The sequence below is a fragment of the Pseudomonas sp. MRSN 12121 genome (assembly GCF_000931465.1).
In the GTDB taxonomy this organism is placed as follows: domain Bacteria; phylum Pseudomonadota; class Gammaproteobacteria; order Pseudomonadales; family Pseudomonadaceae; genus Aquipseudomonas.
In genome coordinates, this window is record NZ_CP010892.1 from 3,155,993 (window position 1) to 3,212,333 (window position 56,341).

A 56,341-nucleotide genomic window follows, 5' to 3' on the forward strand; every position below is an offset into this window, starting at 1 on the left:
AACTGGACCCGGCGCATGCTGGCGATCCGCAAGCAATCCAAGGCGTTCGGTCGCGGCAGCCTGAAAATGCTGTCGCCGAGCAACCGCCGGATCCTGGCCTACACCCGCGAATACACCACGGAGGATGGCCGGCACGAGATCATCCTCTGCGTGGCCAACGTCTCGCGCAGCGCCCAGGCCGCCGAGCTGGACCTCTCGGCGTTCGCCGGCATGGTGCCGGTGGAGATGCTGGGCGGGAACGCGTTCCCGCCGATCGGCCAGTTGAATTTCCTCCTGACCCTGGCGCCCTACGGCTTCTACTGGTTCATGCTGGCGGCGGAAAACCAGATGCCCAGCTGGCACGTCGAGCCCGCCCAGAGCCTGCCGGACTTCACCACCCTGGTGCTGAAGAAACGCCTGGAAGAGCTGCTCGAAGCGCCGTCGCGCAACACCCTGGAGCAGAGCGCGCTGCCGACCTGGCTGCCCAAGCGGCGCTGGTTCGCCGGCAAGGACAGCGCCATCGAACAGGTGCATATCGCCTATGGCGTGCGCTTCGGCGACCCGCAGCACCCGGTGCTGCTCAGCGAGCTGGAGGTCAGCGGTGGCGGGCAGAGCGGACGCTACCAACTGCCGTTCGGCCTGCTCGCCGAAGAGCAGATCGGCGCCGCGCTGCCGCAGCAACTGGCCCTGGCCCGGGTCCGGCGCGGGCGGCAGGTGGGGCTGATCACCGACGCCTTTGCCCTGGAGAGCTTCGTGCGCAACGTGTTGCAGGCGCTCCAGGCGCAGACCGTGCTGCCCTGCGGCGAAGGCGAGATCCGTTTCCAGGGCAGCGCGCAACTGGCGGCGCTGGGCCTGGCCGACGATGTCGAAGTGCGCTACCTGTCCGCCGAGCAGTCCAACAGTTCGGTGGTGGTGGGCGGCAGCCTGGTCCTCAAGCTGATCCGCAAGGTCGCCGCCGGGGTCCACCCGGAGCTGGAGATGAGTGCCTACCTGACCGCCGCCGGCTTCCAGCACATTTCGCCGTTGCTCGGTTCGGTGGTGCGACGGGACGGGCAGGGCGAGGACAGTCTGCTGATGATCGCCCAGGGCTACCTGAGCAACCAGGGCGACGCCTGGGAATGGACCCAGAACAACCTGGAACGGGCGATCCGCGACGAGCTGGCCGACGCCATGTCCGAGCAGGACCAGCACTACAATGCCTTGGGTGAGCTGCAGGATTTCGCCGGCCTGCTCGGCCAGCGCCTGGGGGAAATGCATCGGGTCCTCGCGGAGCCGAGCCGCGATCCGGCCTTCGGTGCCGAGCCCAGCACGGCCCGGGACGCCCAGGCCTGGGCGAAGCAGATCGGCGCGCAACTGGAACGCGCCTTGCAGCTGCTCAAGCAGCACCAGGCCGAGCTGAGCGTCGAGGACCAGCAGCGCGTGGCGCACTGGAGCCAGCACCGCAAGGCGATCCTGGCGTACGTCCAGGAGCTGGCGAAACAGGCGGTCGGCGGGCTGCGCATGCGGGTCCACGGCGACCTGCACCTGGGGCAGGTGCTGGTGATCAAGGGCGATGCCTACCTGATCGACTTCGAGGGCGAGCCGGCACGGCCGCTGCATGAGCGACGGGGCAAGCACAGCCCGTACAAGGATGTCAGCGGCGTGCTGCGTTCCTTCGACTATGCCGCGGCGCTGGCCCTCGGCGGCCCGAGCCTGGATGCGTCGCCCCAGACCCAGGCCGTGCGGCAACGGATCGCCGAGCGTTACCGGCACGAAGCCCGCGCCGCGTTTGTCCAGGCCTATCGCCTGGCCACGGTCGGCCTGGCCCATGCCTGGCAGGACGCGCGCGGGGAAGACGCCGCGCTGGCCCTGTTCAGCCTGGAGAAGGCGGCTTATGAAGTGGCCTACGAGGCGGAAAACCGTCCCGCCTGGCTGGCGGTGCCGCTGCGAGGGCTGCAGGGCTTGTTGAGCGAAGTGAAACCCTTTTCCGATACACCGGGTGGAGAGCTGTGATGAATGTCTCGAACGAGGAACAGGCCGCAGTCCGGCGGGCATTGCCGCCGGCCAGGGATATCGACGCCCTGGTGCGCGCCGAGCACCAGGATCCCTTTGCCGTGCTCGGCCCCCATGACGACGGCGCAGGCGGCCAGTTCATCCGCGCCTTCGTGCCGGGGGCGCTGAGCGTGCAGGTGCTGGCCCGCGACGACGGCAGGGTACTGGGCAGCCTGGGCGGCACCGACGTGCCCGGGCTGTTCGTCGGTCATTTCGATACGGTCCGGCCCTATCTGCTGCGTACCCAATGGGCCGGTGGCGAGCAGGTCGGCGAGGACCCCTACAGCTTCGGCCCTTTGCTGGGGGAGATGGACCTGTACCTGTTCGCCGAGGGCAACCATCGCGACCTCGGCGCCTGCCTCGGGGCCCAGCTGAAAACCGTGGACGGCGTGGACGGCGTGCGTTTCGCGGTCTGGGCGCCGAATGCCCGGCGGGTCTCGGTGGTCGGTGACTTCAACGCCTGGGACGGGCGCCGGCACCCGATGCGCCTGCGCCATCCGTCCGGGGTCTGGGAGCTGTTCGTACCGCGCCTGGGGCCGGGCGAAGCCTACAAATACGAAATCCTCGGCGCCCACGGCATTCTGCCGCTCAAGGCCGACCCGGTGGCGCTGGCCACCCGCCTGCCGCCGGACACCGCCTCGACGGTCGCCAGGCCCCTGGCGATCGACTGGCAGGACCACGAGTGGATGCTGGCGCGCGGCGAGCGCCAGCGGCCGGACGCGCCCCTGTCGATCTACGAACTGCACGCCGGCTCCTGGCAGTGCGAGGTCGACGACCTGGGCGAAGTGGCGCGCCAGTACAACTGGCACGAACTGGCCGAACGCCTGATCCCCTATGTGCAGGACCTGGGCTTCACCCATATCGAGCTGATGCCGATCATGGAGCATCCCTTCGGCGGTTCCTGGGGCTACCAGCCGCTGTCGCAGTTCGCGCCGAGCGCCCGCTACGGCAGCGCCGACGACTTCGCGGCGTTCGTCAATGCCTGCCACCTGGCGGGGATCGGGGTGATTCTCGACTGGGTGCCGGCGCATTTCCCCACCGACGCCCACGGCCTGGCGCAGTTCGACGGCACCGCGCTGTACGAATACGGCAACCCGCAAGAAGGTTTCCACCAGGACTGGGACACGCTGATCTACAACCTGGGGCGCACCGAAGTCCATGGCTTCATGCTGGCGTCGGCGCTGCACTGGCTCAAGCATTTCCATGTCGACGGCCTGCGGGTGGACGCCGTGGCCTCGATGCTCTATCGCGACTATTCGCGCAATCCCGGGGAGTGGGTGCCGAACCGCCACGGCGGCCGCGAAAACCTCGAGGCCATCGATTTCCTGCGCCATCTCAACGATGTGATCGCCCTGGAAACCCCCGGCGCGCTGGTGATCGCCGAGGAGTCCACGGCCTGGCCCGGGGTCAGCCAGGGCACCCAGCAGGGTGGCCTGGGCTTTTCCTACAAATGGAACATGGGCTGGATGCATGACTCGCTGCACTACATCCAGCAGGACCCGGTGTACCGCGCCCACCACCACAACGAGCTGAGCTTCGGCCTGGTGTACGCCTGGTCCGAGCGGTTCATCCTGCCGATCTCCCATGACGAGGTGGTGCACGGCAAGCATTCGCTGATCGACAAGATGCCCGGCGATCGCTGGCAGAAATTCGCCAACCTGCGCGCCTACCTGAGTTTCATGTGGACCCATCCGGGCAAGAAACTGCTGTTCATGGGTTGCGAGTTCGGCCAGTGGCGCGAGTGGAACCACGACCAGCAACTGGACTGGTACCTGCTGCAATACCCCGAGCACCGCGGCGTGCAGCAACTGGTGGGCGATCTCAACCGGCTGTATCGCGAGCACCCGGCGCTGCATGACCAGGACGACGCGCCCCAGGGGTTCCAGTGGCTGATCGGCGACGACGCGATCAACAGCGTCTATGCCTGGCTGCGCTGGAGCAAGGACGGCAAGCCGTTGCTGGTAGTGGCCAACTTCACCCCCGTACCGCGCCAGGCCTACCGGGTCGGCGTGCCCTTCGGCGGGCGCTGGGGCGAATTGCTCAACAGCGATGCCGCCACCTACGCCGGTTCCAACTACGGCAACGGCGGCGGGGCCAGCACCGAAGACGAACCGAGCCATGGCCAGGCATTGTCGCTGGTGCTGAACCTGCCGCCGCTGGCGGTGCTGATCCTGCAGCCGGAGGGTTGAGGCGACTGGCCGCTGCATGCAGCGGATCGCGAGCAAGCTTCGCTCCTACGGGGGATACACATTCCCCTTGTAGGAGCGAAGCTTGCTCGCGATTAGGCCCGCCCGGACACCATCGATTACGCTCCCCCCGCAACCCCATAGCCGCTGCCACAGGTGTTTGTCTCAGCCCTGGGCCAGGGCCTTTGCCGCTTCGTCGATCAGATCGGCGACCTCGGTGGCCCGGGACGCCAGGGACGCATGGCTGGCCTCCAGGCTGATGATCTTGCGCGCGCCCAGGCGCGCCGCCATGCGCTGCTGGTTCTGCGGCGCGATCATGCGGTCTTCGGTGGAGATCTGGTACCAGGAGGGCCGGTGCTTCCACGCCGGGTCGCCCAGGGTGTCGCCGAAGGTGCTGGCCAGCGGCGCCTTCTGGGTCAGGCCCATGATCAGCCCCTCGCGCTCCGGCAGGTCCTGGCAGAAACTTTCATGGAACAGCTCCGGCTTGACCCAGAGGTAACCGTCGCTGTCGGGCTGCAGGTTGGCGGCGGCCACAGGCGGGTGCTGCTGGGTGATGCCGCCCGGGCTTTCCCCGGCATCGGGGGCGAACGCGGCGATGTACACCAGGCCCGCGACATTCGGCGCCAGGCCGGCCGCGCTGATCACCGCGCCGCCATAGGAATGGCCGACCAGCAGCACCTGGCCTTCCTGCTGCGCCACCAGCTTGCGGGTGCGTTCGACATCCTCGGCCAGCGAGGTCAGCGGCAGCTCGACCGCGCGAATCCGCGTGTGGCCGCGTTGCAGCAGTTCGCCTATGACCTTGTTCCAGTGGGCGGCGCCGCCCCAGAAACCGTGGACCAGCACAATCGTGGGTGTATCGCTCATGGAATGACTCCCAGGTTGAAAACAGCGGTAAGGAGGGTGATCAGCCCCACTGATGCCACGGGGCAGCGCAACCAGAGTGCCTGAGTATCGATGACAACCGAGCCGCACGCACGGCCCGGCCCCGGCGAATGTTTGAGCAAATGTTCAGAGGTGTACTTCCACGGTCAGCGGCAGGTGGTCCGACAGGTGCGTCCAGGGTTTGTGGCCGAGGATCCTCGGCGCGTGGCTGCGGGCGTTGCGCAGGTAGATGCGGTCCAGGCGCAGCAGCGGCCAGCGCGCCGGGTAGGTCTTGGCCGGGCGGCCCTGGTGGCGTTCGAAGGCTTCGTGCAGGTCGTCGCGCCGGGCGAGGGTGGCGTTGCCATGCAACTGCCAGTCGTTGAAGTCGCCGGCGATGATCACCGGCGCGTCGTCGGGCAGGGATTCGAGCAACTGGCCCAGCAGCGCCAACTGCAACTGGCGATGGCCTTCCAGCAGGCTCAGGTGCACGCAGATGGCGTGCACCTCGGCGTGCCCCGGCACATCCAGCACGCAATGCAGCAACCCGCGGCGCTCGGGGCCGGTAATCGAGACGTCGAGGTTGCGGTACTGGCGGATCGGGTATTTCGACAGCAGGGCGTTGCCGTGGTGACCGTCGGGATAGACCGCGTTGCGCCCGTAGGCATAGTCGCTCCACATGCTGTCGGCGAGAAATTCGTATTGCGACTGCTGCGGCCAGTTGTTGTAGCGGCTGGCATGGCGCTCGTGCTCGCCCAACACCTCCTGGAGAAACACCAGGTCGGCCTGGGTGCTGCGCACCGCGTCGCGCAGCTCCGGCAGGATGAAACGGCGGTTCAGGGCGGTGAAGCCCTTGTGGGTGTTGACGGTCAGGATTCGCAGGCGACGGATCGCCGAAGCGTCGTCCGCCGGCGGGACAGGGCGCCTGGTGGAATCGGTATTCACGCGGGTTCCTCGTAATCGGGCCGGTTACTCATGCGACTGACACTGGGCCGGTCAGTTCAGGTTTTTCCTCGGGCGGCACGGTCCGCCCGCTGCTACAGGAAAATGATCTCGTAGGGCTGGCGCAACCGTTCCAGGACCACCGGCGTCAACGTCGGCGCCAGGCCGATGCCCGGGTCGCCCTGCAACTGGCTGGCGTAGGCATGGGCGGCGTGGCGCTTGCGGGCCACGGTCCAGGTATCCAGGCGCAGCTTGCGGGCACGGTGCCAGGGCAGCAGGTGTTCGTCGCGGGGCGACCAGTGCCAGGCCCATACCGGCACCTCGTGAAAGGCCACGCCAGCCTGGGCCGAGGCCTTGGCGCAGGCCCGGCCGACGGCCTCGTGGTCGTCGTTGCCGTCTTCGCGCCAGGTACTGAACACCACATCGTCGGGGCGCAGGTAGCGGCCGATGAACTGGCTCAACTGGTGCTCGCGTTCTTCCAGCGCGTTGTCGACGAAGCCGCCGCGAATCCATTTCAGGCTATGCAGGGGCAGGCCCAGCCGGCGCAGGGCCTCGACGCTTTCCTGGGGGCGGAACACGCTCAGGCGACGTTCCGACCACAGGTCGGAGCCGGGGTGGCTGGCGCTGCCGTCGGTCACGGAAATCAGTTGCAGCGGGTGGCCGTGGTGGGCCAGCACCTGCAGCAGGCCGCCGCAGGTCAGCACTTCGTCGCCGGGGTGCGGGGCGATCACCACCGCGCGGGCGCCGGCCGGCACCAGGCTGGCAATGTTGATGGGGGGGACGTCGTGCGACCGGCGGGAGCCGTTCCAGATCTGCTCCGGCCAGGTATCGCTCAGGGGTATGGATTTCATGTGTCACATCCTTGTTCCGGGCAGTCGGCACACGGCGAGGGCCGGTCCGCTTGGGTTCGCGCCCGGTGTCGACCCGGGTGCCGGCGCTCCATACCTTGGATTGCCGTCCTGCAAGAGTGTTCAATCATACACAGCCGCCGGTCGCCGTCGCAGGGCCCCGCGGTTTTTTTCTGCTGCTGCCGCTCAGGGGGCCCACGATACCCGGGAACAGGCGCCGGGCACCATCGTACATTTGTCCGATGGTGGGCTGTTGTCGAGCCGTTATTCCAGGCGCCAGGCTCAATCCTCAGCTTCGCGCTGCAACTCGAACAGCAGCAGCGAGCGGCCGGTCACCGAGTAGCGGTGGCCGAAGGCGAAGCGTTCCTGGCCTTTCACCGCGGGCTGGTGGGTGTCGAGCAGGCAGGTCCAGAAGTCGCCGGCGGGCACTTGCGGCAGGCTGAAGTCGACGATGTCGTGATGGGCGTTGACCACCAGCAGCAAGGTGGCGTCGGCGCCGGGGCGGCGGATGCCGGTTTCCTGGGCGCGGCCGTCGAGCAGCATGCCCAGGCAGCGGCCGTGGCTGTCCTGCCACTGTTCGGTGGTCATTTCGCTGGCGTCCGGTGCCAGCCAGGTCACGTCCTTCACCCCGATGTCTTCGTTGTAGCTGCCCACCAGGAAGCGCCCGCGCCGCAGGATCGGGTAGCTCATGCGCAGCTTGACCAGGCGCTTGACGAAGCCGAGCAGCGATTTGCCGTCGTCGTCCAGGTCCCAGTTGACCCAGCCGATCTCGCTGTCCTGGCAATAGGCGTTGTTGTTGCCGTGCTGGGTGCGGGCGAACTCGTCGCCGGCAACGATCATCGGCGTGCCCTGGGCCAGCAGCAGGGTGGCGAAGAAGTTGCGCATCTGGCGCAGGCGCAGGGCGTTGATCTGCGGGTCGTCGGTGGGGCCTTCGACCCCATGGTTCCACGACAGGTTGTTGTTGCTGCCGTCCTGGTTGCCCTCGTCGTTGGCTTCGTTGTGCTTGTCGTTGTACGACACCAGGTCGTGCAGGGTGAAGCCGTCGTGGGCGGTAACGAAGTTGACCGAGGTATAGGGCCGCCGGCCACGCTGGTTGAACAGCTCGCCGGAAGCGGTCATGCGCGCGGCGAAGTCGGCGAGCTGGCCGTCGTCGCCTTTCCAGAAGGCGCGCACGGTGTCGCGGAACTTGTCGTTCCATTCCACCCAGCCCGGCGGGAAGCCGCCCACCTGATAACCGCCGGGGCCGATGTCCCAGGGCTCGGCGATCAGTTTCACCTGGCGCAGCACCGGGTCCTGGCGGCAGGCCACGAGGAAGCTGTGACGCTGGTCGAAGCCGTCGTGGTAGCGCCCGAGAATGGTCGCCAGGTCGAAGCGGAAGCCGTCCACGTGCATTTCCGTGGCCCAGTAGCGCAGGGAGTCGGTGACCATCTGCAACACGCACGGATGGCTCAGGTCGAGGGTGTTGCCGGTGCCGGAATCGTTGATGTAGAAGCGTTTGTCGTCGGGCATCAGGCGGTAGTAGGAGGCGTTGTCGATGCCGCGCATGGACAGGGTCGGGCCCTGTTCGTTGCCCTCGGCGGTGTGGTTGTAGACCACGTCGAGGATCACCTCCAGTCCGGCTTCGTGCAGGTGCGCGACCATTTCCTTGAACTCGGCGATCTTGCCGCTGGCCAGGTAGCGCGGGTCGGGGGCGAAGAAGGCGATGCTGTTGTAGCCCCAGTAGTTGGTCATGCCCTTGTGCAGCAGGTGCTGGTCGTTGACAAAGGCGTGGATCGGCAGCAGCTCCACCGACGACACGCCGAGCTGGCGGATGTGCTTGAGCACATCGTCGACCATCAGCCCGGCGAAGGTGCCACGCACGGCTTCCGGCACCGAGGGATGGCGCATGGTGAAGCCGCGCACGTGGGTCTCGTAAATGATCGTCTTGTCCCAGGGCACGCTGACCCGCTGGTCGCGGCCCCAGGTGTGGGCCGGGTCGATCACCTTGCATTTGGGCACGAAGGGCGCGCTGTCGCGTTCGTCGAAGCTGAGGTCGGCGTCAGGATGCCCGATGGTGTAGCCGAACAGCGCCTCGGACCATTTCAGCTCGCCCACCAGTTGCTTGGCGTAAGGGTCGATCAGCAGCTTGTTGGGGTTGAAGCGATGGCCGTTGGCCGGATCGTAGGGGCCGTGGACGCGATAGCCGTAGATCAGCCCCGGATGGGCATCGGGCAGGTAGCCGTGGAAGATTTCGTCGGTGTATTCCGGCAGCTCGATACGTTCCAGCTCGACTTCGCCCGAGGCATCGAACAGGCACAGTTCGACCTTGGTGGCATTGGCCGAGAACAGCGCGAAGTTGACCCCCAGGCCGTCCCAGGTCGCGCCCAGGGGGAAGGGCAGGCCTTCGCGGATGCGCGTGGGTTCGGTCGCGGTCGGGTCCTGCGGGGTGGGTGTAGGCGTGGTCATAAAGGCTCCTGCCAATGGCGATGCGAATCAAAATGGCGATGCGAATCAAGCGGGATGAAACAGCGCGGCGAGCGGGCACGCGGTGGTGCTGGCGCACCACGCGTGGCAGAGGGCGACGACAGGGGGCGAAAGGTCAGCTGGCCGGTGGCTTGCTGCGTGGCGCGCGCGGTTTTTTCGCCGCCGGGCTCTTGGGGGCGGCGGGGAGGCTCTTTTCTCCGGGCGGCACTAGGGAGGCCGCGGCGGACTTGCTGGCCTTGGGCTTGGCGGCCGCCGGTTTGGCGCTCTTGGCGGGCGCGGCGCGGGTGGCCCGGGGCGGCTTGCTCGGGGCCAGGGCCTCGGCTTCGGCCAGCTTGCGGGCCATTTCCCAATGACGATGTTCCTGGCCTTCGGGCCGGCCTTCCGACTCCCAGATTTGATAGGCGAATTCACGAATGCGTTTGTCGTCGGTACTCATCGCAATGCTCCTGAAATGACTCAAGTTTGGATGAAGAGGTTGACGGGGAAATCCCGCAATGCGCTGCTGATTGTCAGATCCTTGTGCTGTGTGACTGCCTCGCTGGAAAAAAGTCCCTTCAGCTTTTGCCCGGGGGCGGCGAACGGTAGCGATACCCGCGTATCGCCCCAATCCGGCGCGTCGACCCAGGGTTGCGCACGCTGTTCCAGCAGCCCGGCCACTTGCCGGGGCACTATCACTAGCGCGCGCTGGCCCTGGTATTCGCGCAGGAAGGCCAGCACCCGGTCGGCGTGGCAGCCCTGCATCGGCAGCGCCTGGTAGGCGCCCCGGCGAAACAGCTGCGGGTGCTCGCGCCGGCAGGCCAGCGCGGCGGCGATCAGCGCCTGCTTGATGCGCCCGTCGCGCCAGTGGGCCAACAGCTCCGGGGGCGCGGCGGGGGTGGCCAGGGCCGTCTGGCGGGCAGCGAAATCCACCGGGCGGCGGTTGTCCGGGTCCACCAGGCTGAAGTCCCAGAACTCGTTGCCCTGGTACAGGTCCGGGACGCCCGGCACGGTGATGCGCAGCAAGGATTGCGCCAGGCCGTTGAGGGCGCCGGCGGGTGCGATGGCCTCTACGGCGGCGGCGATGGCGCGGCGTAACGCCAGGCCCTCGGCGCCGAGCAGCAGGCGCTCGATAAAGTCGCGCACCGCGTTTTCGTAGGCTTCGTTCGGCGCCGTCCAACTGCTGTGCAGCTTGGCTTCGCGCAAGGCTTTTTCCTGCCATTGCCACAGGCGGGCGGTGTAGTCCTGCAGGCCAGGCCCGTCGTCGGCGCGTAGTTCCAGCGGCCAGCTGCCGAGCAGCGCCTGGTAGAGGATCAACTCGTCGCCGGGGTCCGGCGCCAGGGCATCGCTGCGCCAGGCCCGCGCCTGCTCGCGCCAGTGTTCGACCTGGGCGGTGTACCAGCTGCTGCGTTCGCTGAGCACCGCCAGCCGCGCGCGGCTGTCTTCGCCGCGCTTGTGGTCGTGGGTGGCAGTGGCCAGGAGGTTGTCGGGGAAGCTGTCCAGGCGCTGGCGACAGGCCGCGTGGAAGTCGGCCAGCGGGGCACAGAAGCGCTCGCTGGAGAAGCCCACGTCGTTGCGCGAGAGCAGCACCGCCGAACGATAGAAGGCGGTGTCTTCCACGGCCTTGGCCGCCGCCGGCGAGGTCAGTTGCTGGAAGCGCACGCAGGCATGCTTGAGCACCTTGCGCGGCCGGCCCGGTGGCAATCGGCGCCAGCCTTGGCCGCCGAGCCATTGCTCCAGGCAGGCCAGCACCGGCCAATCGGCTTCGCCCAGGGTGTCGCGGGCGCCTTGCAGGGCCTGCTGGAAAAACACCTCGTCGGCCGCCGAACGGCCGCAGGCACCGATGTAGGTGCGGTACACCGGGAAATGCACGATCAGCTCCTGCAGGGCCCGGCGAATCGCGCCGAGGGTCAGGTCGCGGGTCATCACATCGTTGCGCGCCACTTGCAGCAGGGCCTGGGCCACGCTTTCGAAGTCGCTGGCCAGCGACCCGGCAAGCAGTTGCCGGCGCGCCAGCCGGGCCTCTTCAAGAAACTCCGCCGGGCGCTGGCTGTGCCGGCTCCAGAGTTCGGCCAGGGGCGCGGCGCCTTGCGGGTCGTGCTGCAGCAGCGACAGCTGGTTCATGAATTCGTAGCCGGTGGTGCCGTCCACGCCCCAGTCGCGGCGCAGGGTTTCGTCGGCGCCGAGGATCTTTTCCACGTAGATCGGCACGTGCTGCCCGGGGCGCAGGGCGTCGACCCGGCGCCGCAGCTTGCGGCAGTAACCCCGGGGATCGGCGAGCCCGTCGATATGGTCGATGCGCAAGCCGTCCACCAGGCCGTCGGCGATCAACTGGAAGATCTTGCCGTGGGTCGCCTCGAACACCGCTGGCCGCTCCACGCGCAGCCCGCCCAGCTCGTTGACGTCGAAGAAGCGCCGCCAGTTGATGTCGTCCGCCGCGGTGCGCCAGCTGGCCAGCCGATAGCTCTGCTGCTCCAGCAGGGCGTGCAGGCGGGCGAAGCCGTCGTCCTGGCGGCCGTCGTACAGCACAAGGTGCTGCTCGATAGCCGTGCGAATCGCGGGGTCCCGGGCGGCTTCGCGCAACTGTTGCTGCAAGGGCTCGGCCTGGCGGTGGGCGTCGGGCTGGTAGCGCAGGGTGCCGAAGGCATCGGCCAGCGGCTTGAGACGCTCGCCCGGCTCGGCCGGGACCCTGAGCAGCGCGCCGTAGTCGCTGGGGCAGATCGGGAATCGGTGCTGGTAATGCTCGGCATGGAACGCGCCCAGGGCGGCATCGAAGTGCAGGGTCAGCGTGCCTTCCTGCAGCGCCACGCCGTAGTCGCTGGCGAGGAACGGCAGCAGCAGCTGGCCTTCCATCAGCGGGTCGGGGGAGTGCCACTGGATGTCGAAGAACTCGCCGTAGGGGCTCAGGCGCCCCCAGCGCAGCAAGTCCTGCCACCAGGGATTGTCGGCGCCGCCGACCGCCATGTGGTTGGAGACGATATCCAGCAGCAGGCCCATGTCGTGCTGGCGCAGGCTGTGTACCAGGCGCTCCAGGGCCGCCTCGCCCCCCAGCTCGGGGTTGACCCGGGTCGGGTCGACCACGTCGTAGCCGTGCATCGAGCCGGCGCGGGCGCAGAGCAGCGGCGACGCGTACAGGTGGCTGATGCCCAGGCGGGCGAAGTAGGGCACCAGCGCGGCTGCGTCGTCGAGGGTGAAGCCGCGATGAAACTGCAGGCGCAGGGTGGCGCGCAGGGGCCGGTCGTGAAGGATAGGCGTGTTCATCGGTCACGCTCGTGGGCTTGTTGCCGGGCGCAGGCCAGCAGTTCCAGGCGGCGCGCGGCGTCGGCATCGTCGAGCAGGCCCGCGCTGCTGCCGGCCAGGCGCCGGCGCCAGTTGGGATGGCTGTCGAGGGTGCCAGGCAGGTTGGCCTGCTCGTCGATCCCCAGGGCGTCCTCCAGGGGCAGCAGCACCAGGGGCGCGCGGGTGTGGCCGAGGAAACGCACGCTGGCATCCACCACCTGGTCGGCCTCCTGGCTGCCTTCGCGAAAGTTCTGCGGGTCGCGGCCCAGGGCCTGGCGCAGGCCTTCGCGCTCGCGCTGGCGGTGTTCGCGCCAATGGCTCTCGCCGTTGGCGTCCACCAGGCCCAGGCGCGCGCTCCAGTCGATGTCGCGGCCCTGCCACCAGCCATTGAGGGTCGGCAGGTCGTGGGTGCTGGTGGTGGCCAGGGCGTTGTCCGGCCAGTCGAGGATCGGCCGGAAATGCGTGCCGTGTTCCTGCTCGAACAACAACACACGCATGCCGAGCATGGCCCGCGCGCTGAGTTTTTCCCGCAGGCCGTCGGGCACCGTGCCGAGGTCTTCGCCGAGGACGATCGCCTGGTGCCGGTGCGATTCCAGGGTCAGCAGGCGCAGCAGGTCGTCCACCGGGTAATACAGGTAGGCACCGTCGCCGGGCGGAGCGCCGCGGGGGATCACCCACAACCGTTGCAGACCCATCACATGGTCGATGCGCAGGCCGCCGGCATGGGCGAAGTTGGCCCGCAGCATCTCGATGAAGGCATGGAACCCGTTGCGCACCAGGCCCTCCGGGGAGAACGCGGAGATGCCCCAGCCCTGGCCCTGGCGGTTGAGAATGTCCGGCGGCGCGCCGACGGTCAGCTCCGCCAGCAGCTCGTCCTGGCGGCTCCAGGCCTGGCTGCCGCCGCCGTCGGCGCCGACGGCCAGGTCGGCGATCAGGCCGATGCCCATTCCACTGCTGCGGGCGGCGCTCTGTACGCGCTCCAGGCAGCGGGCGATCAGCCATTGGCAGAAGGCATGAAAGCCGATGTCGTCGCCATGCTCGGCGGCGAATTGCGCCAGGGCCGGGCTCTGCGGGGTGCGCCAGGCCTCGGGCCATTCGCGCCAGTCCAGGCTTTCGCCACGGGCCGCGCGCCAAGCCTGGATAGCCTCGAAGCGGCAATGGTTTTCCAGGGCCTCGCCACCGGCCTGGTGGAAGCTGGCGAAGTCCTGGTGCAACGGATGTTCGCCCTGGCGGAAGCCTTCATAGAGGGCGCGCAGCACCTGCTGCCGGGCCTGGGCCGCCCGCGGCCAGTCGACCAGCGGCTGGCGTTCCAGCTCCTGCAACTGCGGGCCCAGGCCGCAGGCGTCGATGGCGCTGCGCCAGGCCCGCTCGCCCAGGAGCGTCCCGGGCGCGGCGTACAGGCTGTTGAGAAACAAGCGGCTGGATGGCGAATAAGGGCTGTAGCGCCCGGTGTCGCTGCCGAACATGGCATGCAGGGGGCTGATGGCCAGGGCGTCGGCGCCCCGTTCGCCGGCCACCCGGGCCAGTTCTTCCAGCGCCTGGGTGTCGCCGAAACCGCCGTCGCCGCTGCGCCGCAGCGCGTACAGCTGCACGCTCAGGCCCCAGGCCCGGGGCGTGGCCTGGTCCACGGCGTCGGCGACGCTGTAGCAGCGCTCGGGGGCGACGGCCAGGGTGAAGTGCTGGCCGTCGACACTCACCTGCTGGTAGCCCACCGGCAACACGCCGGGCAGCAGGGCGTCGGCGTCGAGGCGCAGATCCAGCAGGCTGCCGTCTTCCAGGCGGACCTCGCAGCGCGTGCCCGGGGCGAAGTAGTGCCCCAGGTCCAGGCCCTGGCCGACGTCGGCGGTCAGCAGTGGCGGCAGTTGGTGGGTCTGTTGCGCCTGTTGCAGCTGCTGCAGGCTGTCTTCGATCTGGCGGGCGTCGTCGGCCGGGTGGCCGAGGCCGGCCAGCACGGCGCGCAGCACCTGCGGCGCGACCCGTTGCGGGCGGCCGTTGGCATCGATCCAGTCGACCGCCAGGCCGGCCCGGCTGGCGAGGATTTCCAGTTGCGTGTCACTCATGGGCGCTCTCCGATAGGGCGGGCATGGGGGCGGGGGCGTCGAGGCTGACCCGCACGCTGTAGGGGGCGAGAGTGGCGGGCGCGGACGCTTGCGGCGCCCGCTGCGGCAGCTCGAACAGCACGGACGAAGGAGCCGCGGGCGCCCGCTCGACTTCCCCGGCACCGAGGTTGAGCTCGATGCGCAGTTCGCGGCCGTTGCCCAGGCGCCAGCGTGCGCACACTGCGCCCGGGGCCAGCACCTCGGCGCCCAGGGCGGTGGTGCCCGGCAGGTGCGGCACGATATGCGCCTGGCGCAGCTGCAGCAGCCGGCGATACAGCGCCCGGGTCGGCTCGCCCAGCGCCGGGTCCGCCTGTGGCCGCGAGTCGAGGAAGCTCGAAGGGGCGTTCGGGTCGGGAATCCGCTCGCGCTCCCGGGGATCGGCAAAGGCGCCGAAGGCGGCGAATTCGTTGCGCCGGCCTTCGCGCACCGCGTCCGCCAGTTCGCCGTGGTGGCTGGTGAAAAACAGGAACGGCTGAGGCGCCGCCACTTCATCGCCCATGAACAGCAGCGGGATCATCGGCGCCAGCAGCAACAGCGCCGTGGCCGCCTGCAACGCCTGGGGCTCGGCCAGGTGGCGCAGGCGTTCGCCGAACGCGCGGTTGCCGATCTGGTCGTGGTTCTGCAAAAACAGCACGAAGGCGCTGGGCGGCAGGTGCCCGCTGGGCTCGCCGCGGGCGTTGCCGTGGCGGTTGCGCTGGCCCTGGTAGGCAAAGCCCTGGGCGAGGCAGCGCGCCAGTTGTTCGGTCGGTCGTTCGGCGAAGTCGGCGTAGTAGGCCTCGGTCTCGCCGGTCAGCAGCACATGCAGGGCGTTGTGCCCGTCATCGTTCCACTGCGCGTCGTAATGCCGCTCCAGCAGGCTGGCCTGGTTGTGTTCGTTCTCCAGGGTCAGCCAGATGTGGCGCGCCGGGTCGAGCCGGCCGCGCACCTGCCGGGCCAGTTCGACCAGGAAGTCCGGGTCGTCGATGGCGTGCACCGCGTCCAGGCGCAGCCCGTCGAAACGGTATTCCTGCAGCCACATCAGGGCATTGTCGATAAAGAAGTCGCGCACCGGCCGGCGCCGGAAGTCGATGGCCGCGCCCCAGGGGGTGTGCCGGTCTTCGCGGAAGAAACCGCGGGCGTAGCGGTGCAGGTAGTTGCCGTCGGGGCCGAAGTGGTTGTAGACCACGTCCAGCAGCACCGCCAGGCCCAGGCCATGGGCGCAGTCGATCAGGTGCTTGAGGTCGTCGGGGCTACCGTAGGAGGCGTGCGGGGCATAGGGCAGCACGCCGTCGTAGCCCCAGTTGCGCGCGCCGGGGAACTGCGCCAGGGGCATCAGCTCGATGGCGGTGATGCCGGTCTCGGCCAAATGCGGCAAGTAGTGCTCCGCGGCGCGGTAACCGCCGAGCACGCCCACGTGCAGTTCGCAGATCACCGCCTCGTGCCAGGGCCGGCCCCGCCAGTGGGGATGGCGCCAGGAGTAGGCCTGGGGATCGGTGACCACGCTGGGGCCGTCGATATCGCCGTCCTGGGCGCGGGAGGCCGGGTCGGGCACCTGGACGTCGTTGTCGATGCCGAAGCGATAGCGGGTGCCGGGCGGGCAGCGGCCGACGATCATGAACCAGCCGTCGGCCCGGGGCAGCATGGGCAGCGACGAGCCGTCCGCGAGTTCCAGGCTGACCTGCCGCGCGTCCGGCGCCCAGAGGGTGAAGCGGGTGCGCTCGGCATCCAGCGGGACGGCGCCGTGGGGCCAGGTTTCCTGCGTCCGTAGCGACATCGCGGGCGCTCCCTTATGGCTTGGCCGATTTTCCCAGGGCCTTGGCCACCAGCTGTTCGTAGAGTTCGGCGTAGGGTTCCACCGCCTTGCACCAGTTGAAGGGCGCGGCCATGGCCCGGCAGCGCATGGCGTTGAGCAACTGCGGGTAGGCGAACACCTTGAATGCCCGGCTCAGGGCCTCCTGGTAGCTGGGCACGGTGGATTCGTCGAAGAGGAACCCGGTGACGCCGTTCTCGATGGTGTCGGCCAGGCCGCCGGTGTTGCGCGCCACCGGCAGCGAGCCGAAGCGCTGGGCATACATCTGGCTCAGGCCGCAGGGCTCGTAGCGCGAGGGCATCAGCAGGAAATCGCTGCCGGCGAACATGCGCCGGGCATCGGTTTCGTTGAAGCCGATGTGCACCCCGATACGCCCGGGAAAACGTTCGGCCAGGGCGCGCATGGCCTGTTCTTCCTCGGGCTCGCCGCGGCCGATGATGGCGATCTGGCCGCCGGCCTTGACGATGTACTCGGCGACGCCTTCGGTGAGGTCCAGGCCTTTCTGGTAGACCAGCCGCGAGACCACCGCGAACAGCGGGCCGTCGCTGGGGTCGAGGCCGAACATCTGGCGCACGTGGCTCGCGTTGGCCGCCTTGCCCTGCCAGTCGCCGATGGCGAAGGGGGCGAACAGGTGCGGATCGGTGGCGGCGTCCCAGCTTTCGTCGATGCCGTTGGGAATGCCGCTGAGCAGGCCTTGCTGGGTCTTGCTGGCGAGGAAACCGTCGAGCCCGCAGCCGAAGGCCGGGGTGGTGATTTCCTGGGCATAGGTGGCGCTGACGGTGGTGATGTGGCTGGCATAGGCCATGCCGGCCTTGAGGAACGACAGCTTGCCGTAGAACTCCATGCCTTCCTGCTGCAGGGCGTGTTCGGGGATGCCCAGTTCCGGGCAGGAGGCCAGGCTGACCACGCCCTGGTAGGCCAGGTTGTGGATGGTGAACAGGGTCGGGGTGCGCTGCCCGCGCCAGTGCATGTAGGCCGGCGCCAGCCCGGCGGGCCAGTCATGGGCGTGCACCAGGTCCGGGCACCAGTGGATCTGCGCCAGGTTGGCGGCGATGTCGGCCGCGGCCAGGCCCAGGCGGGCGAAGCGGATATGGTTGTCGGGCCAGTCGCGGCCGTTGTTGGCGCCGTAGGGCGTGCCTTCGCGCTCGTAGAGTTCGGGGCAGATCAGCACATAGATCACCAGGCCGTCGGGCATGTCCATGCGCCCGATCTTGCAGGCCGGCAGCGCCGCATGGCCGCCCAGTTCGCCGATCACATGGATCGGGTTCTCGCTGTTGAGCACTTGCCGGTAGCCGGGAATCAGCAGGCGCACGTCATGCAGGTGCGCCATGGCCCGGGGCAGGGCGGCCGAGACGTCGCCCAGGCCACCGGTCTTGACCAGGTCGGCGATTTCCGAGGTGACGAACAGCACCTTCTTGCGGTTGGGGTTGTGCCGGACCAGGGGCAGTGACGTCTTGCCTCCAGGGGCGAGAAGCGATGGAGAAGCCGGTTCGCCGGCCAGCGGCAGAGGATATTTTCCCTGGGTTTGCACTACGACACTGGTCATCTGTCTCTCCCGTTTTATTGTCGATTCCTGGCATCAGGCCAGCACAGTCAATGGGCCATCCGGTGGCCCGGCACAAAAGCGCTACGCAGGCACAAGCCGAACGCAGCCTCATGCGTCGTCGCAAAGAGGATGGAGGGGCCGCTGCAAGGATTGCACCAGTCGCCCGGGCCCTACCTTTAACCTGACCCGGGGCCTGCGCTAAAAGTTTCGACTTTCTTTCAATGCATGTGACCGCTTGGTCATTTTTCGAATTGCGCTCAAGGCAGAAGGTAGAGCGCGAGCGTGACGGTCAGGTTTTAGCGCGGCAAAGATCGCCCTGCCGCGAAATAAAACCGACGAAAGGCAGGCCTGCGCCCCGGTCGGGGGCGCGGCATTTTTCGCCGCGCGAGCAGACGGTGCGAGAAACGGGCGCCAGCGCCCGAGGATGGTGCGGGCAAGGCGGGCGCCATGCCCCGGGCTGGCTCAGCCCAGCAGGCGGATCGGCTGGCCGGCGGCCCAGGCCTGGATATCCTCGATCATCTGCGCGTAGAACTGCCGATAGTTCTGCTGGCTGACATAACCGACATGGGGCGTGGCCAGCACGTTGGGCAGGCGGCGGAACGGATGGTCGAGGGGCAGCGGTTCCTGTTCGAACACATCCAGGGCCGCACCGGCCAGGCGGCCGCGCTCGAGGGCGGCGATCAGCGCCGCTTCGTCGACGATCGGCCCGCGAGCGGTATTGACCAGCACCGCCGAGGGTTTCATCCAGGCCAGCGCCTGGGCATCCACCAGCCCGCGGCTGCGTTCGCTGAGCACCAGGTGCACCGAGAGCACGTCGGCCTGTTCGAACAGCTGCTGCTTGCCGACGTAGGTCACCCCGGCCGCGGCAGCGCGCTCGGCGGTGAGGTTTTCGCTCCAGGCGATCACCCGCATGCCGAACACCTGGCCGAACTGCGCGACCCGCTGGCCGATGCTGCCCAGGCCGAGAATGCCCAGGGTCTTGCCGTGCAGGTCGCCGCCCAGGCCCTGTTGCCAGAGGCCGGCGCGCAGGGCATTGGCTTCGTTGAGCAGGTTGCGGCTCTGGGCCATGATCAGCGCCCAGGTCAATTCCGGCGCCGCGTGCTTGTAACTGTCGGTGCCGCACACCTGGATGCCCAGGCGGGCCGCGGCGGCCAGGTCGATGGCGGCGTTGCGCATGCCGCCGGTGAGCAGCAGCCTGAGCCGCGGCAGACGGCGCAGCAGCGCTTCGTCGAAGCGGGTGCGTTCGCGCATCACGCAGATCACCTCGAACGGCGCCAGGCGCTTGCCCAGGGTGACGAGGTCGCCGGGGTAGTCGTGGATGAAACTGACGGCGCCGATGCCGGTCAGCGCCGACCAGTCCGCCACGTCGCGGGCCACGTCCTGCCAGTCATCGATGACTGCGATTTGCATGCTCATGCCTCTTGTTCTGGAAACTCTTGCCGTGGTGGCAGAGGTTGGAGAGGGTGCCGATTGCGCCAGGGATCCTGCTGTGGATTTCGCCACACTCTATGAAGATTCATGTTCGGCAAGTTTGTATCAAAAGTTTTCTTCTGTCTGAAAATGCCCCGGGAACGCCATTCGATAGCGATTCGCATTCTTGAAAAATCCAGTGTCTGGTTTATATTGGCTCGCGGCAGGACGCCATTACGCTTTTGGCGTACCTGGAAACAGCCAGACAAGGAGCAAGTCATGAACCGGAAAATCCCACAGGCCGCGGCCGCATCCAACCCTCAAGACCGTGAAGAAGTCCTCTTCAGCAAAGAAGAGCTGCTGGCCTTGAGCGACGCCATCAAGAAATCCAAGACCCGTGTTTCACAGACCAAGGCGGCGAGCTGCGCGTACCACCGTTGATCTGACCCCGAAAAAGCAAGAAAGGACTTTCTTGCTTTTTCACTTTTTGGGTAGTGAGCATTCAGTTGTCATCCAGGGAGGGGGACATGAGGGCGATTTTTGTCGGCCATCAAACGTGGCTGGTGGAACATGCAAGTACCAGGATTCTGATTGACCCGCTGTTGTGCGAAGACTTCGGTCTGGTCGACGAGCACCGGATCGAGATCTATCCGCCGCGCACTGTCGACGCCGCGGCCTTGTCCGATGTGGACCTGATTTTCCTCAGTCATGAACATTCCGATCATTTCGATATCCAGTCGTTGAACCTGCTGCCGCGTTCTGCCCGGTTCGTGGTCGGAGCGACCATCGTCGAACCGGTCAAGCAGTGCATTCGCGATCTCGGGTTCACCCTCACCGAAGTCAACGACAGCGCACCGATGCGCGTCGGCGACCTGAACCTGCGTTTCTATCCGGCGGACCCGAAGACCGCCTTCTGGGAAAGCCGGGTGACCCAGGTGCATATCGAGGAAGCCGAACAGCCGCAAAATGGCATCTTCATCGCCGTGGACGCCCTGGTGTCCGAGGTGTTCAAGGCCGATATCGTCGACGAACGCCTGGCTCCGCCGAAGCTGGTGATCGTTTCGAACAACTCCAGGGTGTCGCCGCCGGGCGCCTTTCAATCCCTGGAAAACTGGGGCAAGAATGCCAGCGATAGCAATCGCAAGGTCGGTCCGTTGGGGATCGGCGTGCTGAGCGCGGTGCTCACCAGCTACCTGGACGACTTTCCGGTGCAGCCCGAAAACATCGCGCTATGCGGCGGCGGTTTCATCAAGCGCCTGGGCGGCTTCGCCGCGTTCCCGTTTTCCGACCAGCCAACCCTGAGCCGACTGGCCAACCGGCTCAGCCTGGACACCCACATCGTCGGCCTGTTGCCCGGCGAGGCTTTCGCCCTGGACCATCAGTCCGAGCTGCCGACGGCCATCGACTGGGTCCAGGTGGACAAGGTGCAGCACGCTTTGCTGATCGAGGAACTGGACCAGTTCATCGAGGCGCGCAAGAGCGTCGAAGTCGTGGCGTCGGTGCGCCCGGATGTTGCGGACGCCGAGCAATATGAGGTGCTGCTGCGACGTGCGGAAGCCGAACTGCAGCGCCTGGCGAAAAGCCTGATGCTGTTCATCACCGGGCGCAAGGCACTGGCGATGACCCATCACAAGGGCCGCAAGCTGGGGCCCAAACGCATCGTTTTCAGTTTCGCCTCCCGCGTCCTGGGACGTCGGGACAGCTATGGGTTGAACCTGATCAGCGGCCGCTTCGAGGCCGAGGCGCCAAGCTCGCTCGAATCCTTGTTGGCGGAGTATCCCTTTGGCGTCTCCTTGCCGCTGGTGGACTTCATCGGCATGGTCGAGGGCGATTTGCAGATCTGGGACATCGTGGGCGTTTCGGTGCAGTCCTGGTTCGAGAACGGCATCTTCGACGGCCTGATCCCATTCTTCTACAGCTACTACGGCGAGAACGGCAGCCCCGAACTGCTGGCGAAAATCATTGATCGCGCCATGCACAACCTGGAGGTGCGCCCATGAAGCTGACCCTGATCGGCCACGAAAGCTGGTCGTTGCAGGCGGACGATACTCATGTGCTGATCGACCCTGTATTGGGGCGCGGCTTCGGTTCCGACACCGATCGGCAGTTCGCCATTGTCCCGGCGCGCAACATCGACCTGCAGCGTATGCCCGCGGTGGATGGCATCGTCTTGACCACCGAGCATCTGCAGCACTTCAACCCGGTTTCCCTGCGCTGCCTGCAGGCAGACCATGGGCATTTGCTCAAGCACAAGGTGGTGTATGTCCCGGAACTGTTTCCGGGGGCGGCCGAGGCGATTGTCCGCGCCTGCGGCTACGAGGTGCGGCGGATCGATGCCCAGACCGAGTTCGCCATCGGCTCGCTGAGCCTGCGTTTCTACATGCCTCACACCGACGTGCTGTTCTGGGACAGCCGGGTGGCATCGCTGCATGTCCAGCAAGGCCATGATGCGCTGTTCATCCAGTCCGATACGCGCATCGCCGATGGCTACTTCGCCGATGTCAACAGCGGCGCCGTCGCCTGGCCGCAGGTCATGGTGATGACCAATAATTTCCAGGGCAGCGGGGGGCAGGGGCCGATCGGCCTGGACAACCTGCTGCCGGTGCCCGACCAGCGCTATACCCGGGTTTCCGGGCTGCGCCTGCTGGATGAAATCGTGCACAAGCCGATGCGCCGGCTGAACCAGGTCCCGACGCTGATCCTGGCGGGCAATGGTTACCGCGATCCCCTCGGCAAGATGCACCAGCCCTGGTCGAACCTGGAGCTGGCGCAGATCAGCAACGAGCTGTCATTGCTGCGGGCCGTGCATTCCCTGGCACCCGGAGAAAGCTTCGACGTGGCCCAGGCCCGGCCCGGCGCGCCGGTGGACTGGATCGGCGCTCTGCGGGAGCAAGTCGAGGCGATGCCGGCCCAGGGCCGCAGCCGTCGGGTCGGCCTCGATGCGGAACAGATCAAGGCCCATCTCGATGAAATGGCCAGGACTTGGCTGATCACCCGCTACGGGCAGGTGCTGATGACCCAGGGCGATTACCTGGGGCGCGCCATCGGCCCGTGCCGCGCGGTGTTGCAATTGACCCGCGAGAACGCCGAGACCCGGCAGTGGCTGCTGGATGTCTCCAGGGTCGAGTTCGTCGAGGTGGCGGACGAGGGCGCGGGTGCGATCAAGCGCTATCCCTATGGCATCCGGGTCGACTATGAGGATTTCTGTCGACTGATCCTCGGCGAACTGCAGATCTGGGAATTGCTCAACCTGTCGGCGTCGCAGTGGTATGTCTGCGACCGCTACGACAGCCCCCTGGCGTTCTGGCTCGAGTATTACAACGAGCAGGTGGACTACGCACGCGCCTTGCGCAGTTATGAAATGTCCTTGGCGACCGCGTCATGAGCGCTCGCAGCGTCTTTGCCCATGTGCACCTGGAAAGCCTGGACGAGGTCCAGGTCCAGGTTCGCCGGCAGGTCCTTGGCGAGCTTCTGGCGGGGCGCTATCAGCTCCTGCTGGTGCTCGGCCAGTCGAGCAAATCCCTGGTCTGCTCCGGTCGTTGCATGAGCTCCGGCGAGCCGGTGGTGATCAAGCGTTATTTCGACGAGGCGGCCTATGCCGCGGAAGTCAGTGGCTACCTGCTGTTTCGCACCGGCCCGATCGTTCGGTTGCTGCATCAGGATGCCCGGCACCAGGTGCTGGTGCTGGAGCAGGTCCAGGGTCGTTTACCCCGGGCGCAGGACCTGCCTGAGGTGATCGCCGCCTATGCGGCGATGCATGCCGCGGCGTTGCGGAACGTCCAGATAGCCATGGGGCAGCGCAGCTCAGCGGAGTTTCCCGATCCTTGCCTGTCTTCCCGCTGCCATTTCCCTCCCTTCGACCTGCAGGGCATCAGCGTCGGTGACTGCAAGCCGGAGCACCTGCCGATCACTGGGCAGGGCGTGCGCATCCTCGACCTGGAAACCCATTCTCTGCAGCGCAGCGTATGGTTCGACATCCTGTCCCTGGGGTGTTGCGTAGGGGAGGCCGCCGATTTCTCGCGGAACCTGGAGAAATGGGTGGCCCATTACTGCGCATGCCGGGGGATCCCCGCCCACTACTACGATCAGCAGAAAATCCGGGCCTGCCTGCAGCGGGTGCAGGCACTGAAACCGGGCCTGGTGTATTGCGAGGAGGCAATGCCGTGAAGTGGATGTACTGTTTTACCCCGGCATTGCACTATCGGACGGCCGTGCGCCCCGAGGGGCGAGCCTTCGCCGACGGCTTTTTCGGCCTCGCCTTCAGCCTCTCGCCCTGGGCGATCGGCGCCTATGTGCTGGTGTCGTTATTGCAATATTGCGTGCCGCTGTTGTTCATCTACCGGTTGAGCACCCTGGTGGCGAGCGAAGGCGGTGCCCAGGTCGCCTTGGCGGACACCCTATTACTGGGGCTGCTGGCCATCGGCGGGTTCCTGCTGGTGGTGAGCGAGCTCAACCTGGAACGTTATCTGTCCCTGAGGCTGTGCCGCGAGTTCGAGCGCCTGTTGGCGCGCAAGATGCAGCAGCGGGTGGAGGTGGCGGTGCTGGAACGGGTGGTGTCGCGGGATTTCAGCGTCATTCTCGACGGTATCGGCGCCAGCGTTAACCTGCTGGCGATTCCACTGTTCCTGGTGCTCTCGATCCTCCTGGCGTTGCTGGTCTTTGGCTCCGCGGGGTTCTGGGCCGTCGCGGTAATCGGGGTCTTCCTGCCGCTGTCTTATCTGCTGTCCAGTCTCGCCGACCGCAATTACCAGCGGATCATGGACCGGACGGCGCAGCGCATCGAACAGTGTTCGATATGGCTGCGTGAAGGCCCATGGCTCAAGCAGTTCGCTGACCGAAGTGCTGTGCAGGGCATCGAGCGCACCCTGGCTGGCGAACGCTCCCTGCGTAACCTGGATACGCTGTTGCGCGGCGCCGACAGCTACATCGTCGGGTTCGGCCGCTTGGTTCCCTTTGTCCTGCTGGGGCTGCTGGGTACCTCGGAAGCGGCGCTGGCCTGGGACGGGGCGATTTTCTGGCTGAGCATTCCGCTGTTGTCGGCGGTGCTCGCACTGCCCCGGTCCTATGTGAGCTACAAGGCCGTCGGCCGTTCCCTGGCAGCGCTCAATGGCCTTTACCAGAACTCTTCCCAGCATCCGGGGTTGCCGTCCGTTGCCGTTGAGCAGCCCCCCGCGGTGATCGACTTCGATGTCGACTGGCCAATCTGGCCGGCGGCGCTGGTCGAACTGATTCCGGGGGGGCCGCAGAATCAGAGCGAGGAATTGGGGGTGCTGCTGCGGGTATTCCGGTTGGTGCCCGAGCTGGGGCAGGATCCGCAACGGGTGCTGTGGCTGCCCATCGAGCTGGACGGCAAGAACCTCTCTGCGGGTCAGCGGCTGCGCCTGCAACTGCTGCGCGGGGTGTTCCTGGCGCAGGCCCAGGACAAGATCCTCAATATCGACCATGACTTCTCGGCACTGGACGCTGCGGCTGCGCAGGCGGTGAAACAGGCCTTGAGCGAGTTGTCCTGGGTGAGCTTCAGCCCTGCGGCGGCGCAGGCGATTGACGGGCGCGAGGCCGTTCCGACGATGATTGGCGAGCGCAGCGCTCCGGCATCGTCGACGAGCGACCCGGCGCACGCGCGTTTGCGCCTGGGCGAGCTGTTCAGGTCGTGCGGCTGGGGCGTGCTGATGCTGCTCGTGCCGGCGTCGATGATGAGCTATGCGGCCAACCTGACCTTGCCGCAAGCCGGTTTCTCGCCCTTGCAGGTGTTGCTGTATGCCGTGGCCGGGGTGGCGGCGGGCATCGCGGCCGGGCTGTTTATCGAGAACCTGTTGCGCCGCCGGTTTTCGCTGTTATTCCTCGCCGGCCTGCGGGATGTCCGGGCCGGCAGCCTGGTGGATGCACTGCAAGTGGTCTCGCGGGATATCACCACGACTTTCGAACGCATTGCCTGGTACAGCCATGACATCGCCTGGATCCTCGCGCTGCTGTTGTGCAACGTGGTGGCGTTGTGGATGGGCTTCGGTCTGTTCGGTATGGCCGTGGCGTCGCTGTTCGGCGGGCTGCTGGCGGTGTTGTACCGGTTATCGATCAACGAGCTGTACCGGACGCGAGTGGAGAGCGTCGAAGGCTTCGACTCCCTGCTGCGTTCGGCCCATGTGGCGTTTTCCATCTCCCGGGCCGGCGGTACGGGCTTCGAGCGTCTGGGCGACTGGCTGGCGCTGACCCAGCGCGGCGCCATCGCCGACGGCCTCAAGCATTTCTACACCACGCGGATGCGCAGCGTGATCACCCGCACGGTCACGGCGGCCAGTTGCACCTTGCTCAGCGACCTGGTGATTGTCCTGGTGGTATTACTTGGCAGCCTTTACCGCACCAGCGATTCGGCCTTTGTGCTCGCGGTCACTGCCTTGCTGCTGGTGCGTTCCGATCTGGCGAATGTGTTCCTGGCCATTACCGGCTTCAAGTCGCAGTCGGTGTCGGTGGCGCGCCTGCAGCGCTTTGCCCGGCGCAAAAACTCGGTGGCCGTGGCGCTTGCCGGGCAGAGCCTGGAGATCGCGCCCTTCGTCGCCCAACGCGCCTACCGAGGCCTGAGCCTGGAGCGAGGCCGCCTGTATTCGCTGTCGGGGCATTCCGGTTCCGGCAAAAGCGAGTACCTCAAGGGCGTGGCCGGCATCACCGAGGTGACCACGGAAAATACGGGGGCGCGGCAGGCTTCGGCGCCGATCCGCTATTACCTGGATCGCAACACCCTTGCGCTGCTCGGCGGCGAACCGGGGGGCAGTGGCTGGCTGGAGACCTGGCTCGACGACTTGCCCGGCGACAACCATCATCTGCTGTTGCTGGACGAGCTGTTCGGCACCCTGGGCGCCGAACAACTGGCCGAGCGCCTGCAAGCGTTGCACCGCTACGTCGAGCGTTCGGGCAACACCCTGGTGCTGGTGGACCATCGTTGCCGCCTGGAACATGACATCGAGCTCGGCGCGCTGGCCCACTGACCGCCCGGAGCAAGGACATACTCATGGATGAGCCGATTCTGTACCTGGGCGACCGGGGCTTTCTCAAGCGTTATGGCAGCCCTTACTCGGCGCGGCAGGTCCAGGCGATCACCCGCCGAGTGCTGGCCGGCTCCGGCCTGGGCCTGGCCAGCGGCGACTGGCCCACGGCCAGGGCGGTCAGCAACGCTCTGGGCGCGGGGGCGCCAGCGCGGCATATCTATCACTCGCGGTTTCTGCTGCGGGTGACCGAGCTGGCCACCGGGCAGGGCGTCAGTGTCCGTCAGGTCCAGGCCAACCCGGCGTTCTATTACCACGCACCTGGCTACGCCTTCGTTGCCGATGAGCAGCAAATTGCCGAGGACATCGAGATTATCCGCTGCTGTCGGCCCGGCCTGGTGACCCTGGGGGGCGACTGGCTGGATATCTTGCTTGCCCGCCAGGAGCACGCCTTGCTCAACACAATTCTGGAACAGATGGAGGCGGTGATTCCGGCGGCCTCGAGGATTCTCCTGGGTTTCCACCCCAGCGACGGCTTCCTGCAGCTGCTGAGGACGCGTGCGTTCAGCGGCGCCGCGGTGCCGGTCAACCTGCTGAATATCCAATGCGCCACGTACAGCGACTACCTGCGCCGGATCCAGGCCCGGTCCCGGCTGTACGCCCTGCATTGCCTGGCCGGCGGCGATATCCCCCTGAAACCCGCGCTGGACTATGCCTTCCACCACAGGCGGGTCGACGCTTGTATCGTCGGCGCCACCCGTTTGGAGCACATCAAGGCCCTGGCGGCCTGCGAGGCTGGCTTCAGGAGTTCGACGAGATGAATGTGATTCTCATGCGCCGCGCTCGGCAGCTCGATGAGGCGTTGTTGCGGCACCATCTGCAGACCCTGCAGAGCGCCCACAGCGACCTGCTGGTGCTGTCCGGTCAATCGTCCTGTTATGCCCCGGTGCTGGCCCTGGCCGACAGCCTGGAGATCCAGACGCTGGTCCTCGGGCAGGAGTTCTACGACCCGCAGCAGGTCTATGGCGCCCGCAAGATGGACTGGCTGTTCGACCCCTATGCATCTCGTGACGGCGGCCTGAGCTTGAACACCATCTTTCATGCGTTCGCCATCGAGCTGGAAGCCATTCTCGGCCGCCACCCCGAGCGAACGTTGGTGATCTACCTCGACCAGTTGCTGCTGGAAATCGCCCACTGCGTCCTTGCCGGCCTGCCCATGCAGGCGTTGCAGGGCTTTTCGTTGTACCTCGAAGAGTTGTCTATCGCGATCCTGGCCAGGGTCCCGTTCAAGGGCGGGTTCCAGACCCTATTGCTGAAGTCGAATGTCACCCCGGCGCAGGCGTTCGTCGGCCGGCCCGAGTTGAAACTGGTGAGGTGACGCCGCCCCATCGGCGTGTTCGCCAAATCCATCCCGAGAAGAGAAAAGGAGTGTTCATGGATCCACAACGCAAGGACTTTCTGGCGACAGAGGCGGTTTACACCGGCGACTCGCTGCGCATCGGCGACGAGTACGTCATGCATGAATGGGAGCGCCCGCTGATCCGCAGGATGGTCGAGGACCTCAAGCTCACACCTGATGACCGGCTGCTGGAAGTCGGCTTCGGCATGGGCATTTCGGCCAGCATCCTGCAGGAGTTCGGCCCCGCGAGCCACACCATAGTCGAGCCCCATCCGCAGGTGCTGGCCCAGGCCGAGCGCTGGAAAGGCGCGCGGGTCAACATCCACCTGCAACCCGGTTACTGGCAGCAACTGAACCCCGGCGCCCAGCGTTATTCGGCGATCTTCTTCGACCCGTTCGCCGACGACATGGCGGCGGTGGACGAGGAGAACCTCGAGTTCCTCAGGTTTGCCGCGCAATCGCTGCTCGCCGAGGGCGGGCGCCTGGCGCTGTTCTGCATCCGGCCATTGCTGCCGCTGGAGTACCAGCGGGTGATGTTCGAACACTATCGCCGGGTGGAAATCAGCTCGGTCCAGGTTACCCCCCGGGATACCGCCGACCCGACCGCCGACCTCGCCGGGCGCATGATCTCGGTGGTGCTACACAAATAAGAACAGGTTCCGGGCACATTCGACCCGGGCGGAAAACAATCCAACGAAACGGTGATTGCGATGAACAACCTTAGAGTGCATCTGGGCCTGATGGCTCTCTTGTGGCTGGCGGGCAGCCAGGCCTGGGCCCAGACTGCGACCCCCCCTGCAGTGCCAGCGACCGCTACCAGCAAGGCCATGACCATTATCTTCGAGCCCCCCAAGGGTCAGGAGGAAGAGTTCCTGAAGACCTTCGTCAGTTCCCAGGCGGCCTACATGCAGACCTATGCTGGCAAGTCGAAGGAAGGGGTCAAGGTGATCAACCTGATTCCCACCGAACTGGGCGAGCCGCTGATCCACCTGATGATTTATCGCGATCCAGCCACCTTCGAACGCGCCAAGCAGATATTCGCTTCCCGAGAGGCCATGAGCGGCTACATCGACGGGCACGTGAAGGCCTACGGTGGCTACCACATCCCCAAGGAATATCTGCGCAACACCAAGGTGTACATGAGCAACGTGCTCACCGAGTGAGCGCTGGATCATTCGGCCGCCGCAGAGGGGCGGCCAATACAAGGTACAGGGAGAGTCCAGGGTATGCGTGTGGTTATCGGGCCGCTGTTGATCGGCCTCGTTCTTGTGGTTCCCAGCCTGCAAGCCGGTGGTCGTGGCGAGTCTTTCATGTTGAGCAACGGCTGCATCAATTGTCACGGTTTCGAGGGGCAGCGCACGCCGGGGGCGATTCCGTCCCTGGCCGGCCAGTCCGAGACCTATCTGTTCAAGACGCTGACGGCTTATCGCGACGGCAAGCTCAAGGGCACCATCATGAACCGGGCAATGGAAGGTTACGACGACCCGACGCTCAGGCAGTTCGCCGAATACTACAGCCGCTTGCCCAAAGGCGCGCTGCAGCCGGGCGTGAGCCCGGCGCATCAACAGGGCGAGCGCCTGTACACGCAGCACTGCTCCAGCTGCCACGAGCAGCAGGCGGATACACCCTATGTAAAAGGCCAGAACCTCGAATATATGCAGGGAGTGCTCAAAGATATGGCCGTGGGCCAACGAACGATGCCAGAGGAAATGGCCAGTGCGATGTCCGCGTTGAAGGATGGGGAACTGCAGCAATTGCTGGGGTATCTGCAAGGGTGCAAGCAGGAGGCGCTATGCCGATGAATCCTCAACGCCGGCGCTTGCTCAAGTGGCTGGCCACCGGTATCGGCGCGTCCTCGCTCCAGACCCTGGCCCGGCCCGTGGTGCCAGGGGCGGACGCCAAGCCCTATGCCGTGGTGGTAATTGGCGGCGGCTTTGCCGGCGCCACCTTTGCCCGGACCCTGAGGCGCCTGGACGCCAATGTCGGGATCACTCTGGTCGAGCCCAACCGGGAGTATCACTGCTGTCCGCTGGGCATCGAGTACCTGGTGGGCAAGCGCGACGAGGAAACCCTGGTTTTCGGTTACCAGCAGTTGCGAGCCGAAGGCATCGAGGTGGTGTACCAACAGGCGCAGTCGATCGATGCCCGGCGTAAGCAGGTCAGGCTCGCCGACGGCTCGGCGCTGGGCTACGACCGTTGTGTGGTGGCCACAGGCATTGGCTACAAGTACGACAGCATCGCCGGTTACAGCGAGGCGGTGGCCAGCCGCGTGCCCCATGCGTGGGGCGGTGGCGAGCAGCTGCGCCTGCTCAAGCGGCAGTTGGAGGCCATGCCCAATGGCGGCCATGTGCTGATCTCGGTGCCGGTGGACGATTACCGCTGTCCGCCGGGGCCTTACGAGCGGGCCAGCCTGATTGCCGATTACCTCAAGACCCACAAGCCCGATTCGCGGGTGATCATCCTCGACGCCAAGCCACGTTTCGCCAAACAGGCGCAGTTCGAACAGGCCTGGAAGCGCTTCTACGGCTATGGCACCGAGTGGGCCACCATCCAGTGGATCGGGGCCCAGCAGGGCGGCACCGTGCTCGGCTTCGACGAGGCCAGGGGCCAGTTGTTGACCGAGGGTGGTCCGGTCAGCGGCCAGGTGATCAATATCATTGCGCCACAGCAGGCCGACGATTTTTCACGGCGCAACGGCCTGGCCGCCGAACACGGCTGGTGCCCGGTCAACACCCAGACCCTGGAATCGCTGCTGGTGCCGGATGTGCATGTGATCGGCGACGCGGCCTACGCCGAGAAGCTGCCCAAGTCGGCGTTCGCCGCGACCTGTCAGGCCCGGGTCTGCGCCCTGGCCATCCACAGCCAGATGCATGGCCTGGCGCTGCTCAAGCCGCAGTACATGAATGTCTGCTACAGCCTGTGTGGCGACAACTATGGCATCTCGGTGTTGTTGCATTACCGGCATGACGCGGCCAGCAATGTCATCGAGATCGAAACCTTGCGGGGCACGCCCCTCGATGCCAGCGACGAGGATTACCGCCGCGAAGCGCAGTCGGCCTACAGCATGTTCGACAACCTGGTCAAAGAGGCCTTCGGCTAGGGCCGTCGGACGAGTGCCGTTGCGCTGTCAGGCCACCCAACCGAGGGTGGCCCAGGCCAGTACGGCATACCGCGCACCCTTGGCCAGGGTGACGAGCAGCAGGAAGCGCTTCAGCGGTTCGCCCATGACCCCGGCCACCAGGGTCAGCGGGTCGCCGACGATCGGCAGCCAGCTCAACAGCAGGGACCAATGGCCGTAGCGCTGGTAATGGCGGCGGGCGGTGTGCAGGTGGCGCGGGCCGACGGGGAACCAGCGGCGGTCCTTGTAGTGTTCCAGGCGCCGGCCCAGCCACCAGTTCACCAGGGAACCCAGGACATTGCCGGTCGTGGCGACGGCCAGCAGCAACCACAGGTTGTACTGGCCGTTGAGCAACAGGCCCACCAGCACCGCTTCGGACTGCAGCGGCAGCAGGGTGGCGGCGCCGAACGCCGCCAGGAACAGGCCGAGGCAGGCGGCGAGGATCAATGGGCCGGGTAGTCCGCGACCACCACGTCCTGGCCTTCCTTGGTCAGGCCGATGACCTGGTAGGCGTCGGCGGGCATGCCGTCCATTTCCATGCCGGGCGAGCCCATGGGCATGCCGGGGGCGGCGACGCCGAGCAGGTCGTCGCGCTGGCGCAGGGCCAGGACCTGGTCCGCCGGCACATGGCCCTCGACGAATTTGCCGTCGATCACCGCGGTGTGGCAGGAAGCCAGGCGCGGAACCACGCCCAGGCGTTGCTTGACCTCGCTCATGTTGCTCTCGACATGGTCGTTGACCTTGAAGCCGTTGGCCTGCAGATGCTCGATCCATTTCTTGCAGCAACCGCAGTTGGCGTCGCGGTGCACGTCGATCGGGATCAGGTCGGCGGCCTGGGCCAGGGAGCCGACGAGCAGGGCGGACAGGGCCGCCAGGCGCAGAATTTTGTTCATGGACAGTCTCTTGGTCATCAGGGGGCGCTGGCGCCATGGCAGGCGCGGGGTGCGCCGCAGGGTGGGTATTTTGCTACGTTTCGCGCGCGCGGCGTGACGCTTGTGTTTCAACGTTATACCAGGCGGGCGTTCGTTCTTTGTGGTGGGCCTGTCGCATCGCGTTATCGTTCATCTCGGGCAAGCCTCGCTCCTACGCAAGCATGTGCATTCTGTGTAGGAGCGAGGCTTGCCCGCGAGGGGGACGCCGCGGTTTGTCCGGCACTACGCGTCATTGGGACTCAGGATGCCGAGCGCCGCCACCAGGCCAAGCACCAGCAGGGCCGCTGCCAGTTCCAGGAACATGCTGCGGCGCAGGGCCGCCAGGGCGACATCGGGCGAGCCCTGGTGCAATGCCTGTTGCAGTTGCGGCACCAGGTGAAAGCGGTTCAGCGCGGCGAATACCAGCATGCTGGCGAACACCGACACCTTCAGGCCCAGGAGCAGGCCATAGAGGCTGCCGCTCAAGGGGGCCAGGTCCGGGCCGGCGATCAGCAGGTAGTTGAACACCCCGGTGAGGCTCAGGCTGACCACGATCAGCGTGCCCAGGCGGGCAAACCCGCGCAGTGCCTCCAGCAGTTCATGAGGCTGCCGCCCGCCGGCCCCGGCACTGCCGCGCAACAGCAGGGCGAAGGCCGCCAACGCGCCCAGCCATGCAGCGGCGCCGAGCAGGTGCAGGATGTCGTTGCCCAGGTGCAGGTAGCGCCGGGCGCCATCGTCCATCGCGCCGTGGCCGGTCCAGGCCAGGGTCGCCAGGGCCGTCGCCGCGCACAGCGCCAGGGCGTAGCGGGCGAACCGGCCGCGTCCCGCCAGCGCCACGCCGGCCAGCAGCAAGGCCGCCAGGCGCAGCAGCCAGCTGTGGCCAGCGGCGGTTTCCAACAGCAGCATCGACAGCAGCGCGGGGTCCAGTTCGGCCAGGCTCGCCGCGCCGCTCATCGACAGCGCCAGGCGTAGCAGCGCGCCGCCGGACAGCAGCACGCTCAGGCCCAGGGTTACCGCCAATGGCCGGCGAAACCGCCAGCGATCCTGTTCGCCGCGCAGCCCGTAGAGGCCGAACAGCGCCAGGCCGAACAGCAGCGTCAAGTCCAGGTACAGGGCAAAACGCAAGGCGATATCGATGAGCCCGCCCATGACTCAGTTGACGTCGAAGGTCAGGTTGCCGGTGATCGGATGGGTATCGGCGGACACCGCCCGCCATTCGACCTTGTAGCTGCCCGCGGTCAGCGGCGCGGCCGGGGTGATGATCATGCTTTTCGGGTCGTTGCCTCCGGCCACGGCGGCCTTGACCGGCATCGGCGCGTGGCTCATCCCGGCCATGCCGGTCATCAGCAGCCGGGCCCCGGAAAACTGCCGGGTGAGGGTTTCCGAGAACTGCAGTTCGATCTTTGCCGGCGCCGCGACCCTGGCGCCTTCGGCCGGGGTCGAGGCCACGAGCTTGGGGTGGGCCTGGGCGAGGCCGGTCAGGGACAATCCGCCGCCCAGGGCGACGGCGAGGACGAGATGCTTGAGGTAGGACATGCAAGGCTCCAGCGGCAGTGGCCGCGCTATTTTCTTTCTGGTTATCGATTCAAGGGTGGATCAGAACCACATGCGCACACCGAGCACCAGCCGGGCTTCGTTGCTGTCTTCGCCTTCTTCCCGGGCGTAGTCGGCGCTCTTGCCGTAGCTGCGGTTCCAGGTCACGCCGATGTAGGGCGCGAACTGGCGGTGCAACTCGTAACGCAGGCGCAGGCCGGCTTCCAGGTCGGAAAGGCCCGAGCCGATGCCCCGTTGCGGGTCGTTCTTGCCATACAGGTTGACCTCCGCGGTGGGCTGCAGGATCAGGCGGTTGGTCAGCAGGATGTCGTACTCGGCCTTCAGGCCCAGCGCGCTCTGGCCGCCTTCGCCCAGGTAGGCGGTGACCTCGCTTTCGAAGTTGTACAGGGCCATGCCTTGCAGCCCGAGGGCGGCCCAGGTCTGGGGCGCGCCGGGCTTGAAGTCCTGGCGCACGCCGCTGACCACATCCCACCAGGGGCCGATGGCATGCCCCCAGAGCGCCTCGACCTGGGCGCTTTCGGTCCGGCCGTTGCTGCGTTCGCCCTCGCTGCGCAGCCACAGCCGGTCGATGTCGCCGCCGATCCAGCCGTTCAGGTCCCAGGCCAGGGCACTGCCGTCATCGGCGTCCTGGTACTCCAGGCGATCGACCAGCCAGAACGAGTTGATGGCCTTGTCGTGCACCCCGTGGCCGGCCACGGGCGGGAAGGCGGCCTGGCGATCGGCGTCGGTGAGCACCGGGATCGGCGTGCGGCTCTGGGGCGGGGCCGGCGAATCCATCATCTGCATGGGTTCGCCGTCCATGCCGGTCATCTGGCTGTGGTCCATGCCCGGCATGGCGTCGTTCGGCTGGGCGGCCGCCGGCGCGGGCGCGTGGCGCATCGTCGAGTGGTCCATGGCCTGGGCGGCGTGCAGCGTGCCGGCACCGAGGCCGAGCAGGGCGGTCAACAGGGTCAAGGCGTTTTTCGGCATCATGCGGCGCTCCCGGCTTCGTCCACGCGTACTTCGCGAAACATGCCCATTTCCATGTGAAACAGCAGGTGGCAGTGGTAGGCCCAGCGCCCGAGGGCGTCGGCGGTCACCCGATAGCTGCGCTTGCTGCCCGGTGGCATGTCAATCGTGTGCTTGCGCACCAGGAAGCGTCCCTGTTCGTCTTCCAGGTCGCTCCACATGCCATGCAGGTGGATGGGGTGGGTCATCATGGTGTCGTTGACCAGGGTGATGCGCACCCGCTCGCCGTAGGTCAGGCGCACCGGTTCGGCATCGCTGAACTTGATGCCGTCGAACGACCAGGCGAACTTCTCCATGTGCCCGGTCAGGTGCAGCTCGATGGTGCGGCTCGGCTCGCGCCCGTCGGGGTCTTCGAAGGTGCTGCGCAGGTCGGCGTAGGTCAGCACCCGGCGGCCGTTGTCGCGCAGGCCGATGCCGGGGTCGCCGAGTTTCGGGGTCGGGCTCATGGTCTGCATGTCCACCAGCGGGTTGCCGTCTTCCGAGGCTGGGTGGCTCTGCATGGCAGCGCCCATCGCGCCGTGGTCCATGCCCGACATGCCGGCCATGCCGCTGTGATCCATGCCCTGCATCTGGCTGTGATCCATCCCAGCCATATTGCCGTGATCCATGCCTTGCATCTGGCTGTGGTCCATCCCGGCCATGCTGCCGTGGTCCATGCCCTGCATCTGGCCATGGTCCATGCCGGGCATGGCGCCCATGCTGCCGTGATCCATGCCCATGTCGGCCATGCTGATCAGCGGCCGCGGGTCCAGGGGCGGGATGTCCGCGCTCAGCCCGGGGCGCTGGCTCAGGGTGCCGCGGGCGTAGCCGGTGCGGTCCATGGACTGGGCGAAGAGGGTGTAGGCCTCCAGCGCGCCGGGCTCGACCAGTACGTCGTAGGTTTCCGCCACGGCGATGCGCAACTCGTCGACGCTGACCGGCTGCACGTATTGGCCGTCCGCGGCGACCACGGTCATCTTCAGCCCGGGAATGCGCACATCGAAGTAGCTCATGGCCGAGCCGTTGATCAGGCGCAGGCGCAGTTTCTCGCCGGGCTTGAACAGCCCGGTCCAGTTGCCGCCCGGGCTCTGGCCATTGATCAGGTAGGTGTAGGTATGGCCGCTGACGTCGGCCAGGTCCGTGGGGCTCATGTTCATCTGCGCCCACATCTTGCGGTCGGCGAGCGTCGCCGCCCAACCGTCGCGGCTGACGTCCTCGATAAAATCGCCCACGGTGCGCTTGTGGAAGTTGTAGTAGCCGGACTGCTTTTTCAGGATGTGCATCAGGCGTTCCGGGGCTTCGTCGCTCCAGTCGCTGAGCATCACCACGTAGTCGCGGTCGTAGTCGAAGGGTTCCGGCTCGCGGGCCTCGATCACCAGCGGCCCGTAGACCCCGGCTTGTTCCTGCAAGCCGGAATGGCTGTGGTACCAGTAGGTGCCGTTCTGCTGGACCTTGAAGCGGTACTCGTACATCCCGCCCGGGGCGATGCCGTGGAAGCTCAGGCCCGGGACGCCGTCCATGTTGGCCGGCAGGATCAGGCCGTGCCAGTGGATCGAGGTGTCCTGCTGTTCCAGGCGGTTGCGCACCCGGATGGTCACGGTGTCGCCTTCGCGCCAGCGCAGCAGCGGGCCGGGCAGGCCGCCATTGATGGTCATCGCCGTGCGCGGCGTGCCGCTGTAGTTGACCTGGGATTCACCGATGAACAGGTCGAACTGCTGGCCGCTGAGTGCCGGCAGTTGGCCGTCGGCGCTGCGCGCCCAGAGCGGTTGCTGCCAGAGTCCGGTGCCGGCCAGTACGCCGCCGGCGGCCAGGCCCTTGATAAAACTGCGTCGTGTGGGTTTTACGTGCATGCCCCAAGGCTCCCTCGATCCTGGTGTGTCAGGTTGGGGCTGACCTTAAGGGGGCTGGCCTGTCAGGAAACTGAGGATGACATTACAGATTTGTCAGCGAAGGCAGGGGGGGCCGTAACAGGCGGTAATCAAAGCCGGCTCCAGGATTTCGCGCAGTGCTATATAAAAGACGCTCGCCCTCGACCCGTCCTGAACAGAGAGATCTCCATGAACAGACTTTTGCCCCTCGCGGCCCTGGCCCTGGCGTTCACCGCCCAGGCCCAGGCGGCGTACACCGAGCAGGAACAGCGCAACAAACTCACGGTGCTGGAGTTTTATGAGCAGGGCCTGAACCGCAAGAACTTCGAGGCGGCGGCGCCTTACCTGGGCGAGCGCTACATCCAGCACAACCCCAATGCCGAGGATGGCGTGGAGGGCTTTCGCAAGTTCGTCGCCTTCCTCAAGCAGCGCTATCCGGACTCGCGCAGCGAGGTCGAGCAGGTGTTCGTCGATGGCGACTTCGTTATCCTGCATGTGCGGAACACGGGCAGGGTGCCGGGTGAGATCAAGTCGATCATCGACATCTTCCGCCTGGAGCAGGGCAAGATTGTCGAGCACTGGGACAGCATTCAGACGGTGCCGGAAAAGTCGGCCAATCCCAATGGCATGTTCCTCGGCAAGTAAGGGCCGGGGTCAATCACCGGCTTGCTCCAGTTTGTTCTTGAGGTTGACCAGGGCCTGCGCGGACGACTGCTCCATGCGGGTGCGCAGGCCGCTCAGGTTGAGGTCGGTGGAGTAATGCAGGGTGCGCTTGAACAGCGTGCCTTCCCCCTGTTTGCTCAGGTGATAGTGGACCGAACCGTCCACCGCGGCGGAGCTGAACAGGGTCTTGAATTCCTTGGGAAACACCGCGACCAGCACCCGGCAGCTCATCGGGACCTGCACCGCCAGCAGGTCGATGGTCTCGCTGAATCGGTGCCCCGCCGGCAATGAACCTGCCAGGCCCGTGTCGGCCCGCAGGGAAGTCGGGTGCCATTCGCACCAGCGATCCGGTTGCGTCACGTAGTAATAGACAGTATCGATCGGCGCGTCGATGTAGAGCTCATGGCAGATGAGCTCTTCTGTCAGATGCTGCTGACGTTGTCCCACCATGCACCTCCTTGTGTCAGGAACACTGGAATCCGGAATTTCAAATATAGATGCCCGCGCGCCGGGCATGGGACGCGCAAGCGACCGTTCAGCGGACTTCACATGGGCGTCGCTCGCGGCTTGCCGGCAGGCCGGTGGGAGAGCGCCGTCGACAGGTGCAAGAACGGCCTGCGGTGCCGCTCCGGTGACATTCAAGGGCGCGCTAATGCCTGCTGGGTGGTCTGCAGAATAGGGTTCAACCCATTGTTTCTAATGGGGAAAATTCAGGTTTTCGGCATTTGTATCGAGAATGTACGAAAATTGTAAAAAGTCGAAATATTTGTTGGAGCCCCGTCCCGGGCTGCCGATACTCCGGTCAATGTTTTCCCCCCCCATCAGGTTTCCAGGCCTGCCTGGGTTGGATTGACGCGATCTTCCTAGGCCGCGCAAGGCACCGAAGGCAGCAGAAAACCGAGACACAGGAGTCTTATATGACAATCGGAAATGTCGGCGGCTGGACCAGCAAGGCCGGTCTGCTGGTGCAGGACACCGGCGTCCGCGGCAAGCCGGTCAGCCAGAGCACCAAGGTCAAGCAGATGCTCGCCATGGTCGGCCAGAACCCGCTGGCGCTGAACGTGTTCAAGATGGACGAAATGAAACTGCACAAGCAGATCAAGGGTTTCGATCCGGAGAACGTCAGCGCCAAGCAACTGGGCAACATGAGCACCTTCCTCAAGGAGAAGGGCCTGATCAGCGACGTGACGGCCATGACGCTGCTCAACGCCGGCGACAAGTTCGACCGCTTCGGCGTGCAGAAGGACCCGGAAGCCAAGTTCAATGCCCTGGAGTACTTCGCGATCCAGCTGGACACCATCCAGAGCAATAACCTCAAGGGCAACAAGTACGCCAACTACCTGATCCCCGAATACAAGAAGGCCATCTACGTGCTGCAGAACCTGCAGAGCTATGGCAAGGGCAACGGCACCACGGTGACCGACAAGAACCGCTCCACCAAGGCCTGATGCGATAAGAAAAGCCCTCGACCGAGCGATCGGCCGAGGGCTTTTTTGTGCCTGGCGCCTAGCGGTCGAGCAGGGCCATCACCGCTTGCGGGTAGCGCTCGCCGGCGGTGGCGTCGGGGGTGAAGATCCGTTCCAGGGCCAGCAGCTCTTCAGGGTCCAGACGCACGTCCAGCGCGGCGACGTTCTCTTCCAGGTACTTGCGCTGCTTGGTGCCGGGGATCGGGATCAGGTAGTCGCCCTGCGCCAGCACCCAGGCCAGGGCCAACTGTCCGGCGCTGATGCCGCGGGCGGCCGCCAGCTGTTTCACCTGTTCCACCAGACGCAGGTTCTTGGCGAAGTTTTCGCCCTGGAAGCGCGGGCTGAAGCGTCGGTAGTCGTCGGCGGCGAAATCGTCGGGGCTCTTCAGGGCGCCGGTGAGGAAGCCGCGCCCCAGCGGGCTGTAGGGCACGAAGGCGATGCCCAGGCGCTGGCAGGCGGCGAGGCAGCCGTTGTCTTCCTGGTCGCGGCTCCACAGCGAGTATTCACTTTGCAGGGCGCTGATCGGATGCACCTTGTGGGCTCGCTCCAGCGTCGCCGCCGAGGCTTCGCTGAGCCCCAGATAACGCACCTTGCCGGCCTGCACCAGCTCGGCCATGGCGCCGACGGTTTCCTCGATGGCCACGTCCGGGTCGATACGGTGCTGGTAATACAGGTCCAGGGTCTCGACCCCGAGGCGTTGCAGGGTGCCGTCGATCGCCTGGCGCACATACTCGGGCCGGCCGTTGACGCCGCGGGCCGCCGGGTCGCCGGGGTTGCGGACGATGCCGAACTTGCTGGCCAGGAACACCTGCTCGCGCTTGCCGCGGATGGCCTGGCCGATCAGCGTCTCGTTGCTGTGTGGCCCGTACATGTCGGCGGTATCCAGCAGGTTGACCCCCAGTTCCAGCGCGCGATGCAGGGTGGCGGTGGCTTCCCGGGTATCGGTGCCGGTGGTGTAGAAATCGGTCATGCCCATGCAGCCAAGGCCGATGGCGGAAACCTGCGGGCCGTTCTTGCCCAGTTGACGAGTTTGCATGGGAGAAGCTCCTGAGGGGGAATGTGCGGCCATTGTCATCCTCGACAAAAACTGGATAAACCGGCTAAAAGCGCTATCACTATTCGTCAATTCCGAATAATCCAGCACAGGCCAAGCCAATGGACCGTTTTAACGCCATGCGCGTCTTCACCCGGATCGTCGACCTCGGCGGCTTCGCCAAGGCCGCCGACAGCCTGCAATTGCCCCGCGCCTCGGTGACGGTGCTGATCAAGCAACTGGAGGCGCACCTGGGCGTGCAGTTGCTGTTGCGCACCACCCGCCAGGTCACGCCGACCCTGGACGGCGCCGCCTATTACCAGCGTTGCGTGCGCCTGCTGGCGGACCTGGAGGAAACCGAGGCGGTGTTTTCCGCCACGCGCCACAACCCGCGGGGCACCTTGCGCGTCGACATGCCGGCCGGGGTCGGCCGGCTGCTGGTGATCCCGGCCTTGCCGGCGTTCTCCGAGCGGTATCCGTTGATCGACCTGGAAATCGGCCTCAACGACCGGCCGGTGGACCTGATCCGCGAAGGGGTGGACTGCGTGTTGCGTGGCGGCCAGAGCCTCGACGATTCGCTGGTGGCCCGGCCACTGCTGTTGATGGAGCAGGTGACCTGCGCCAGCCCTGCCTATCTGCGCCAGCGTGGGGTGCCGCGCAGCCTGGACGATCTGGCCGGGCACCAGGCGATCGAGTATTTCTCCAGCGTCAGCGGCAAGCGCTATGGCCTGGAGTTCGAGACCCAGGGCCAGGTGCTGCTGCCCAAGCTGCCGCGGCAGGTGTCGGTCAACAGCGCCGACGGCTACCTGGCCGCCTGCGAAGCCGGCTACGGGCTGGTGCAGACGCCTTACTACCATGTCGCCCAGCTGTTGGCCGAAGGGCGCCTGAGCGAAGTGCTCAGGCACATCCCGCCACCCAGGCTGCCGCTGACCGCGCTGTACCCGGCGCATCGCCACCTGTCGACGCGGGTCAGGGTCTTCGTCGACTGGCTGGTGGAGCTGTTCGCCCGGCCGGGCATCCATAACACCCGGCTCGATTGAGGCCGACGCAGCAGCCGCAAAACCAGGCAACACCGTGTGCCGGTCTCATCAGCCCAGGCACCAACAAAAACGCCCGCAATCAGGCGGGCGTCGGGTGGTGTCGAGTGGCTGGACGGTGTCACGGCGTCATGCCGAGTGCCGGAGCGGCCAACGCTCAACGGCGATAGTGGTAATCGTGGTCGCCATCGTAATGACGGTGATGCCAGCCGTCGTGAGGGAAAATGATGCAGCCGGACAGGGTCAGCATCGCCAGCAGGGGAATCAGCAGTGTGATTCGACGGAACATTGCACGGTCCTCAAAGGCCTTCGGGGTTAAAACCGCCGTAGTGCAGCGAAAACTCTCCGGCGGCTGTAACATGAGACCCCGTTTGCCCGCGCCCATCCCCGATTCTCGGTAGGTGCTTGGCATCTGTTTCGATACAAAGCCGATACAGTCGGCTCAGGAACCCCTAATGACCCAGAAGCAACGCTTGATCTATTCGATTGTGATTTCCCTGGTGGTACTGGGAATCATGCTTGGCCTTTCCTACCTGCAGAACGCGGGCGTGATCACCGAGAAGACCTTCCAGTACATCGCCATCGGCGTGGCGGTGACCGTGGTCGTGCTCAACGGCGTGATGCGCCGCAAGGTCAAGCCTTGACCCCTCCCGACGGCCTCAGTCGCGGCCGTCGAGTATGGCTTCAGCCTGTTGGTGCAGGCTGAAGCTCTTGTCGGCATTGAGGGTGATCACGCCTTCGCTGCACAGCCGCTTCAACACCTCGCGCACGCTGAGGAACGACAGCGGGATATCCAGCTCCAGCAAATGACTGTGAATGCCGCGCACGCCCAGGGCGCGATGGTTTTCGGCCGCCTGTAGCAGGGCATCGATGACTTTCAGGCGAATCAGGCTGGTGCGCAGGCCGAAGCTCTTGAGCAGGTGCCTGATGCGTTCGTTGCGGTTGCGTTCGGCGTGCTTGCCGAAAACACCGGTCCCGGCGTTGAGGGTGGACGTGGGGTGTGCGGTGTGGCCATCCGTTGGCAGTTGCGGGTCGTACATGCAAAAACTCCTTTTCAGAGCCTGATCAGGAAAGTGACGGCTGCTCTCTAGTAACTAGACGAACGAGCCGGGCAAATCATGAAAAATTGGCTGTAGAAAATTCGTCAGCGTTGCGTGATCGCCAGGTCAAAGGCGCTGCGCCTGTACCTGGGTTAAATTTTTCCACGCGGGTTCGTCTGTAAGGGCAGGCGAGGCCCGGCTGATGCCGGGGCGCGCCGTTTCATGGGCTGGAATCCGTGTCCTTCAGTGCGCTCCTCGCGTGCCACGCCAGCCCGGGCCCGGTGTTTTTTCAATCAGGAGTCGGCGTGATTATTTCCAGGCAGTTGCCCAGGTTTTGCCTTGCGGGTTCGTTTCTCGGGCTGGGGCTCGCGGGGGCGCTCATGGGCTGGAGCCTTGCGGCCCAGGGGCGGGAAGCGCAGGCCGGCGGGGCGAGCGCGGAAATCCGTCGTACCGCGTTCGGCGTCCCGCATATCCGTGCCACCGACGAGCGCGGGCTGGGCTATGGCATCGGTTATGCCTACGCCCAGGACAACCTGTGCCTGCTGGCCAACGAAGTGCTGACGGTCAATGGCGAGCGCTCGAAGTATTTCGGCCCGCAACAGCAGACCCTCGAACAGCGCGAGAACCTGGCCAGCGACCTGTTCTTCAACTGGCTGAACACCCCGCAGGCGGTGTTCGGTTTCTGGCAGGCCCAGACGCCGCAGGTACGGCAACTGATCGAAGGTTATGTCGCCGGCTACAACCGCTCCCTGGCCGAGCGCCAGGCCCAGGGCCTGCCCGAACAGTGCCAGGGCGACTGGGTCCGGCCGTTGACGGCCCTCGACCTGGTCAAGCTGACCCGGCGCCTGCTGGTGGAAGGCGGGGTCGGCCAGTTCGCCGAAGCGCTGGTGGCCGCGACGCCACCGTCGGCCACGGCGCAAGTCGAACCTGCGGCCCGGGTCTTCGCCCAGGCCGAAGGCCGCAACCAGCGTTTTGCCCTGGACCGGGGCAGCAACGCCGTGGCCGTGGGCCGCGAGCGTTCGTTCAACGGCCGCGGCCTGTTGCTGGCCAACCCGCATTTCCCGTGGGTAGGCGGCATGCGCTTCTACCAGATGCACCTGACCATTCCCGGCCAGCTGGATGTCATGGGCGCCGCCTTGCCCGGCCTGCCGATGATCAATATCGGATTCAGCCAGCACCTGGCCTGGACCCACACGGTCGACACGTCCAAGCATTTCACCCTGTACCGCCTGCAACTGGACCCGAAGGATCCGACCCGCTACCTGCTCGATGGCCAGTCGCTGCCGCTGGACAAGCAGACGCTCGAGGTGACGGTGAAGGGCGAGGATGGCCAGCTCGCCAGCACCCGCCACAGTGTGTACAGCTCGGTGTTCGGTCCGGTGGTGCAGTGGCCCGGCAAGCTCGACTGGGACCACCGCTTCGCCTACAGCCTGCGCGACGCCAACCTGGAGAACGACCGGGTGCTGCAGCAGTGGTACGCGATGAATCAGGCGCACAGCCTCAAGGCATTGCAAGCCTCGGTGCACCAGCTGCAAGGCATTCCCTGGGTCAATACCCTGGCCGTGGATGACCAGGGCCAGACCCTGTACATGAACCAGTCGGTGGTGCCCAACGTCAGTGCGGAAAAACTCGCGCAATGCAGCGATCCGCGGATCGGCACGCAACTGATCGTGCTCGACGGCTCCCGCAGCGCCTGTGCCTGGGACATCGACCCGGCAGCCGCGCAACAGGGCATTTACCCGGCCAGCCAGCTGCCGCAATTGCTGCGCAGCGATTACGTGCAGAACTCCAACGATTCGGCGTGGATGGTCAACCCGGAGGCGCCGTTGCAGGGGTTCTCGCCGCTGATCAGCCAGCAGGACCTGCCGCTCGGGCAGCGCGCGCGATTCGCCCTGAACCGCCTGATCGGCACCGGCCAGGGCGCGCCGCTGAGCGCTGCCGACCTGCAGCACATGGTGATGGACGACCAGGTGTATCAGGCCGGGCAAGTGATGCCGGACCTGTTGCAGTTCTGCGCCGCCGACCTGGGGCGCGACGCGGCGACCCTGGCGCCGTTGTGCGCCAGCCTCGAGGCCTGGGACCGCAGCGCCAATTTGCACAGCGGGCTGGGCTTCGTGCACTTCCAGAACGTCATGGAGCAACTGGAAGCGGTCGACGAGCGCTGGCGCGTGCCTTTCGATGCGCGCGACCCGCGGCACACGCCGCGCGGCCTGGCAATCGATCGCCCGGCCGTGGCCAAGGCGCTGCGCGAAGCGATGCTGGCGTCGGTGCAGCAGGTGGCCGAGGCGGGCTTGCGGGCCGACAGCCGCTGGGGCGATATCCAGGTGGTCAGCAGTGGCGGCCGGCAGACGCCGGTCCACGGCGGGCCGGCCAGCCTGGGGGTGTACAACGCGATCCAGAGCGTGCCCGGCGCCGATGGCAAGCGCGAAGTGGTCAGCGGCACCAGCTACCTGCAAGTGGTGAGCTTCGACGACCAGGGGCCGCATGCCCAGGGACTGCTGGCGTTCTCGCTGTCCAGCGACCCGGCGTCGCCGCACTCGCGGGATCAGACCGAGGCCTTTTCGAAAAAGCAGTGGAGCGTGCTGCCATTCACCGAGCAGCAGATCCAGGCGGACCCGCAGTACCGGTTGCAAGTGATTCGGGAAGACGATCAGCGAGTGAACAAGGTCGCGGCGCAGTAAGCGGCTGCCACCGGGTGACAACCGAAGGCCGCACCCGCGAGGGTAGCGGCCTTCAGCTTTTTGGCGTGGTGCCCGGCAACGAGTTGATCACCGGGTTGCCGTCCTGGTTACGGGTCAGGTACACCGGCAGCACTTTGGGCAGCGTGGTCACCAGGCTCTTGACCGCGGTGGTGTCGTAGATGCCACCGACGCGAATCGCGCCGGTGGCGCTGTCGGCGAGCATCACCGGGGTGCTGAGGTAGCGGTTGATCAATGGCAGGGCTTCGCCGAGCGCCAGGTTGTCCAGCACCAGCTTGCCCTGGCGCCAGGCCAGCGAGGTGTCGCCGGCATAGGTCTGGCTGATCTGCGGCTGGTAATCGCCCTGGCGATAACGTGCCTGCATGCCCGGATCGAGACGGAAACCGCCGTCGGGGTGGCGGCTGTCGCTGTTCACCAGCACCGAACCTTCGAGCAGGGTGACCCGTACCTGATCCTCGTACATCCACACGTTGAACTGGGTGCCGGTGACGCGGACCTGGCCGCTGGCCGCCTTGACCACGAAGGGGTGGCTGCTGTCGTGGGCGACCTTGAAGAAGGCTTCGCCCTTGTTCAGGGTGACGCGGCGCTGGTCCTTGTAGTTGCTGTAGGTCAGTTCGGTGCCCAGGTTGAGTTCGACCTGGCTGCCATCGGCCAGGGTCACCTGGCGCACGCTGCCGTCGGCCTGGAAGCGTTCATAAGAGGAGGGCAGCCAGCCCAGGCTCCAGCCGCCGTAGGCGAGCAATGGCAAGGCCATCGCGCTGATCGCCGCGGCCAGGCCATAGGTTCTCCACGAGGTGCGCGAGGCAGGCTGGGGACGCACCGGGGCGGGCGGGCGCGGCAGGTGGTCGGCGACGTCCCAGATTTCCTGCATCGCTTCGTATTCGAAGGCATGCAGCGGGTGGGCAGCGCGCCATTGTTCGAAGGCCTGGCGTTCGGCGGCCGTACAGTCCGCGGCATGCAGACGCATGCACCACTGCGCGGCGGCATCGGTGATGGCGTCGTATTCGGCTTCTGTAAGGTGCTGTTCGCTCATTGGCTCTTCCTGGTTTCGCGCATTCTACCCTTCGCAGCCAGGCTTGGAGAACCGCCGTCATGGCCGATGCATATCAAAGTGGAACTATTTTTTTGCCCCATGCCCTAAAAACACAGGACTTTCGCAATCAGTATCCACAGATGGAGTGAAAAAATGATCAAGAACACATTGGCCGCCGTCATTGCCACTGCCACCCTGTTGAGCGCCGGTGCGGCGCTGGCCGACCGTCCCGGAGCCGGCTGGGTGAGCATCGAAAAAGCCATCGAGACTGCCAAGACCAAGGCCGGCTATATCGAGATCTACAAGATCGAGGCCGACAACGACGGCTATTGGGAAGGCGAAGGTCGCAAGTCCGACGGCGTGGTCTATGAATTCCGCATCGACGGCGCTTCGGGCAACGTCATCCGCGACCAGAAAGACTGATGTTCCTCTCCGGGCGCCGGCTCTGCCGGCGTCCACCCTGGCCCGCCCGCGGCCTGCCCAGCCTGTACCCTCCTGTCATTTCCCGGCATTGCCCGCACGCCGCCCCGGTCGAGGTTGACAGGGCGCGCGCAAAGCGTTGTTTAATCGGCGGGCGCACTTACCCCTGTGCATCCTCATGCGCTGTAGCCCAGTCCAATAATTAATCCGGAGCTTCAGATGTCAGTATCGCCCCCGACTGTTGATATGCCCGTTGAACACCTGTCGCTCGAGGCGCTGGTGCAATTGCTGGAAACCATCTTCGTGCGCCATGGCACCAGCGCCGAGGTCGCCAGTTGCCTGGCGCGCAACTGCGCTGCGGCCGAGCGCGACGGGGCCCACAGCCATGGCGTGTTCCGCATTCCCGGTTATGTCTCGACCCTCAAGAGTGGCTGGGTCGATGGCCAGGCCGTGCCGGTGGTCGAAGACGTGGCCCCGGCCTTCGTCCGGGTCGATGCCGGCAACGGTTTCGCCCAGCCGGCGCTGGCGGCGGCGCGCGCGCTGCTGGTGGAGAAGGCGCGCCACGCCGGCATCGCGATCCTGGCGATTCGCAATTCCCATCATTTCGCCGCGCTGTGGCCGGACGTCGAGCCCTTCGCCGAGGAAGGGCTGGTGGCCCTGAGCGTGGTCAACAGCATGACCTGCGTGGTGCCCCACGGCGCCGATCGCCCCCTGTTCGGCACCAACCCCATCGCCTTCGCCGCGCCCCGGGCCGGTGGCGATCCCATCGTCTTCGACCTGGCCACCAGCGCCATCGCCCACGGCGACGTGCAGATCGCCGCGCGCAAGGGCGAACGCTTGCCGGCGGGCATGGGGGTGGACGGCCTCGGCCAGCCCACCGACGACCCCAAGGCCATTCTCGAAGGCGGCGCCTTGTTGCCGTTCGGCGGGCACAAGGGGTCGGCGCTGTCGATGATGGTCGAGCTGCTGGCGGCGGGCCTGACGGGGGGCAACTTCTCGTTCGAGTTCGACTGGTCGAACCATCCGGGGGCGAAGACGCCCTGGACCGGCCAGTTGTTGATCGTCATCGATCCCGGCAAGGGCGCCGGGCAGAACTTCGCCGAACGCAGCCAGGAACTGATCAGGCAGATGCATGGGGTGGGGCTCAAGCGCCTGCCGGGGGACCGGCGCCATCGCCAGCGGGAGAAGTCCGGGCGCGAAGGGATCGCCTTGCCGGCCAGCGAGCTTCGGCAGTTGCGCGAACTCGCCGGGCTTTAAGAACAGCGACCCCCTGTAACGCAAGGACCAGGCGAGCATGCCGCTGGCCTGGTCCTGTCGTTTGCTGCGTGGCGGGATCGCCGGGGTTACGAACGACGCCCCAGCAACAGGCCCACCACCAGGCCCACCCCGGCGGAGATGGCCACGGTCTGCCACGGATGGCCGCCGATGTACTGCTCGGTGGCGTCCACCACCGGCTTGCTGCGTTCGCGCACGCTGGACACCGACTCCAGCGCCTGCTTGAGTTTCAGCCCCACTTGCTGGCGCAGTGTTTCGCCTTCCTCACCCACCAGCGACGCGCTGTTCTTCAGCAGTTTTTCCGATTCCTCGATCAGCGCCTGCAGCTCGCTGAAAGCCTGGTCCTTGATTTGTTCGTCAGCCGCTTGCGCGGCGGGTTTACGAGCCATTGTGTTACTCCTTGCGGGTCAGTGATGCGATGAAACAATGGAGTCGCGGGGCTGGCGAAAAGTTGCAGCTATTTTTCCGCCCGGGCCCGATGCCAGCGGGAAAACCCTGGCCGTCACAGTGTAAGATGTCGGCTATTTTACGCAGCAGGAAATTCCCATGAGCTTCAATCTGGCCAACAAGACTCTCGCCGAGCGCGCAGAGATCGAAGATGAAAAGTCCCGTCTGTTCGAGTTGTGGCAGAGCAACCTGGGCAAGGCCAAGGGCGAAGCCGCACGACTGTTCGGCGAGCGCGCCAAGCGCAAGGGCAAGTGGGCCGAATGGGTGCGTGCCGAGCTCGACGGCATGTCGCCACCGGAATACGCCAACATGGTGCGCAGCGAAGTCAATCGGTTGATGGCGGCGAACAAGTAGCTTCGAAACTGGCGACGATCGCCTCGCGCACTTTCAGCACCACCGGGTCGATCTGCGCGCTGGTGCGCCAGCCCAGTTCGATCGGGTAGCGCGGCAGGTCCAGCGGGCAGGGCAGCAACGCCAGCCCGGTGAGCGCGGCGATGCTGCGCGCGGCGTGCGCCGGAATGGTCGCCACCGCCTGGCTGCCCTTGAGCAGATGCGGCAGCGCGGCGAAATGCGTGGTCGAGGCGCATACCTGGCGGCTCAGCCCCAGGGCCGCCAGGCCCTCGTCGGTAATCCCGATAAAGCCTTGCGACGACACCAGCAGATGCTCGCGGGCGACGAATTCGTCGAGCTCGATGCGCTGCTGGCCCGGCCGCAGGCTCGCCGGGTCCGCCAGGCACAGGTAGCTGCCTTCTCCCAACACCTGGCGACTGAGCATGCGTTCGGCGAAACCGCCGGCGCTGATGGCCAGGTCGATGCCGCGCTGCAACAGCGCCTCGCCGACGATCTGGCTGTGGCTCTGGCGAAAGATCAGGCGCAGTTTCGGCGCCCGCCGGGCGACTTCCTCGATCAGCCGCCGGCCGTAGGCAATCTCGAAATCATCCGACAGCCCGATCGCCACCGAGCGGCCCTGGTAATGGCTGGCGTGGGGATCGACCATCGCCAGGCTCTGCCGGCATTTGTTCAGCGCCTCGCTGACCACCGGCTTGAGCTGGTTGGCGCGCAAGGTCGGCGCCAGGCCGCGTCCGGTACGCACGAACAGCTGGTCGCCGTACAACTCGCGCAGGCGCCGCAACGCTGCGCTCATCGCGGACTGGGTGACCCCCAGGCGCAGGGCGGCGCGGCTGGCGCTGGATTCGTCATGCAGGGCTTCGAAGGCCTTGAGCAGGTTGAGGTCGACCTGGGCGATATTCATCTGGTTCATATCATTCAGTATCCGAATGGGCTTCCGGCATGATCGGCGAGCGCCGGACAATGGGCAACACTTCATCGCCATAGGAGTTTTCCCATGCCCACGTCCGTTGTCGCCGCGCTGCAGATCGGCTCCCTGCCAGAAGGCAAGGCCGCCACCCTGGAACAAATCCTGTCCTTTGAAACCGCCATCATCGAGGCCGGCGCGCAGCTGGTGGTAATGCCCGAAGCCTTGCTCGGCGGCTACCCCAAGGGCGAAGGCTTCGGCACCCAGCTGGGTTATCGCCTGCCGGAAGGCCGGGAAGCCTTTGCCCGTTATTTCGCCAACGCCATTGACGTGCCAGGTGTGGAGACCGAGGCCCTGGCCGGCCTTGCGGCGCGCACCGGGGCCAACCTGGTGCTGGGGGTGATCGAGCGCGCCGGCAGCACCCTGTATTGCACGGCGCTGTATTTCGACCCGCAGCACGGTCTGGTGGGCAAGCACCGCAAGCTGATGCCCACCGGCACCGAGCGGCTGATCTGGGGCAAGGGCGACGGTTCGACCCTGCCGGTGCTGGACACCGAGGTCGGCCGGGTGGGAGCGGTGATCTGCTGGGAAAACATGATGCCGCTGCTGCGCACCGCGATGTACGCCAAGGGCGTGGAAATCTGGTGCGCGCCGACCGTGGACGAGCGCGAGATGTGGCAGGTCAGCATGCGCCACATCGCCCATGAAGGCCGTTGCTTCGTGGTCAGTGCCTGCCAGGTACAGGCATCACCTGCGGAACTGGGGCTGGACATCGCCAACTGGCCCGCCGAGCGCCCGCTGATCGCCGGTGGCAGCGTGATTGTCGGGCCTATGGGCGAGGTGCTGGCCGGGCCACTGGTGGGCCGCGCCGGCCTGCTGACGGCGCGGATCGACACCGCCGAGCTGGTGCGGGCGCGCTACGACTACGACGTGGTCGGCCACTATGCGCGCCCGGACGTGTTCGAGCTGACGGTGGACGAACGGGCCAAGGCCGGCGTGCGTTTCATCGGCGACGACGCCACTCCTCGCGGGTGATTTCCCAGAGTTCGCGCGGCAGGCGTCCGCAGACGAAGTCGTCATCGTCGCTGCCGACCAGGCGCATGCCGCTGCGTTCGGATATCCGCCGCGAGGCCAGGTTCGGCGCGGCCTTGGGCACTCGCATGAGGTCGCGATCCAGCACCTCGAACCAGTACTCGGTGACCGCCGCGCAGGCTTCGCTCATGTAGCCGTGCCCCCGCCAGGCCGGGCCCAGCCAGAAGCCTCGGTGGTTATCGGTTTCGTTCATCAGGCTGACACTGCCGATCAGCTGTTCGGGCGCGTCTTGCAGGCGGATCGACCAGTGCCAGGCCTCGCCACGCGCCATGGCCGGCAGCGCGTTGTCGCGCAGAAAGCTCAGGGCGCCATCGGCGGGATAGGGCCATGGCACCCGCGCATTGAGATAACGCACCACGTCCCAGTGCGCGAACTGTTGCTGGATGGCCTCGGCGTCGGCCAGTTGCAGCGGGCGCAGGATCAGGCGTGCGGTGTGCAGCGTGGGAGTCGGTTGCATGCTTGCGGCACCTTCCTTGTGATTGCCTTTGCGTTTTTTCAGCGGCCGCCGAGCACCAGGCGCTCGCTGAGGAAGTCGACGAACACTCGCAGCTTCGGCAGCAGATGTCGACTGCCGGGCCAGAGCACCGAGAACTTGCCGCTGTCGATCTGATCATCGTCCAGCACCGACATCAGCGAGCCGTCGGCCAGCGCCGTGCGTACCACGAAATCCGGGACGAAGGCGATGCCCAGGCCCTGGGTGGCGGCAAAGATTAGCGACTCCAGGTTGTTGCTGGTCAGCGCGCTGCGCAGCACCAGCGGCGGGGCGTCGGCGGGCAGGCGCAGTTTCCATTCCTGCAATTGCACGGTGCCGGGAAACTTGTAGCGCAGGCAGGCGTGCCGCTCCAGGTCCCGCGGGCACTCGGGCACGCCATGGCGGGCGAAGTAGTGGGGGGCGCTGACCAGCACAAAGCGGAACGGGCCCAGGGTACGCGACTTGAGCTGGGAGTCCGCCAGATCGCCGCTGCGGATCACCGCGTCGACGCCTTCGGCGATCACATCGATCAGCCGGTCGTTGAAGTCCAGGTCCAGCTCGATGTCCGGGTAGCGTTCGGTGAACTCCGGAAGGATCGGCAGCAGCATGCGATAGCCGATCGCCGGCAGGCTGACCCGCAACTTGCCGCGGGGCTTGTCGCTGAGGCGGGCCAGCTCGGCCTCGGCGTCCTGTACTTCGCCGACGATGCGTTGGCAGCGCTCGAAGAACAGCGTGCCCTCGTCGGTCAGGCTGATGCGCCGGGTACTGCGATTGAGCAGGCGCACGCCGAGCCGTTCTTCCAGGCGGGCCAGGCTTTTGCCCACCGCCGAGGCGGAAAGGCCCAGGCGTTGTGCCGCGCCGACCAGACTGCCGGCCTCGACCGTGCGCACGAAGGCCAGCATGCCACTGAGGTTGTCCATGGGAATCTCGATTGGAGCGGTTTTGTCCGTAAAGAACGGACTTAGGCCCTGTGTTTGGGTGATTGCGGCGAATCTACCATTGATCGCACCCTAATGTTTGCCTTGAGGTGCCGATGAATTCGCCAACCGATGTGCCCGCTGCGTTCGATGACGCTGTCACGGGCGGTTCTTCCTATGCGGTGCTCGCCGCCGTGTGCCTCGCGGCCCTGATCCTGCCGCTGACGTTCGTCGGCGTAGCGGTGGCGACCCCGGCCATCGGCCGCGAGTTGGGTGGCAGCCCGCTGGCCCTGGGCTGGATCACCAATGCCTTCATGCTGAGTTTCGGCAGCGCGCTGATGGCCGCCGGGACCCTGGCCGACGAGTACGGGCGCAAGCGGGTGTTCAGCCTCGGCGTTGGCCTGTTCGCCCTGGCGTCGCTGGCCCTGGCCTTTGCCCCTTCGGTGCTGTGGCTCGACCTGTTGCGGGGCGTGCAGGGACTGGCCGGCGCGGCAGCGCTGGCGGGCGGCTCGGCGGCCCTGGCCCAGGCCTTCGAGGGGCCGGCGCGGACGCGGGCCTTCAGCCTGCTGGGCACCACCTTCGGCGTGGGCCTGGCATTCGGGCCGATCCTCGCCGGGGTGCTGGTCGAAGCCTACGGCTGGCGTTCGATCTTCGTTTCCGGGACCTTGATCGGCGGCCTGTCGTTGCTGTTCGGCGTGCCGCGCATGCATGAGTCCCGCGACCCGGACGCGGCGGGTGTCGACTGGCCCGGCACCTTGAGTTTCACCGCGGCGCTGGTGGCGCTGACCTGGGGCATTCTGCAGGCGCCGCAAAGCGGCTGGGCCAGCCCGCTGGTCTGGGGCCTGCTGCTGGTGGCAGTGCTGGCGTTGCTGCTGTTCATCGTCCTGGAAGGGCGGGTCAAGCGGCCGATGCTCGACCTGTCGCTGTTTCGTTATCCGCGCTTTATCGGTGTGCAGGTGTTGCCGATCGCCACCTGTTATTGCTTCGTGGTGCTGCTGATCCTGCTGCCGATCCGCTTTATCGGCGTGGAAAGCTACAGCGAGATCGATGCCGGCTTGATGATGATCGCGCTGTCCGCGCCGATGGTGGTGGTGCCGTTGCTGGCCGCGTGGCTGACCCGCTGGTTCAGCGCCGGGAGCCTGTCCAGCGTTGGCCTGGCGATTGCCGCGCTCGGGCTTTATCTGCTCAGCCGGATCGCCCCGGGGCAGGCACCGGCGGCCAATATCTGGCCCATGCTGCTGATCGGCCTCGGCGCCGGTTTGCCCTGGGGCTTGATGGACGGCCTGTCGGTCAGCGTGGTGCCCAAGGAGCGGGCGGGCATGGCCACCGGCATCTTCAGCACCACCCGGGTGGCGGGCGAGGGCATTGCCCTGGCCCTGGTGGTGGCGCTGCTGGCCGGCTTGCTGCAATTGTCCATGGCCGCGGCGTTGCCGGAGCATCCGCAATTGCCGCTGGCTGCCCAGCAACTGGCCAGCGGCAACTTGCAGGCCAGCGCAGCGTTGTTGCCCGAGCTGGGCCGGGAGGTGTTGCTCGGGCTGTACGCCAAGGCTTTCACCTGGCTGTTGTATGCGTTGATCGCCATCACCCTGGTCGCGGCGCTGGTGGTGCGGTTGATGCTGCATGAGCCGCGCCGGGCTTGAGGGGCTCAGCGAAACTCGAAGAACTCGTAGTGCAGGTTGGCTTCGGGAATCGCGTATTCGCGCATCAAGGCCTTGACCCGTGCCAGCAAACCCTTGGGCCCGCAGAAACTGATCTGGATCTGGCGTGGATCGGTTTCGCCGGCGAGCCGTTTCAGGGTGTCGCCCAGGCGGTCGGCGCCGTCGGTGTGGCCGATGAACTCGACCCCGCGTTCCGCGGCCAGGCCCTGCAAGGTTTCGATGCTGGGAAAGGCCCGCGAGGGATTGCAGCAGTACACCAGGGTTGCCTGCTCGAAGCGTCCGGCGGCGGCATCCTGCAACCACGAGATAAAGGGCGAGATGCCCACACCACCGCCGATCCAGATCTCCCGGCCGGCATCGAGCCGCCGCTTGAAGCGGCCGTAGGGCGCGTAGAGGTCGGCGAGCATGCCGACCTTGACCTGCTGGCGCAGTTTCTGGGTGTAGTCGCCCAGGGCGCGGATCACGAACTCGATGCGCCCGTCGCTGGCGTGGGCGCTGGCGATGGTGAAGGGGTGCGGTTCGCGCAGGCCTTTTTCGCGCAGGGCGAGAAAGGCGAACTGCCCGGCCTTGAAGGCGAAACCGCGGTGCAGCGGGGTCAGCTCCAGGTGCAGCGAGTTTCTCTCCAGGGTCACGGCGCTGACCCGGTATTCGCCGGCCCTGGCCAGCAACGGATAGAGCAGCAGCTTGTACAAGGCGCCGAGCAGGCCCAGGCCACAGAGCGTGGTGAGCCAGATGCCCGAGGGATTATCCAGGGTGATCGGCGACTTGAAGCTCAGCCAGTGCAGGATGACGATCGCGAACAGCGGCCCGGACAGCTTGTGCCACCAGCGCCACTGGCTGTAGGGAATGTTGCGGTTCAGCGCCAGCAGCACGATCAGGCCGAGGGCCACATAGCTCAGCTGCCGCACCAGGCGCGTCCAGTACTTGGACAGCTCGACGATCGGCACGCTTTGCCAGCTATCCAGGTTGGCCTTGAACACCAGGTGATAGCTGGCGAAGACCAGCGCCCAGATGCCCAGCCACTTGTGGGCCTCGTAGACCCGGTCGAGGCCGCCGAACAGCCGCTCGACCCAGCGCCAGCGGCTGGCGAGCAGGCAGGACAGGGCCATGCAGGCCAGCGCGCCGGCACCCAGGACCAGGCTCAGGGTGGCGGATGTCAGCCAGGTATCGCTGGGGATTTCCAGCAGGACGGTGAGGGCGGTGATCAGCACGATGCCAAGCACCGGATAGTGGGCTTTCACAGGGGAAGACGCCTCCGGATGGGATGGCGCCGGCGCAGGCGTCGACGCGCAGGGTGGGTCAGGGGCGGCGCGGTGGAGCGCGGCCCGCGGGCATTCTAGCGGCAGCCCGCGGGCGCCGGACTGATCTGCATCAGCGCCGGCTCAATAGACGGGCAAGGGATGATGGCGCAGCCAGTCCTGGGCGAAATCCAGGTAGGCGCGCACGATGCTCGACGGTGGCTGCCCGGCGGGATACAGCAGGTGCAGGTGCTGCTCGGGCATGGGCAGCCACGGCAACAGCACCCGCAGGCGGCCTTCGTGCAGGGCCTGGGCGGCGAGAAAGGCCGGCAGCTCGGTGACCACCTTGCCGGTCAGCGCCAACTGGCGCAGGTGCAGGTAATCGTTGGCGGCGAACAGCGGATCGGGGCTGAACGTGTGTTCGCCCAGTTGCCAGCGCTCCCGGGCATAGGGATGGCGCGACCAGACGGCGCAGGGAAAACCCCGCAGATCTGTCGGGGTTTGCGGCGTGCCCAGGCGCTCCAGCAGTTGCGGGCTGGCGACCAGCAGGTGGCGATAACTGCCCAGCAGGCGCGCCGGGCGTTCTTCGTCGAGCGAGGGCCCGGCGTGCAGGGCGACGTCGATCTCGTCCTGCGCCAGGTCGCCCTGCGGTTCGTTGCCGCGTTCGCTGGTGTAGACCGCCACCTGGATTTCGGGATGGCGGCGCTGGAATTCGGCCAGCAGTTGCCACCAGTTTTCGAACGCCGCGGGCACCGAGACGCTGAGGCGTCCCCGCAGCTGCAATCGATCATTTCTGACAGCCTGCTCGCCTTCGGCCAGCGCTTCGATTCCGCGGCTGGCGTGTTCGTAGAGCTGGCTGCCGGCGGCGGTCAGCCGGGGGCCGCGGGGAGAACGTTCGAGCAGTTGTACATCGAGGCTGCGCTCCAGTTCGCGGATGCCTCGGCGGATGGTGGCCAGCGGTAGTTGCAGCAGGCGGGCGGCGGACGAAATGCTGCCGCATTGGACCACGCTGACAAACATCCTGGCGGCGTTGAGATCCATGAGCGCTCCCTGTCGAAGATGAGGGAAAGCCTATCAGCTGCGGATCTTCCCGATCAAAAATGCGCGGCCGCAGGCGGGTTTTGTCGCGGGTTTTTTCTTCGACCGCCAGATCCAGCCAATAACTGTGTTCTTAAGGCGACGAGACGCGTCTAGCAGCGATAGCTTCGCGGCGGTGCGGGGCAGCAAGTGCGAGTCAGAACATGCAAGCGTTGTTGAACGAGATCCTCGACGAAGTCCGCCCTCTGATCGGCCAGGGCAAAGTGGCCAGCTACATCCCGGCGCTGGCCGACGTGCCGGCCAATCAGCTGGGGATTGCCGTGTACGGCAACGATGGCCAGGTGTTCAGCGCCGGCGATGCCGATACGCCGTTCTCGGTGCAGAGCATTTCCAAGGTCTTCAGCCTGGTGCAGGCCATCGGCCATTCCGGCGAGGCGATCTGGCAGCGCCTGGGCCATGAGCCGTCCGGGCAGCCGTTCAACTCCCTGGTGCAGCTGGAGTTCGAGCGCGGGCGCCCGCGCAACCCCTTCATCAATGCCGGCGCGCTGGTGATCTGCGATATCAACCAGTCGCGTTTCGCCGCGCCGGCGCTGTCCATGCGCGATTTCGTGCGGCGCCTGTCGGGCAACCCGCAGGTGCTGGTGGACGGCCGCGTGGCCGAGTCGGAATACCAGCACCGCGCGCGCAATGCGGCGATGGCCTACCTGATGCAATCCTTCGGCAATTTCCACAACGACGTCGAGGCGGTGTTGCGCAGCTACTTCAGCCACTGTGCGCTGCGCATGAGTTGCGTCGACCTGGCGCGGGCCTTCTGCTTCCTGGCCAACGACGGTTTCTGCAAGCACAGCGGCGAGCCGATCCTCACGGCGCGCCAGACCCAGCAGGTCAATTCGATCATGGCCACCAGCGGCCTGTACGACGAAGCCGGCAACTTCGCCTACCGCGTCGGCCTGCCGGGCAAGAGCGGGGTGGGCGGTGGCATCGTCGCCGTGGTGCCGGGGCAGTTCACCGTCTGCGTGTGGTCACCGGAGCTGAATGCCGCGGGCAATTCCCTGGTCGGCATGGCGGCGCTGGAACTGCTCAGCCAGCGCATCGGCTGGTCGGTGTTCTAGAACGCCGCACCGGTGTAGCCGCTGCCGAGCTTTAGCGAGGCTGCGATCGGCAACGCAGTTGCCGCAAAACCTGCATCCGCGATCTGCCTGGAGAAATGCCGCGTCCGATTTGCGATCGCTACGCGATCGTGCGCAGCCTCGCTGGCGCTCGACAGCGGCTACAGGATGCGCTGTCGGTGTAGCCGCTGCCGAGCTTTAGCGCGGCTGCGATCGGCAACGCAGTTGC

The 56,341-nt window shown here is 66.2% G+C and carries 51 protein-coding genes (1 of these 51 only partly in view); 24 read left to right on the forward strand and 27 right to left on the reverse strand.

Annotation, left to right across the window (positions count from 1 at the left end; genetic code table 11):
* On the forward strand, positions 1-1,971 hold the 3' portion of the coding sequence (gene treS / locus TO66_RS14320; protein WP_044462940.1) for a maltose alpha-D-glucosyltransferase. Its footprint begins 1,371 nt before the window's first position; the window shows 1,971 of its 3,342 coding nt (coding positions 1,372-3,342); the start codon falls outside the window, past its left edge; its stop codon occupies positions 1,969-1,971.
* Positions 1,971-4,199, forward strand: coding sequence for a 1,4-alpha-glucan branching protein GlgB (gene glgB, locus TO66_RS14325; protein WP_044462941.1), 2,229 nt, complete (start codon positions 1,971-1,973; stop codon positions 4,197-4,199). The genes treS and glgB overlap by 1 nt, the downstream gene beginning before the upstream one ends.
* Before the next feature lie 162 nt (positions 4,200-4,361).
* On the opposite strand, the gene TO66_RS14330 is transcribed toward glgB, so the two are convergent.
* The 10 genes from TO66_RS14330 to TO66_RS14375 form a co-directional block, all read right to left on the reverse strand.
* Positions 4,362-5,060 carry an alpha/beta hydrolase gene (locus TO66_RS14330; protein WP_044462942.1) on the reverse strand — a complete coding sequence of 233 codons (699 nt, stop codon included), beginning with the start codon at positions 5,058-5,060 and terminating at the stop codon, positions 4,362-4,364.
* Positions 5,061-5,204: 144 nt separating this feature from the next.
* Positions 5,205-5,999, reverse strand: a complete 795-nt coding sequence (locus TO66_RS14335; protein ID WP_044462943.1) for an endonuclease/exonuclease/phosphatase family protein — start codon at positions 5,997-5,999, stop codon at positions 5,205-5,207.
* 92 nt (positions 6,000-6,091) lie between these two features.
* Positions 6,092-6,847 (reverse strand): PIG-L deacetylase family protein, encoded by a 756-nt coding sequence (locus TO66_RS14340; protein WP_044462944.1) that lies wholly within the window; start codon positions 6,845-6,847, stop codon positions 6,092-6,094.
* A gap of 279 nt (positions 6,848-7,126) precedes the next feature.
* Positions 7,127-9,289 (reverse strand): glycogen debranching protein GlgX, encoded by a 2,163-nt coding sequence (gene glgX, locus TO66_RS14345; RefSeq protein WP_044462945.1) that lies wholly within the window; start codon positions 9,287-9,289, stop codon positions 7,127-7,129.
* 133 nt (positions 9,290-9,422) lie between these two features.
* Positions 9,423-9,743 (reverse strand): DUF2934 domain-containing protein, encoded by a 321-nt coding sequence (locus tag TO66_RS14350; RefSeq protein ID WP_044462946.1) that lies wholly within the window; start codon positions 9,741-9,743, stop codon positions 9,423-9,425.
* A gap of 20 nt (positions 9,744-9,763) precedes the next feature.
* Positions 9,764-12,544 carry a malto-oligosyltrehalose synthase gene (locus tag TO66_RS14355; protein ID WP_044462947.1) on the reverse strand — a complete coding sequence of 927 codons (2,781 nt, stop codon included), beginning with the start codon at positions 12,542-12,544 and terminating at the stop codon, positions 9,764-9,766.
* Positions 12,541-14,622, reverse strand: a complete 2,082-nt coding sequence (malQ, locus tag TO66_RS14360; protein ID WP_044462948.1) for a 4-alpha-glucanotransferase — start codon at positions 14,620-14,622, stop codon at positions 12,541-12,543. The genes TO66_RS14355 and malQ overlap by 4 nt, the downstream gene beginning before the upstream one ends.
* A complete protein-coding gene (gene treZ / locus TO66_RS14365; RefSeq protein WP_044462949.1) occupies positions 14,615-16,414 on the reverse strand; it encodes a malto-oligosyltrehalose trehalohydrolase in 1,800 nt (599 codons plus the stop codon). The genes malQ and treZ overlap by 8 nt, the downstream gene beginning before the upstream one ends.
* A gap of 13 nt (positions 16,415-16,427) precedes the next feature.
* The gene (gene glgA, locus TO66_RS14370) at positions 16,428-17,996 is read right to left on the reverse strand and encodes a glycogen synthase GlgA (RefSeq protein WP_044462950.1); all 1,569 of its coding nucleotides are present in this window, start codon (positions 17,994-17,996) and stop codon (positions 16,428-16,430) included.
* A 462-nt stretch (positions 17,997-18,458) separates the two neighbouring features.
* The gene (locus tag TO66_RS14375) at positions 18,459-19,412 is read right to left on the reverse strand and encodes a D-2-hydroxyacid dehydrogenase family protein (RefSeq protein WP_044462951.1); all 954 of its coding nucleotides are present in this window, start codon (positions 19,410-19,412) and stop codon (positions 18,459-18,461) included.
* A gap of 102 nt (positions 19,413-19,514) precedes the next feature.
* On the opposite strand from TO66_RS14375, the gene TO66_RS33370 reads away from it, so the two are divergent.
* The 11 genes from TO66_RS33370 (at position 19,515) to TO66_RS14425 (ending at position 30,882) form a co-directional block, all read left to right on the forward strand.
* Positions 19,515-19,847 (forward strand): hypothetical protein, encoded by a 333-nt coding sequence (locus TO66_RS33370; protein ID WP_148558649.1) that lies wholly within the window; start codon positions 19,515-19,517, stop codon positions 19,845-19,847.
* 86 nt (positions 19,848-19,933) lie between these two features.
* Positions 19,934-21,406: an MBL fold metallo-hydrolase gene (locus tag TO66_RS14380; RefSeq protein WP_044462952.1), complete on the forward strand. Its 1,473-nt coding sequence runs from the start codon at positions 19,934-19,936 to the stop codon at positions 21,404-21,406.
* The gene (locus tag TO66_RS14385) at positions 21,403-22,791 is read left to right on the forward strand and encodes an MBL fold metallo-hydrolase (protein ID WP_044462953.1); all 1,389 of its coding nucleotides are present in this window, start codon (positions 21,403-21,405) and stop codon (positions 22,789-22,791) included. The genes TO66_RS14380 and TO66_RS14385 overlap by 4 nt, the downstream gene beginning before the upstream one ends.
* Positions 22,788-23,573, forward strand: coding sequence for a hypothetical protein (locus TO66_RS14390; protein ID WP_044462954.1), 786 nt, complete (start codon positions 22,788-22,790; stop codon positions 23,571-23,573). Before TO66_RS14385 ends, TO66_RS14390 begins: the two co-directional genes overlap by 4 nt.
* Positions 23,570-26,386 carry an ABC transporter ATP-binding protein gene (locus TO66_RS14395; protein WP_044462955.1) on the forward strand — a complete coding sequence of 939 codons (2,817 nt, stop codon included), beginning with the start codon at positions 23,570-23,572 and terminating at the stop codon, positions 26,384-26,386. Before TO66_RS14390 ends, TO66_RS14395 begins: the two co-directional genes overlap by 4 nt.
* A 23-nt stretch (positions 26,387-26,409) precedes the next feature.
* Positions 26,410-27,204 carry a hypothetical protein gene (locus TO66_RS14400; RefSeq protein ID WP_044462956.1) on the forward strand — a complete coding sequence of 265 codons (795 nt, stop codon included), beginning with the start codon at positions 26,410-26,412 and terminating at the stop codon, positions 27,202-27,204.
* Positions 27,201-27,761, forward strand: a complete 561-nt coding sequence (locus tag TO66_RS14405) for a hypothetical protein (RefSeq protein WP_044462957.1) — start codon at positions 27,201-27,203, stop codon at positions 27,759-27,761. The genes TO66_RS14400 and TO66_RS14405 overlap by 4 nt, the downstream gene beginning before the upstream one ends.
* Positions 27,758-28,432, forward strand: a complete 675-nt coding sequence (locus tag TO66_RS32050) for a class I SAM-dependent methyltransferase (RefSeq protein ID WP_256243582.1) — start codon at positions 27,758-27,760, stop codon at positions 28,430-28,432. The genes TO66_RS14405 and TO66_RS32050 overlap by 4 nt, the downstream gene beginning before the upstream one ends.
* A 60-nt stretch (positions 28,433-28,492) precedes the next feature.
* A complete protein-coding gene (locus TO66_RS14415; protein WP_148558648.1) occupies positions 28,493-28,945 on the forward strand; it encodes a hypothetical protein in 453 nt (150 codons plus the stop codon).
* Between the two features lie 63 nt (positions 28,946-29,008).
* Positions 29,009-29,584, forward strand: coding sequence for a c-type cytochrome (locus tag TO66_RS14420; protein WP_044462959.1), 576 nt, complete (start codon positions 29,009-29,011; stop codon positions 29,582-29,584).
* Positions 29,581-30,882: an FAD-dependent oxidoreductase gene (locus TO66_RS14425; RefSeq protein ID WP_044466033.1), complete on the forward strand. Its 1,302-nt coding sequence runs from the start codon at positions 29,581-29,583 to the stop codon at positions 30,880-30,882. The genes TO66_RS14420 and TO66_RS14425 overlap by 4 nt, the downstream gene beginning before the upstream one ends.
* Before the next feature lie 27 nt (positions 30,883-30,909).
* On the opposite strand, the gene TO66_RS14430 is transcribed toward TO66_RS14425, so the two are convergent.
* The 6 genes from TO66_RS14430 to TO66_RS14455 all read right to left on the reverse strand — a co-directional run bounded on the left by TO66_RS14430 (position 30,910) and on the right by TO66_RS14455 (position 36,202).
* Positions 30,910-31,347, reverse strand: a complete 438-nt coding sequence (locus TO66_RS14430) for a YqaA family protein (protein WP_044462960.1) — start codon at positions 31,345-31,347, stop codon at positions 30,910-30,912.
* Positions 31,344-31,793, reverse strand: coding sequence for a DUF411 domain-containing protein (locus TO66_RS14435; protein ID WP_044462961.1), 450 nt, complete (start codon positions 31,791-31,793; stop codon positions 31,344-31,346). Before TO66_RS14435 ends, TO66_RS14430 begins: the two co-directional genes overlap by 4 nt.
* Before the next feature lie 261 nt (positions 31,794-32,054).
* A complete protein-coding gene (gene copD / locus TO66_RS14440; protein WP_044462962.1) occupies positions 32,055-32,960 on the reverse strand; it encodes a copper homeostasis membrane protein CopD in 906 nt (301 codons plus the stop codon).
* Positions 32,961-32,963: 3 nt separating this feature from the next.
* Positions 32,964-33,347: a copper homeostasis periplasmic binding protein CopC gene (gene copC / locus TO66_RS14445; protein ID WP_044462963.1), complete on the reverse strand. Its 384-nt coding sequence runs from the start codon at positions 33,345-33,347 to the stop codon at positions 32,964-32,966.
* Positions 33,348-33,407: 60 nt separating this feature from the next.
* Complete coding sequence (locus TO66_RS14450; protein WP_044462964.1) at positions 33,408-34,337, reverse strand: copper resistance protein B; 930 nt, start codon at positions 34,335-34,337, stop codon at positions 33,408-33,410.
* Positions 34,334-36,202 (reverse strand): copper resistance system multicopper oxidase, encoded by a 1,869-nt coding sequence (locus TO66_RS14455; RefSeq protein ID WP_044462965.1) that lies wholly within the window; start codon positions 36,200-36,202, stop codon positions 34,334-34,336. The genes TO66_RS14450 and TO66_RS14455 overlap by 4 nt, the downstream gene beginning before the upstream one ends.
* A gap of 207 nt (positions 36,203-36,409) precedes the next feature.
* On the opposite strand from TO66_RS14455, the gene TO66_RS14460 reads away from it, so the two are divergent.
* Positions 36,410-36,865, forward strand: a complete 456-nt coding sequence (locus TO66_RS14460) for an ester cyclase (protein ID WP_044462966.1) — start codon at positions 36,410-36,412, stop codon at positions 36,863-36,865.
* A gap of 9 nt (positions 36,866-36,874) precedes the next feature.
* Here the strand turns inward: TO66_RS14460 and TO66_RS14465 are convergent, their stop codons facing one another.
* Complete coding sequence (locus TO66_RS14465) at positions 36,875-37,330, reverse strand: SRPBCC family protein (RefSeq protein WP_044466034.1); 456 nt, start codon at positions 37,328-37,330, stop codon at positions 36,875-36,877.
* Positions 37,331-37,800: 470 nt separating this feature from the next.
* On the opposite strand from TO66_RS14465, the gene TO66_RS14470 reads away from it, so the two are divergent.
* A complete protein-coding gene (locus TO66_RS14470) occupies positions 37,801-38,331 on the forward strand; it encodes a hypothetical protein (RefSeq protein ID WP_044462967.1) in 531 nt (176 codons plus the stop codon).
* A gap of 58 nt (positions 38,332-38,389) precedes the next feature.
* Here TO66_RS14470 and TO66_RS14475 read toward each other — a convergent pair whose 3' ends face one another.
* Positions 38,390-39,385, reverse strand: coding sequence for an aldo/keto reductase (locus TO66_RS14475; protein ID WP_044462968.1), 996 nt, complete (start codon positions 39,383-39,385; stop codon positions 38,390-38,392).
* A gap of 119 nt (positions 39,386-39,504) precedes the next feature.
* On the opposite strand from TO66_RS14475, the gene TO66_RS14480 reads away from it, so the two are divergent.
* The gene (locus tag TO66_RS14480) at positions 39,505-40,422 is read left to right on the forward strand and encodes a LysR family transcriptional regulator (RefSeq protein ID WP_044462969.1); all 918 of its coding nucleotides are present in this window, start codon (positions 39,505-39,507) and stop codon (positions 40,420-40,422) included.
* Between the two features lie 154 nt (positions 40,423-40,576).
* Here the strand turns inward: TO66_RS14480 and TO66_RS33965 are convergent, their stop codons facing one another.
* Positions 40,577-40,708, reverse strand: coding sequence for a hypothetical protein (locus TO66_RS33965; protein ID WP_256243589.1), 132 nt, complete (start codon positions 40,706-40,708; stop codon positions 40,577-40,579).
* Positions 40,709-40,874: 166 nt separating this feature from the next.
* On the opposite strand from TO66_RS33965, the gene TO66_RS14485 reads away from it, so the two are divergent.
* Entirely contained in the window at positions 40,875-41,063 is a 189-nt protein-coding gene (locus TO66_RS14485) for a hypothetical protein (protein WP_044462970.1), read from the forward strand.
* A gap of 15 nt (positions 41,064-41,078) precedes the next feature.
* On the opposite strand, the gene TO66_RS14490 is transcribed toward TO66_RS14485, so the two are convergent.
* On the reverse strand, positions 41,079-41,459 hold the full coding sequence (locus TO66_RS14490) for a fe2+ zn2+ uptake regulation protein (protein WP_044462971.1): 381 nt from the start codon (positions 41,457-41,459) through the stop codon (positions 41,079-41,081).
* Positions 41,460-41,764: 305 nt separating this feature from the next.
* Between TO66_RS14490 and TO66_RS14495 the strand changes: the two genes are divergently transcribed.
* Positions 41,765-44,140 carry an acylase gene (locus TO66_RS14495; RefSeq protein WP_044462972.1) on the forward strand — a complete coding sequence of 792 codons (2,376 nt, stop codon included), beginning with the start codon at positions 41,765-41,767 and terminating at the stop codon, positions 44,138-44,140.
* Positions 44,141-44,192: 52 nt separating this feature from the next.
* Here the strand turns inward: TO66_RS14495 and TO66_RS14500 are convergent, their stop codons facing one another.
* Positions 44,193-45,191 carry a FecR family protein gene (locus TO66_RS14500; protein WP_044462973.1) on the reverse strand — a complete coding sequence of 333 codons (999 nt, stop codon included), beginning with the start codon at positions 45,189-45,191 and terminating at the stop codon, positions 44,193-44,195.
* Positions 45,192-45,344: 153 nt separating this feature from the next.
* Here TO66_RS14500 and TO66_RS14505 point away from each other — a divergent pair, with 153 nt between their 5' ends.
* Both TO66_RS14505 and TO66_RS14510 read left to right on the forward strand, forming a co-directional pair.
* Positions 45,345-45,614 (forward strand): PepSY domain-containing protein, encoded by a 270-nt coding sequence (locus TO66_RS14505; RefSeq protein ID WP_044462974.1) that lies wholly within the window; start codon positions 45,345-45,347, stop codon positions 45,612-45,614.
* Positions 45,615-45,830: 216 nt separating this feature from the next.
* Positions 45,831-46,868 carry an Ldh family oxidoreductase gene (locus TO66_RS14510; RefSeq protein WP_044462975.1) on the forward strand — a complete coding sequence of 346 codons (1,038 nt, stop codon included), beginning with the start codon at positions 45,831-45,833 and terminating at the stop codon, positions 46,866-46,868.
* An 86-nt stretch (positions 46,869-46,954) separates the two neighbouring features.
* On the opposite strand, the gene TO66_RS14515 is transcribed toward TO66_RS14510, so the two are convergent.
* Positions 46,955-47,275: a YqjD family protein gene (locus TO66_RS14515; RefSeq protein WP_044462976.1), complete on the reverse strand. Its 321-nt coding sequence runs from the start codon at positions 47,273-47,275 to the stop codon at positions 46,955-46,957.
* A gap of 157 nt (positions 47,276-47,432) precedes the next feature.
* On the opposite strand from TO66_RS14515, the gene TO66_RS14520 reads away from it, so the two are divergent.
* Complete coding sequence (locus TO66_RS14520; protein WP_044462977.1) at positions 47,433-47,687, forward strand: hypothetical protein; 255 nt, start codon at positions 47,433-47,435, stop codon at positions 47,685-47,687.
* Here TO66_RS14520 and TO66_RS14525 read toward each other — a convergent pair.
* Complete coding sequence (locus TO66_RS14525) at positions 47,659-48,594, reverse strand: LysR family transcriptional regulator (RefSeq protein ID WP_044462978.1); 936 nt, start codon at positions 48,592-48,594, stop codon at positions 47,659-47,661. The genes TO66_RS14520 and TO66_RS14525 overlap by 29 nt on opposite strands.
* Before the next feature lie 84 nt (positions 48,595-48,678).
* Between TO66_RS14525 and TO66_RS14530 the strand changes: the two genes are divergently transcribed.
* Entirely contained in the window at positions 48,679-49,623 is a 945-nt protein-coding gene (locus TO66_RS14530) for a carbon-nitrogen hydrolase family protein (RefSeq protein WP_044462979.1), read from the forward strand.
* Here TO66_RS14530 and TO66_RS14535 read toward each other — a convergent pair.
* Together TO66_RS14535 and TO66_RS14540 are read right to left on the reverse strand one after the other, a co-directional pair.
* Positions 49,592-50,137, reverse strand: coding sequence for a GNAT family N-acetyltransferase (locus tag TO66_RS14535; protein ID WP_044462980.1), 546 nt, complete (start codon positions 50,135-50,137; stop codon positions 49,592-49,594). The genes TO66_RS14530 and TO66_RS14535 overlap by 32 nt on opposite strands.
* 38 nt (positions 50,138-50,175) lie before the next feature.
* A complete protein-coding gene (locus TO66_RS14540) occupies positions 50,176-51,072 on the reverse strand; it encodes a LysR family transcriptional regulator (RefSeq protein WP_044462981.1) in 897 nt (298 codons plus the stop codon).
* 113 nt (positions 51,073-51,185) lie between these two features.
* Here TO66_RS14540 and TO66_RS14545 point away from each other — a divergent pair, with 113 nt between their 5' ends.
* Positions 51,186-52,709: an MFS transporter gene (locus TO66_RS14545; RefSeq protein ID WP_044462982.1), complete on the forward strand. Its 1,524-nt coding sequence runs from the start codon at positions 51,186-51,188 to the stop codon at positions 52,707-52,709.
* 5 nt (positions 52,710-52,714) lie between these two features.
* Here the strand turns inward: TO66_RS14545 and TO66_RS14550 are convergent, their stop codons facing one another.
* Positions 52,715-53,968, reverse strand: coding sequence for a ferric reductase-like transmembrane domain-containing protein (locus TO66_RS14550; RefSeq protein WP_044462983.1), 1,254 nt, complete (start codon positions 53,966-53,968; stop codon positions 52,715-52,717).
* 141 nt (positions 53,969-54,109) lie between these two features.
* Positions 54,110-55,006 carry a LysR family transcriptional regulator gene (locus tag TO66_RS14555; RefSeq protein WP_044462984.1) on the reverse strand — a complete coding sequence of 299 codons (897 nt, stop codon included), beginning with the start codon at positions 55,004-55,006 and terminating at the stop codon, positions 54,110-54,112.
* Positions 55,007-55,206: 200 nt separating this feature from the next.
* Between TO66_RS14555 and glsB the strand changes: the two genes are divergently transcribed.
* Positions 55,207-56,115 carry a glutaminase B gene (glsB, locus tag TO66_RS14560; RefSeq protein WP_044462985.1) on the forward strand — a complete coding sequence of 303 codons (909 nt, stop codon included), beginning with the start codon at positions 55,207-55,209 and terminating at the stop codon, positions 56,113-56,115.
* The last annotated feature ends 226 nt before the right edge of the window (positions 56,116-56,341 follow it).

Coding starts and splice junctions, on each gene's coding strand:
- glgB (WP_044462941.1), top strand. CDS start 1,971: ATGAATGTCTCGAACGAGGAACAGGCCGCAGTCCGGCGGGCATTGCCG.
- TO66_RS14330 (WP_044462942.1), bottom strand. CDS start 5,060: ATGAGCGATACACCCACGATTGTGCTGGTCCACGGTTTCTGGGGCGGC.
- TO66_RS14340 (WP_044462944.1), bottom strand. CDS start 6,847: ATGAAATCCATACCCCTGAGCGATACCTGGCCGGAGCAGATCTGGAAC.
- glgX (WP_044462945.1), bottom strand. CDS start 9,289: ATGACCACGCCTACACCCACCCCGCAGGACCCGACCGCGACCGAACCC.
- TO66_RS14350 (WP_044462946.1), bottom strand. CDS start 9,743: ATGAGTACCGACGACAAACGCATTCGTGAATTCGCCTATCAAATCTGG.
- TO66_RS14355 (WP_044462947.1), bottom strand. CDS start 12,544: ATGAACACGCCTATCCTTCACGACCGGCCCCTGCGCGCCACCCTGCGC.
- malQ (WP_044462948.1), bottom strand. CDS start 14,622: ATGAGTGACACGCAACTGGAAATCCTCGCCAGCCGGGCCGGCCTGGCG.
- treZ (WP_044462949.1), bottom strand. CDS start 16,414: ATGTCGCTACGGACGCAGGAAACCTGGCCCCACGGCGCCGTCCCGCTG.
- glgA (WP_044462950.1), bottom strand. CDS start 17,996: ATGACCAGTGTCGTAGTGCAAACCCAGGGAAAATATCCTCTGCCGCTG.
- TO66_RS14375 (WP_044462951.1), bottom strand. CDS start 19,412: ATGAGCATGCAAATCGCAGTCATCGATGACTGGCAGGACGTGGCCCGC.
- TO66_RS33370 (WP_148558649.1), top strand. CDS start 19,515: ATGTTCGGCAAGTTTGTATCAAAAGTTTTCTTCTGTCTGAAAATGCCC.
- TO66_RS14380 (WP_044462952.1), top strand. CDS start 19,934: ATGAGGGCGATTTTTGTCGGCCATCAAACGTGGCTGGTGGAACATGCA.
- TO66_RS14385 (WP_044462953.1), top strand. CDS start 21,403: ATGAAGCTGACCCTGATCGGCCACGAAAGCTGGTCGTTGCAGGCGGAC.
- TO66_RS14390 (WP_044462954.1), top strand. CDS start 22,788: ATGAGCGCTCGCAGCGTCTTTGCCCATGTGCACCTGGAAAGCCTGGAC.
- TO66_RS14400 (WP_044462956.1), top strand. CDS start 26,410: ATGGATGAGCCGATTCTGTACCTGGGCGACCGGGGCTTTCTCAAGCGT.
- TO66_RS14405 (WP_044462957.1), top strand. CDS start 27,201: ATGAATGTGATTCTCATGCGCCGCGCTCGGCAGCTCGATGAGGCGTTG.
- TO66_RS14415 (WP_148558648.1), top strand. CDS start 28,493: ATGAACAACCTTAGAGTGCATCTGGGCCTGATGGCTCTCTTGTGGCTG.
- TO66_RS14420 (WP_044462959.1), top strand. CDS start 29,009: ATGCGTGTGGTTATCGGGCCGCTGTTGATCGGCCTCGTTCTTGTGGTT.
- TO66_RS14425 (WP_044466033.1), top strand. CDS start 29,581: ATGAATCCTCAACGCCGGCGCTTGCTCAAGTGGCTGGCCACCGGTATC.
- TO66_RS14435 (WP_044462961.1), bottom strand. CDS start 31,793: ATGAACAAAATTCTGCGCCTGGCGGCCCTGTCCGCCCTGCTCGTCGGC.
- copD (WP_044462962.1), bottom strand. CDS start 32,960: ATGGGCGGGCTCATCGATATCGCCTTGCGTTTTGCCCTGTACCTGGAC.
- copC (WP_044462963.1), bottom strand. CDS start 33,347: ATGTCCTACCTCAAGCATCTCGTCCTCGCCGTCGCCCTGGGCGGCGGA.
- TO66_RS14450 (WP_044462964.1), bottom strand. CDS start 34,337: ATGATGCCGAAAAACGCCTTGACCCTGTTGACCGCCCTGCTCGGCCTC.
- TO66_RS14455 (WP_044462965.1), bottom strand. CDS start 36,202: ATGCACGTAAAACCCACACGACGCAGTTTTATCAAGGGCCTGGCCGCC.
- TO66_RS14460 (WP_044462966.1), top strand. CDS start 36,410: ATGAACAGACTTTTGCCCCTCGCGGCCCTGGCCCTGGCGTTCACCGCC.
- TO66_RS14470 (WP_044462967.1), top strand. CDS start 37,801: ATGACAATCGGAAATGTCGGCGGCTGGACCAGCAAGGCCGGTCTGCTG.
- TO66_RS14475 (WP_044462968.1), bottom strand. CDS start 39,385: ATGCAAACTCGTCAACTGGGCAAGAACGGCCCGCAGGTTTCCGCCATC.
- TO66_RS14480 (WP_044462969.1), top strand. CDS start 39,505: ATGGACCGTTTTAACGCCATGCGCGTCTTCACCCGGATCGTCGACCTC.
- TO66_RS33965 (WP_256243589.1), bottom strand. CDS start 40,708: ATGTTCCGTCGAATCACACTGCTGATTCCCCTGCTGGCGATGCTGACC.
- TO66_RS14485 (WP_044462970.1), top strand. CDS start 40,875: ATGACCCAGAAGCAACGCTTGATCTATTCGATTGTGATTTCCCTGGTG.
- TO66_RS14490 (WP_044462971.1), bottom strand. CDS start 41,459: ATGTACGACCCGCAACTGCCAACGGATGGCCACACCGCACACCCCACG.
- TO66_RS14500 (WP_044462973.1), bottom strand. CDS start 45,191: ATGAGCGAACAGCACCTTACAGAAGCCGAATACGACGCCATCACCGAT.
- TO66_RS14505 (WP_044462974.1), top strand. CDS start 45,345: ATGATCAAGAACACATTGGCCGCCGTCATTGCCACTGCCACCCTGTTG.
- TO66_RS14510 (WP_044462975.1), top strand. CDS start 45,831: ATGTCAGTATCGCCCCCGACTGTTGATATGCCCGTTGAACACCTGTCG.
- TO66_RS14515 (WP_044462976.1), bottom strand. CDS start 47,275: ATGGCTCGTAAACCCGCCGCGCAAGCGGCTGACGAACAAATCAAGGAC.
- TO66_RS14520 (WP_044462977.1), top strand. CDS start 47,433: ATGAGCTTCAATCTGGCCAACAAGACTCTCGCCGAGCGCGCAGAGATC.
- TO66_RS14525 (WP_044462978.1), bottom strand. CDS start 48,594: ATGAACCAGATGAATATCGCCCAGGTCGACCTCAACCTGCTCAAGGCC.
- TO66_RS14530 (WP_044462979.1), top strand. CDS start 48,679: ATGCCCACGTCCGTTGTCGCCGCGCTGCAGATCGGCTCCCTGCCAGAA.
- TO66_RS14535 (WP_044462980.1), bottom strand. CDS start 50,137: ATGCAACCGACTCCCACGCTGCACACCGCACGCCTGATCCTGCGCCCG.
- TO66_RS14540 (WP_044462981.1), bottom strand. CDS start 51,072: ATGGACAACCTCAGTGGCATGCTGGCCTTCGTGCGCACGGTCGAGGCC.
- TO66_RS14545 (WP_044462982.1), top strand. CDS start 51,186: ATGAATTCGCCAACCGATGTGCCCGCTGCGTTCGATGACGCTGTCACG.
- TO66_RS14555 (WP_044462984.1), bottom strand. CDS start 55,006: ATGGATCTCAACGCCGCCAGGATGTTTGTCAGCGTGGTCCAATGCGGC.
- glsB (WP_044462985.1), top strand. CDS start 55,207: ATGCAAGCGTTGTTGAACGAGATCCTCGACGAAGTCCGCCCTCTGATC.